33 protein-coding genes, 19 pseudogenes and 1 other annotated feature are annotated in these 41,328 nt (G+C 48.8%); of the genes and pseudogenes, 25 read left to right on the plus strand and 27 right to left on the minus strand.

Translation table 11 applies throughout. The annotated features are described in order from the left end of the window. The 4 genes and pseudogenes from IAE50_RS21620 to IAE50_RS21630 form a co-directional block, all read right to left on the minus strand. Positions 1-444 (minus strand): transposase (locus IAE50_RS21620; protein WP_200581253.1); only part of this gene is annotated, 444 nt, incomplete at its 3' end. 52 nt (positions 445-496) lie between these two features. Next, positions 497-706 carry an integrase core domain-containing protein gene (locus tag IAE50_RS26790; protein WP_375287856.1) on the minus strand — a complete coding sequence of 70 codons (210 nt, stop codon included), beginning with the start codon at positions 704-706 and terminating at the stop codon, positions 497-499. A 210-nt stretch (positions 707-916) separates the two neighbouring features. Then, the gene (locus IAE50_RS26795; protein ID WP_375287858.1) at positions 917-1,264 is read right to left on the minus strand and encodes an IS3 family transposase; all 348 of its coding nucleotides are present in this window, start codon (positions 1,262-1,264) and stop codon (positions 917-919) included. A 93-nt stretch (positions 1,265-1,357) separates the two neighbouring features. Beyond that, a pseudogene (locus IAE50_RS21630) lies at positions 1,358-1,498 on the minus strand (integrase core domain-containing protein); the annotation flags it as partial. Positions 1,499-1,937: 439 nt separating this feature from the next. Between IAE50_RS21630 and IAE50_RS21635 the strand changes: the two are divergent. Then, positions 1,938-2,215 (plus strand): annotated as a pseudogene (locus tag IAE50_RS21635) (type II toxin-antitoxin system RelE/ParE family toxin). Then, entirely contained in the window at positions 2,215-2,529 is a 315-nt protein-coding gene (locus tag IAE50_RS21640; RefSeq protein WP_200581254.1) for a HigA family addiction module antitoxin, read from the plus strand. The pseudogene IAE50_RS21635 and the gene IAE50_RS21640 overlap by 1 nt, the downstream one beginning before the upstream one ends. Before the next feature lie 301 nt (positions 2,530-2,830). Here the strand turns inward: IAE50_RS21640 and IAE50_RS26800 are convergent. The 4 pseudogenes from IAE50_RS26800 to IAE50_RS21665 all read right to left on the minus strand — a co-directional run. Then, positions 2,831-3,186, minus strand: a pseudogene (locus IAE50_RS26800) (Tn3 family transposase); the annotation flags it as partial. Positions 3,187-3,411: 225 nt separating this feature from the next. Beyond that, a pseudogene (locus IAE50_RS21655) lies at positions 3,412-4,345 on the minus strand (ISL3 family transposase); the annotation flags it as partial. 42 nt (positions 4,346-4,387) lie between these two features. After that, a pseudogene (locus IAE50_RS21660) lies at positions 4,388-5,597 on the minus strand (IS3 family transposase). Then, positions 5,203-5,319 (minus strand) — a sequence feature (AL1L pseudoknot). (Overlaps the previous pseudogene by 117 nt.) Positions 5,598-5,649: 52 nt before the next feature. Then, positions 5,650-5,921 (minus strand): annotated as a pseudogene (locus IAE50_RS21665) (ISL3 family transposase); the annotation flags it as partial. Positions 5,922-6,043: 122 nt separating this feature from the next. On the opposite strand from IAE50_RS21665, the gene IAE50_RS21670 reads away from it, so the two are divergent. Beyond that, positions 6,044-6,343: a hypothetical protein gene (locus IAE50_RS21670; RefSeq protein WP_234467283.1), complete on the plus strand. Its 300-nt coding sequence runs from the start codon at positions 6,044-6,046 to the stop codon at positions 6,341-6,343. A 162-nt stretch (positions 6,344-6,505) separates the two neighbouring features. Beyond that, entirely contained in the window at positions 6,506-6,808 is a 303-nt protein-coding gene (locus tag IAE50_RS21675; RefSeq protein ID WP_200581255.1) for a hypothetical protein, read from the plus strand. Positions 6,809-6,841: 33 nt separating this feature from the next. Here the strand turns inward: IAE50_RS21675 and IAE50_RS21680 are convergent, their stop codons facing one another. After that, entirely contained in the window at positions 6,842-7,441 is a 600-nt protein-coding gene (locus tag IAE50_RS21680; protein WP_200581256.1) for a hypothetical protein, read from the minus strand. Between the two features lie 689 nt (positions 7,442-8,130). On the opposite strand from IAE50_RS21680, the pseudogene IAE50_RS21685 reads away from it, so the two are divergent. Continuing rightward, positions 8,131-8,663 (plus strand): annotated as a pseudogene (locus tag IAE50_RS21685) (IS6 family transposase). Between the two features lie 52 nt (positions 8,664-8,715). Here the strand turns inward: IAE50_RS21685 and IAE50_RS26150 are convergent. Beyond that, positions 8,716-9,307: pseudogene (locus tag IAE50_RS26150) on the minus strand (tyrosine-type recombinase/integrase); the annotation flags it as partial. A gap of 302 nt (positions 9,308-9,609) precedes the next feature. Between IAE50_RS26150 and IAE50_RS21700 the strand changes: the two are divergent. From IAE50_RS21700 to IAE50_RS21705, 3 genes and pseudogenes are all read left to right on the plus strand, one after another. After that, positions 9,610-10,645 (plus strand): annotated as a pseudogene (locus IAE50_RS21700) (IS630 family transposase). 476 nt (positions 10,646-11,121) lie between these two features. After that, a pseudogene (locus tag IAE50_RS26155) lies at positions 11,122-11,322 on the plus strand (hypothetical protein); the annotation flags it as partial. 157 nt (positions 11,323-11,479) lie between these two features. Continuing rightward, a complete protein-coding gene (locus IAE50_RS21705; RefSeq protein WP_200581259.1) occupies positions 11,480-12,076 on the plus strand; it encodes a hypothetical protein in 597 nt (198 codons plus the stop codon). A gap of 364 nt (positions 12,077-12,440) precedes the next feature. Here IAE50_RS21705 and IAE50_RS26525 read toward each other — a convergent pair whose 3' ends face one another. The 5 genes from IAE50_RS26525 to IAE50_RS21725 all read right to left on the minus strand — a co-directional run bounded on the left by IAE50_RS26525 (position 12,441) and on the right by IAE50_RS21725 (position 15,973). Next, complete coding sequence (locus IAE50_RS26525; RefSeq protein WP_255563716.1) at positions 12,441-12,569, minus strand: hypothetical protein; 129 nt, start codon at positions 12,567-12,569, stop codon at positions 12,441-12,443. A 157-nt stretch (positions 12,570-12,726) separates the two neighbouring features. Beyond that, complete coding sequence (locus tag IAE50_RS21710; RefSeq protein WP_200581260.1) at positions 12,727-12,864, minus strand: hypothetical protein; 138 nt, start codon at positions 12,862-12,864, stop codon at positions 12,727-12,729. Positions 12,865-13,668: 804 nt separating this feature from the next. Further along, complete coding sequence (locus IAE50_RS21715) at positions 13,669-14,088, minus strand: ProQ/FINO family protein (RefSeq protein ID WP_200581261.1); 420 nt, start codon at positions 14,086-14,088, stop codon at positions 13,669-13,671. Between the two features lie 296 nt (positions 14,089-14,384). Beyond that, a protein-coding gene (locus IAE50_RS21720) for an IS3 family transposase (protein WP_200581262.1) occupies positions 14,385-15,532 on the minus strand; the annotation gives its coding sequence in 2 pieces (ribosomal slippage) (positions 14,385-15,295 and positions 15,295-15,532; 1,149 coding nt in all). Between the two features lie 60 nt (positions 15,533-15,592). Next, entirely contained in the window at positions 15,593-15,973 is a 381-nt protein-coding gene (locus IAE50_RS21725; RefSeq protein WP_200581263.1) for a hypothetical protein, read from the minus strand. 574 nt (positions 15,974-16,547) lie between these two features. On the opposite strand from IAE50_RS21725, the gene IAE50_RS26160 reads away from it, so the two are divergent. Next, complete coding sequence (locus tag IAE50_RS26160; RefSeq protein WP_309228103.1) at positions 16,548-16,673, plus strand: hypothetical protein; 126 nt, start codon at positions 16,548-16,550, stop codon at positions 16,671-16,673. 567 nt (positions 16,674-17,240) lie between these two features. Here IAE50_RS26160 and yjbE read toward each other — a convergent pair. Then, positions 17,241-17,486 (minus strand): exopolysaccharide production protein YjbE, encoded by a 246-nt coding sequence (yjbE, locus tag IAE50_RS21730; protein ID WP_200581264.1) that lies wholly within the window; start codon positions 17,484-17,486, stop codon positions 17,241-17,243. Positions 17,487-17,761: 275 nt separating this feature from the next. Here yjbE and IAE50_RS21735 point away from each other — a divergent pair, with 275 nt between their 5' ends. Next, positions 17,762-18,265 (plus strand): LuxR C-terminal-related transcriptional regulator, encoded by a 504-nt coding sequence (locus IAE50_RS21735; protein WP_200581265.1) that lies wholly within the window; start codon positions 17,762-17,764, stop codon positions 18,263-18,265. Positions 18,266-19,004: 739 nt separating this feature from the next. Here IAE50_RS21735 and IAE50_RS21740 read toward each other — a convergent pair. The 5 genes and pseudogenes from IAE50_RS21740 to IAE50_RS21755 form a co-directional block, all read right to left on the minus strand. Beyond that, a protein-coding gene (locus IAE50_RS21740) for an IS5 family transposase (protein WP_200581280.1) occupies positions 19,005-19,813 on the minus strand; the annotation gives its coding sequence in 2 pieces (ribosomal slippage) (positions 19,005-19,460 and positions 19,463-19,813; 807 coding nt in all). 582 nt (positions 19,814-20,395) lie between these two features. Beyond that, entirely contained in the window at positions 20,396-20,566 is a 171-nt protein-coding gene (locus tag IAE50_RS26530; protein ID WP_255563717.1) for a beta-propeller fold lactonase family protein, read from the minus strand. A gap of 19 nt (positions 20,567-20,585) precedes the next feature. Further along, positions 20,586-20,708 carry a beta-propeller fold lactonase family protein gene (locus IAE50_RS26535; RefSeq protein ID WP_255563718.1) on the minus strand — a complete coding sequence of 41 codons (123 nt, stop codon included), beginning with the start codon at positions 20,706-20,708 and terminating at the stop codon, positions 20,586-20,588. 339 nt (positions 20,709-21,047) lie between these two features. Beyond that, positions 21,048-22,484, minus strand: a pseudogene (locus IAE50_RS21750) (IS3 family transposase). A 380-nt stretch (positions 22,485-22,864) separates the two neighbouring features. After that, positions 22,865-23,638: pseudogene (locus IAE50_RS21755) on the minus strand (transposase); the annotation flags it as partial. A 260-nt stretch (positions 23,639-23,898) separates the two neighbouring features. On the opposite strand from IAE50_RS21755, the gene IAE50_RS21760 reads away from it, so the two are divergent. Then, positions 23,899-24,453, plus strand: coding sequence for a hypothetical protein (locus IAE50_RS21760; RefSeq protein WP_200581266.1), 555 nt, complete (start codon positions 23,899-23,901; stop codon positions 24,451-24,453). Positions 24,454-24,474: 21 nt separating this feature from the next. Here the strand turns inward: IAE50_RS21760 and IAE50_RS21765 are convergent, their stop codons facing one another. Both IAE50_RS21765 and IAE50_RS21770 read right to left on the minus strand, forming a co-directional pair. Beyond that, complete coding sequence (locus IAE50_RS21765) at positions 24,475-25,572, minus strand: ABC transporter ATP-binding protein (protein WP_200581267.1); 1,098 nt, start codon at positions 25,570-25,572, stop codon at positions 24,475-24,477. Between the two features lie 195 nt (positions 25,573-25,767). Continuing rightward, positions 25,768-26,967, minus strand: a complete 1,200-nt coding sequence (locus IAE50_RS21770) for an ROK family transcriptional regulator (protein WP_200581268.1) — start codon at positions 26,965-26,967, stop codon at positions 25,768-25,770. 233 nt (positions 26,968-27,200) lie between these two features. Between IAE50_RS21770 and IAE50_RS21775 the strand changes: the two genes are divergently transcribed. The 9 genes and pseudogenes from IAE50_RS21775 to IAE50_RS21815 all read left to right on the plus strand — a co-directional run bounded on the left by IAE50_RS21775 (position 27,201) and on the right by IAE50_RS21815 (position 35,553). Further along, complete coding sequence (locus tag IAE50_RS21775; protein ID WP_200581269.1) at positions 27,201-28,325, plus strand: ROK family protein; 1,125 nt, start codon at positions 27,201-27,203, stop codon at positions 28,323-28,325. Then, entirely contained in the window at positions 28,322-30,070 is a 1,749-nt protein-coding gene (locus tag IAE50_RS21780) for a glycogen debranching protein (protein WP_200581270.1), read from the plus strand. Before IAE50_RS21775 ends, IAE50_RS21780 begins: the two co-directional genes overlap by 4 nt. Before the next feature lie 55 nt (positions 30,071-30,125). Next, positions 30,126-31,370 (plus strand): ABC transporter substrate-binding protein, encoded by a 1,245-nt coding sequence (locus IAE50_RS21785; protein ID WP_200581271.1) that lies wholly within the window; start codon positions 30,126-30,128, stop codon positions 31,368-31,370. A 158-nt stretch (positions 31,371-31,528) separates the two neighbouring features. Continuing rightward, positions 31,529-32,314: a carbohydrate ABC transporter permease gene (locus IAE50_RS21790; protein WP_234467284.1), complete on the plus strand. Its 786-nt coding sequence runs from the start codon at positions 31,529-31,531 to the stop codon at positions 32,312-32,314. Beyond that, positions 32,311-33,129 (plus strand): carbohydrate ABC transporter permease, encoded by an 819-nt coding sequence (locus IAE50_RS21795; protein WP_200581273.1) that lies wholly within the window; start codon positions 32,311-32,313, stop codon positions 33,127-33,129. The genes IAE50_RS21790 and IAE50_RS21795 overlap by 4 nt, the downstream gene beginning before the upstream one ends. 478 nt (positions 33,130-33,607) lie before the next feature. Continuing rightward, positions 33,608-33,881 (plus strand): annotated as a pseudogene (locus IAE50_RS21800) (DUF1778 domain-containing protein). Positions 33,882-33,892: 11 nt separating this feature from the next. After that, positions 33,893-34,305, plus strand: a pseudogene (locus IAE50_RS21805) (GNAT family N-acetyltransferase); the annotation flags it as partial. 593 nt (positions 34,306-34,898) lie between these two features. Beyond that, positions 34,899-35,294 carry a Panacea domain-containing protein gene (locus IAE50_RS21810; protein WP_309228104.1) on the plus strand — a complete coding sequence of 132 codons (396 nt, stop codon included), beginning with the start codon at positions 34,899-34,901 and terminating at the stop codon, positions 35,292-35,294. 1 nt (position 35,295) lies between these two features. Further along, on the plus strand, positions 35,296-35,553 hold the full coding sequence (locus tag IAE50_RS21815; RefSeq protein ID WP_200581274.1) for a hypothetical protein: 258 nt from the start codon (positions 35,296-35,298) through the stop codon (positions 35,551-35,553). 243 nt (positions 35,554-35,796) lie between these two features. On the opposite strand, the pseudogene IAE50_RS21820 reads toward IAE50_RS21815, so the two are convergent. The 3 genes and pseudogenes from IAE50_RS21820 to IAE50_RS21825 form a co-directional block, all read right to left on the minus strand. Further along, positions 35,797-36,918 (minus strand): annotated as a pseudogene (locus IAE50_RS21820) (Arm DNA-binding domain-containing protein); the annotation flags it as partial. Beyond that, on the minus strand, positions 36,873-37,061 hold the full coding sequence (locus tag IAE50_RS26170) for an excisionase (RefSeq protein WP_309228105.1): 189 nt from the start codon (positions 37,059-37,061) through the stop codon (positions 36,873-36,875). The pseudogene IAE50_RS21820 and the gene IAE50_RS26170, both read right to left, overlap by 46 nt. 44 nt (positions 37,062-37,105) lie before the next feature. Further along, positions 37,106-37,299: pseudogene (locus tag IAE50_RS21825) on the minus strand (hypothetical protein); the annotation flags it as partial. A 103-nt stretch (positions 37,300-37,402) separates the two neighbouring features. On the opposite strand from IAE50_RS21825, the pseudogene istA reads away from it, so the two are divergent. Together istA and istB are read left to right on the plus strand one after the other, a co-directional pair. Next, positions 37,403-38,395, plus strand: a pseudogene (gene istA, locus IAE50_RS21830) (IS21 family transposase). Next, positions 38,395-39,148: pseudogene (gene istB / locus IAE50_RS21835) on the plus strand (IS21-like element helper ATPase IstB). Before istA ends, istB begins: the two co-directional pseudogenes overlap by 1 nt. A gap of 66 nt (positions 39,149-39,214) precedes the next feature. Here istB and IAE50_RS21840 read toward each other — a convergent pair. After that, positions 39,215-39,530: pseudogene (locus IAE50_RS21840) on the minus strand (hypothetical protein); the annotation flags it as partial. Between the two features lie 682 nt (positions 39,531-40,212). Here IAE50_RS21840 and IAE50_RS21845 point away from each other — a divergent pair. From IAE50_RS21845 to IAE50_RS21855, 3 genes are all read left to right on the plus strand, one after another. Continuing rightward, a complete protein-coding gene (locus tag IAE50_RS21845; protein ID WP_200581275.1) occupies positions 40,213-40,722 on the plus strand; it encodes a helix-turn-helix domain-containing protein in 510 nt (169 codons plus the stop codon). 53 nt (positions 40,723-40,775) lie between these two features. Further along, positions 40,776-41,081 carry an IS3 family transposase gene (locus IAE50_RS26805; protein WP_375287871.1) on the plus strand — a complete coding sequence of 102 codons (306 nt, stop codon included), beginning with the start codon at positions 40,776-40,778 and terminating at the stop codon, positions 41,079-41,081. Next, positions 41,047-41,328: DDE-type integrase/transposase/recombinase (locus IAE50_RS21855; protein ID WP_200581277.1), on the plus strand; the 282-nt coding region annotated here is incomplete at its 3' end. The genes IAE50_RS26805 and IAE50_RS21855, both read left to right, overlap by 35 nt.

The raw sequence follows: 41,328 nt of genomic DNA on the forward strand, positions 1-41,328 counted from the left end.
ATATTCAGCGAGCAGAGAACGGCGCTGGTTGGCCAGCGCCGTTCTCTGCTCAACCATCAATTGACGTGTGTTTCGAAGCGCCCTGATATCCTGTTGTTCCGTGGTTTTAACCGAAACAAAATGAATACCGGGGCGGAGTGCGGTTTCACAAATTGCCAGCGTATCGTTGGCACCGTTCTTCTGGCTGCGGACAAAGGCTTTCACATGTTGTGCAGGAATTAGCCTCACGGAATATCCCATCGCACTGAACGTTCTTCCCCAGAAATGAGAGGTTGAACAAGCCTCCATGGCGAGAAGTGTTCCGGGTTCAAATTGTCGAACGGTATCCTGCAATCTGGAACGCGAGATTTTTTTATTCCATGCGACGGAGCCATCATCCATCCAGACGCAGACCTGAAAAACAGATTTGGCAATATCGATACCAACAACTCTGATCGTGTTCATGTGATGTTACTCCCGGATTAATGCAGTCAGTAAAAGTATGGCACTGACTACCTCAGTAAGGGGCGTCCATAACATCATTGCTGGTCCGTCGCCGCAGATATTCACGCGGCGAGCGGTATCCCGGCGCACTGTGCGGATGCCATTCGTTGTAATGTCCGAAGGCCTTCGCAAGGTTCTTTACCGCTTCGGCATGATACTGATGTAGTCGCGCTTCATCGTTTTCACGAAGCTCTCTGCCATCCCGTTGCTTTCCGGGCTGCATACTGCCGTGTTTCCCGGCTCAGGTCCTGCCATCCGGGCGAACTGGCGTGCCGGTAGCACGAACCGTTATCTGTCAGCCACTCCCGTAAGGTTACTGCCGAAGCGACGCTCCACTGCTCCCGGCATGACGTCCTGTACCGTTTCACTGTCGAACTCACCGTGCTGGCAGCCCGGCGGAGGGCTTCGCGATCACAACAGTTTAGTGCGAACGTTACCCGCAGTTTTTCGCCATTATCACAGCGGAACCCGAAGCCGTCAGAGCACCACCGCTGGTTACTTTCCCGACGGACACTTTCCCTGTATGCGCCCGTTTCGAGGGCGGTATTGCCGGTTTACGCCCAGGCAGCAGCGCATTCTGACGCGTGATGCGGTATACGCGTTTGGCATTGATCACCGCCATATCGTCAGTTTCTGATTGTCTGCGCAGCAGTGCCCACACCCGACGATAGTCATACGTTGGCAGATCGCCGATAACGGTATAGATACGGTCCAGCGCTTCAGTATTATCAGTCTTGCGCCTGCGTCGACGATCCTGCCAGTCCTTCGACCGACGGGCCATGGCATGCAGTTGTGCACGTGACACCCGGAGGCAACGACTGACAAGGCTTATTCGTCTGATCTTGGCCCGCCATCTCCGGACAGCTTTTGTATCTTAAGTTAACGATGCCCGCTGCCGCCGGTATTCCCTCGGGGAGTGATATCCCAGTGCGCTGTGCGGGTGGTTTTCATTGTAATGCGTGAACGCTGCTGCAAGGTTTCGCAGTGCTGTTCTCACATCCGGTTTTGGCATGAAGAGGTTCCGTGGTCATTTCTGCAATAACACTCGCTAAGGAAAAATGAAGTTCTCTGGATTGAGGCGTTTAGTGCGAACTGGCCGGTATCGTTCAAGGGGGCGGTCAATTTCGTTCCACAGGTAATCTCCGGTGAGCGATATATGACCCTACGGTAGTGGCGCCACGCTGGACAACAGCTCTTCCGGTAAGGGTAGTGACCGGGTAGCTGCGATAACTGCCAACTTTTCTCCTTCAACCTTCACGCACAAACGTTCGTTTGTGCAATGTCGTCATGCTTTTATAAAAAAAATCAATGCGTTACAAACTGCAGAAAACTATTGCCCAACTTCATCAAATGGCAACAGGTAAACGCAATTGAACTTGTTGACGTGACATTAGCATTGCATGTCATGTAACATTGCAATATGATATTACACACTATGTAACACGGATCACACGATGATTAAATCATTCAGGCATAAAGGGCTGAAGCAACTTTTTGAAAAAGGTATTACTTCAGGTGTTCCGGCGCAGGATGCCGGGAGGATTAACGACCGTTAACAAGCTATTGATGCGGCAAATGAAATCGGCGAGTTAACCGCTAAATCTATAAACTTCATCCTTTGAAAGGAGATCGCGAAGGTTACTGGTCTATTACTGTCAGGGCTAACCGGCGCAATACTTTTCAGTTCATTAACGGGGATGCTTACATTTTGAATTATGAGGATTATCACTAATGAGACAGTTTAAAATTTTCCATCCTGGAGAGATTATTGCCAGAGATTTAGAGGACATGGGTGTCAGTGGTCGTCGTTTTGCACTCAATATTGGAGTAACGCCCGCTACGGTATCGCGTTTTCTTGCCGGTAAAACAGCGTTAACTCCACCACTGGCAATACGTATTGCGGCAGCGCTGGGAAGTACTCCTGAGTCCTGGCTGCGTCTACAGAGCGCTTATGACCTGCGTCAGCTGGAAAATAAAATCGACACGTCTGGCATTGTTTTATACGGCGAACAGACCAAAATGTCTCAGATTACCTCGAAGCATTAAGCAAATGTGGATAGATTGGCGGGTAGCCTCCTGTTTTGTCGGCAGTTATCGCGGCTACCCGGTCACTACCCTCGGTATGATGATTCCCTGACTGCGAACGTAATCAACAGCCCGGCTGAGATAGACGGGGTTCGAGGTCCACTGATGTAAAAAACCACGCCAAGCGGTGTCAGAAATCGATTTTGATACGACCTGGCCTCAAAATGACAAAAAGACGATATTTGGAACCGCTTTTTTTGGCCCCAATATGCGGTCTCATAAGTTACGATATTTCATACTTTTAACTCCCCTCAAACCACTAGACCGTATTCCACAAGACTATTGCATTCACAACAAGGTTGAGACCAGATGCCCTGTAAGCCATAGCCTCGGCCGCCCTGTTACAGAATTCGCCAAGTTGGTGAAGAAAAATGGTGCGTGCAAGCGCATGACGGCTTTCGCCTTTGTTGAGGATGGCATGCGATCTGCGATGTAAGCGGGTATCAAGCAGCTAGTCACAGATAAAAATAGAGCGTTCAATGCATCCCATTTCGCGCAGGGCCTGGTTGAGCCGGTTTTGTCTGGGGGAGGCCGCCAGCTTTTGAGTATCACTGATGGTGTCACCAGACCTGCTCCGATCGAAGCCTTAAGCCGCAGTACTTCATCCCGGTGTTGTTCTATGAGGGGCAGTTTGGATATAGGAGTTCTACGCCGCAACCGCCGAAATTTCCGGCATAACCGATCTTCTGTCGAATCAGGGCGTGTTAGTAGTGTTATGGTAAATCCAGTCAGAAGTGGGCGTTTTTTATCCGCTTCGCTTGTTCTTGACCCTTCTGTCGGCTGAGGATAATGCCTGATTTAACTGTATATATGGGTCTTCCCCGATCATGGTGGGAGACTTACTCAGAACGCAATGTTCAGCTTTCCATAGTGGAACATGACGCCCAGCTTAAAGCGTTCCCTGTTCCTGTATCCCCTCGCTTTTATCCTCAGCAACCTGATTTTGCTGTTCAGGGCTTCCGCATTACCGTTTGAGACCCGGTACCTCATCGCGTTCAGTATGCCGTACAGTCTTTTGCGGATGGTTTTTGCCACGTTTCTCATCACGGCAACATCGCAGTTTCTGCCAGCGCTATCCAGCGCAGCCAGTCTGCACGACGTTCATCATTCGAGGGGCGATTCCAGATATCTCTCGCCAGCTCTTTCAGCGTCCAGCACTGGCTGGTCTGCTCATCTGTTCACGCAGCCATGTCAGCTTTTCATGGCGTGATTCTGTCATCCATTTTTCGCCGTACTGCCACAGGAGGCGGGTGCCTTTGGCCTGGCGACGACTGTCAGCAGGAATCCGTGGATGTTCATTCTGCCGGGTTTTATCCACCACTTCGGCCAGCTGTTTCGCTACATGGAAGCGGTCAAAAGTAATTTTACTCACCGCATCAGGCAGATGGATGCGGGCCGCCCTGATATAACCGACATTCATATTCACAGAGAACGTTTTCACCGAGTCCAGTTGCCGATCTGTCAGCATGCGCAGGTAACCCGCCAGACTTTCTGTCCCACGATCATCGGTTAACGCCAGCGCCTGACCTTCACGAGCTGAGATAACCGTGATGTAACGATTCCCCTTTTTGAAGGCGACCTCGTCCACGTTCATATGCCGGGCAGCTAAAGGCTTTTTTATCCGGGGAAGTCCTCTTTTAACGGCCCGCATCATGATGCCGTCAACCGCATTCCAGCTGAGACGGAGCTGTTTTCTGACTGCATCAACCGTGCTGATTTTCAGCCATGAAAGAACGAAGGATTCGAACAGCAAAGTGTATCGGCTGCCCGGCCCCGCCTGAACCGCTCCGGTTTTCCTGGAGAGTATTTGCCTGAGTGATCAGGCTGCCTCATCCCGCTCATTCAGTGAAGCGTAATACGCTTTTTCTGCCTCTACTGGCGGGATATATCCGGTTCGTCCCATCAGCCGGTGATTGTTGTACCAGTCCACCCATTTCAGCGTGGCCAGCTCCACATCCTGTCGTGTTTTCCAGCTTTGTCGGTGGATAACCTCCGCTTTGTACAGCCCGTTGATACTTTCTGCCATCGCATTGTCATACGAATCGCCCGTGCTGCCTATTGAGGCCAATAATGCAGCGTCATTTAACCGCTGTGTGTATGCCAGTGACACATACTGCGAACCTTTATCGCTGTGATGGATGGTGCCGCTCGGGCGTCTGGCCCACAGCGCCTGCTCCAGCGCATCCAGCACGAACGATGTTTCCATCGTGGATGAGACACGCCAGCCCACGATGACACCGGCGAACACATCAATGATGAAAGCCACATAGGCAAACCCCTGCCAGGTGTTGACGTAAGTAAAATCAGCCACCCAAAGGAGATCGGGCCGTTCAGCCACGAACAGACGGTTCACCCGATCCTGCGGTGTCCCAGTTTTACGGCTGCGGGTGGTTCTGACATTTTTTCCGCGTGTCACCCCACGTATCTGCAGGGCTTTCATGAGGCGCTCAATGGTACACCGGGCAACACTGGCTCCTCACGTTTTAGCTGCCGCCAGACCTTGCGCACACCGTAAACGCTGTAGTTTTCTTCGTATACCCGCTGTATCACAGGTATCAGTGCGGCATCGTGTTTATACCGGCAGCTTCGCCGTTCCGGATACTTCCGATGCTGGTGATGCCAGTAGTATGTTGACGGGGCAATATCCAGCTCGCGACAGACTGGCCCGACCCCGTGTTCGCCGCTGAGTGTTTCCAGAAGCGGCATTATTTTTTCCAGTGGCGGTCGAGCTCCGCCTGGGCAAAATACGCTGACGCCTGACGCAGAATATCATTGCTGCGGTGCAGTTCCCGGACTTCCCGCTCCAGTTCTTTCAGACGCAGGCGTTCTCTGGTAGTCAGCGCATTCGGCTCACCATCAGCGGGCTCCTGCTGACGTATCCAGATACGCAATGTCTCGGGGGTACAGCCGATCTTAGGGGCAATGGAGCAGATAGCGGCCCATTGTGAGTTGTACGTGTCCTGGTTTTCCAGAACCATGCGAACAGCACGTTGGCGAACTTCAGGGGGAAATCGGTTATGTTTTGTCATCCTTGTTACCTCTCTCAAAGAGTGTAGTTTCCGGGATTACCGGGGCGGTTCACGCCCACGACACAGGCAGGGTCGACAACCATGCTCAGAACACATCACGCGGGGCACATCTGCTTCAACCAGCGTAGTGAACTGGCAGGTGTCGAGGTGCCGGTGATCGTGCACAGTGCAGGCTTTTGCACAGGCCGGACAGGTTAACTGAGCGTTTGCCGCGATACCGACAGTAACGGTAACGGCCCCTTCATTTTCATAGAGGGAAATCGAATTAACCTGCCACGGACTGGAGAGGTTGAGGATGTGGGCATAGAGGGACTTTTCGTCCATGGCGATAACCTTAGGTAAAAAAAATACCGTTATCATGCCCCTGGCCACCACAACAGGGTAAGACCCATATATATACAGCTTCTTGTGGCGTTATTATTTCTAAAGTCAAAGAGGAAAGTGTTATGAGCAAAGATTTAAACAGCGGTACTCTTGGTGGATTTGGTCACATGGGACCAAATGACCCCTACAATGATGGGCATAGTGGATCTGGTAGTTTTAGTGGTGGTAACGGGGGGCATGAAAGTGGTGGTAGTGTATCTTCTACAGCATCGTTTTGTCTCATTACTGGGCGAAACCTAATCACTGTTCCTGGTTCGAAAGATATTACTTCAGAAGACCTTTCAGCGGTTCGTAATAACATTATTCGTCATGAAGGTGCTCGTAATAGCATGTACCTAGATACGGCGAACAATGTGACGTAGGTATTGGTCGCAGCTCCCAAATGCGCAGGCAGGCTATAATCTGGGCTTTACTAAATCACGCCATCTTCCACGTGGTCATGGAGACTCAGAAGATGTAGAAGTAAGCGCGAGTCATGGTGATATTGATAATGCGTTTAACGCAACCAAAGAGAAAAAAATTCCTTGGCTCATCTCTCCGATCAGGCGATGGTTGCAGACAGCATGAATCAGCTGAAGAAGGATCGTGCCACTTTGCGCAATATGTATAAAGACTTCGACAACTTCCTGCAGCCAGCTAAAACTGCACTGCATGATATGTTGTATAATTTGGGCGAAGGGAAATTATATTCCGAATTCCCTAATTTTAATGCGGCGGTAAATCGTAAGGATTGGGCTGAAGCAGCGACTGAAAGCCATCGTACTGGTATCGGTGATTCCCGTAACAAGGACACACACAATCAGTTTATCGCTGCTGGTCATAAATAAAGTAAAGCCGCATTGCGAGGCTTTTTTTATGTTTTATGACTGGATTTTAGTGACTTTCCATGGTGTTGTAGCTTTTGAGTCAATTTTCCAGAGACGGGCGACAGCCATCGTTCCTCCGGTTGCATAGCCAGCCAGCATCACGAAATCTGTTTCCTTACCGGATGAATTTTTGAATGCCCAGGCATCTTCGATCACATACCCTTCACCCGCTGTATGTGACACAAAACGGTCATCTTCCGGTTTTAAGTCCGGTATCGCTTGTAGCATCGTTTTATTATCAGAGGAGGGGCTGAGATCTGCTGTCGCCGGGAAATGTTTCACTACCGCATCGAGCGTAATAGCCGACTTGGCTTTTTGAGTATATCCGTTCTGAATAGCCCAGGAATGCATGAGGCATTTGCTGAACTCCACGTGCGCCTGCTGGAAATCAGGATCGGACAGGTCAGGCAGTTCCTTAATTTTTGCACCTGCCTGGTGCAGGGGGATAAAGTCACTACATGAGGAGACATTAGCTTCCGTGCCGTCAGCAAACACAATATGCAGGGCTGAATTGTTAATGACCAGTTCTTGTGCGGCGAGTGTGCTAGCTGAAAATAAGCAACATGACAGGATGATTGAGTTGAGTAGTTTCATGATTTTACCGGATTGAATATGGGTAGGCAGCAATCTACAAGGATCTTCTTGAGATCCTTTAACTATCGTCGTAATCTCCTAAGTCGTAAACAAAAAACCACCGCTACTAACGGTGGTTCGTTTGCCGGAATTGAGAGCTACCAACTCTTTCTTCCGATGGTAACTGGCTTCAGCAGAGCGCAGATACCAAATACTGTCCTTCCAGTGTAGCCGCAGTCAGGCCGTCACTTCAAGAACTCTGTAGCCCCGCCTACAAACTCGCTCTGTTAATCCTGTTACCAGTGGCTGCTGCCAGTGGCGCTTTTGCGTGTCCTTCCGGATTGGACTCAAGTGAATAGTTACCGGACAGTGTGCAGCGGTCGGACTGAACGGGGGGCGTGCATACAGTCCATCCTGGGGCGAACTGTCTACCCGGAGCCGAGTGTCAGGCGTGGAATGAGAAACCGCGGCCATAACGGCACTGTTGCAAATAGTCGAGGGTGATAAACTTATCGCCTCCATTTGCTGACGGAGTAGCACATGAACCCATTCAAAGGCCGGCATTTTCAGAGAGACATCATCCTGTGGGCGGTTCGCTGGTATTGCAAATACGGCATAGCTACCGTGAGCTGCAGGAGATGCTGGCTGTGCGTGATGTGAATGTCGATAACTCCACGATTTACCGATGGGTTCAGCGTTATGCGCCTGAAATGGAGAAGCGACTACGCTGGTACTGGCGTAACCCTTCCGATCTTTGCCTGTGGCACATTGACGAAACGTATGTAAAGGTCAATGACCGCTGGGCTTATCTTTACCGGGCAGTCGACAGCAGGGGGCGCACTGTCGATTTTATCTTTCACCACGGCGTAACAGCAAAGCCGCCTACCGGTTCTTGGGTAAAATCCTCAACAATGTGAAGAGGTGGCAGATCCCGCGATTCATCAATACGGATAAAGCGCCCACCTATGGGCGTGCGCTTGCGTTGCTCAAACGCGAAGGTCGATGCCCGCCTGATGTTGAACACCGTCAGATTAAGTACCGGAATAACGTCCTTGAATGCGACCATGGCAAGCTGAAAAGGATAATCGGTGCCACGCTGAGATTTAAATCAATGAAGACGGCTTACGCCACAATTAAAGGTATTGAGGTGATGCGAGCACTACGCAAAGGCCAGGCGTCAGCATTTTATTATGGCGCTCCTCTGGGCGAGATGCGTCTGGTGAGCAGAGTCTTTGACATGTAGAGCATTTTAATCAGACAAAAAGTTACCTCATCGCGAACTTTGCAACAGTGCCTTTTTTCGGCGTAGCTAAGGCGCTGGCAAGATCGGGAGCGGGGTTGTAGTCGGCTCTACCTGTGTCAATTGCATAGCGGAACACTTCGCCACAGCGCTGGCGGACCTTGCGCATTTTCTCCAGCGCTCCGCGTTTCTCCATTTTACGCAGGGCTTCCAACAACTCCATTGGTTTGATTTCAGCAATAGGGCGCTTGCCGATGTAGGGAAAGTTATCTTTTTCAAAGGTGTCGATGATTTCATCGCGTTAGCGCAGTGACCAGCGATCGGCTTTCGTCTGATGCAAACGGCCTCGAAAGTGTTTTTCAAACTCATTTGCTGGGCCACTTCTCTTCTTTCTTTACTTCGCCCGGATCGCCTCCAGCAGCGGGAATTTTTCTGGCTTCGCTGCGTTTTTCGCGCGTGTCGGCCAGTGAAACACTGGGGTAGACGCCAATAGACAGCATCTTTTCTTTACCAGCAAATCGGTACTTCATTTGGCAGTATTTAGAGCCATTAGCGTTAATCAGCAGATACATACCACCGCCATCAGCCAGCTTATAAAGCTTTTCTTTTGGCTTCGCGATTTTCACTTTAACATCCGTTAGTGCCATGACATCCTCCGGCTTTTGATGAATCCATCCTCCCGTGGGGATTTCCGCTAGTAACTAGCCTGATATCCCCATCGCACCCCTTGTATAACAAAGATGTTGTTAAAACCCATTGTTATATATCACATTTTTCCCATTGTGGGGGTGCCGATATTTTAAGGGGAAATTACACTCCCGAATGCACCCTCAAAAACAACTTGATGCAGGTTGAAGTCGGTTGACCTCAGAATACAAGGAATGCCTGATATATAAGAAATTATACCCGTGCTCATTGAAGACGCTTGATTTTTTAGCAACAGGAGATCATGCTTTTCACCATGAAAATTTTCATCACTGACCAACAAAAAGCTGAACTTGAGCGCCTTCATGATTCCAGTCGTGACGGGTGAGTCAGGGATCGTATTAAAGCCATTCTTCTGGCTTCCTAAGGCTGGCGTTCAGCCATGATTGCTCAGGCTTCGCGCCTGCATCAGACAACCGTTGACCACCATATCAGTGAATTTCTGAACAAAAGGAAGCTGAAACCCGAAAATGGCGGCCCGGACAGCAAACTCAATGCGGAACAAACGGCCTTTTTAATCAACAAGTTATCTGATAACTTATTTCACCATACCCGCGATGTTATTACGTTTGTCGCCCGGACATGGAACATCGTTTTCAGCGTGCCGGGAATGAACAAATGGCTGCACCGTCACGGCTTCACCTACAAAAAACCGTCAGGTATTCCTCATAAATTCAGTGAAGAGCAACAAAAACAATTCATTGAATATTATGAAGAACTGAAAGTAGCTGCGGGTGATGAACCGGTTCTTTTTATTGATGCTGTCCCTCCGACTCAGGCCACTAAAATCAGTTATGGCTGGATACGCAAAGGCCAGAGAAAAGCGGTAAAAACAACAGGCAGCCGCACACGGTTGAATATCATGGGGGCGCTGAATCTGAAAGCGCCGGCGTCTCCGCTAATCTGCGAATATAAAACGATTAATGAATATAACGTATCGTTTTTTCAATGAGATACGGAAGGTTTATCCTGATTATAACCAGAAAATCCATGTCATTCTGGATGAAGAAGGTTACCACCGTTCGCAGTTAGTGAAAAACTGGGCAGAAGTGGTAAATATCAGGCTGCATTACCTTCCGCCTTACAGTCCGAATCTAAATCCGATAGAGCGAATGTGGAAGTTAATGAACGAACATGCGCGAAATAATCGCTACTTCAGCAGTACGCGGGAGTTCAGGGAAGCAATATCTGATTTTTTTAACCAGACGCTGTCGGATATAGCGGGCTCTCTGTCATCCAGAATTGACGATCACTTTCAGGTACTCAAACCCGCATCTTGAGGTTTATTGGGTATAGAAGGGGTTTTGTTGAGGTCGGGAGAGTTCAGAAGAGGCAAACTGGCGGAAGGATACAGCAGCATCAGGCTGGCAAAACGGGGCTCTGTCATCCCATCAGACAACTCCCAGGAGACTCCGGAGGCCTCAAGGCGTTTAAGCATTTTCTGGATAGCGTCGGTACTGATATCAGCACACTGACTTCTCGACGGAAGGGTAGCCCGACGTCAAAACGCAGCCTTAAAATTTCACGGATTTTACGCATTGCGATTTTCCTGTTTGGCATATCCCTCTCCTCAGAATGAAAGGGAAAGATATAGCAGCAAAAATCAATGCGTTAAGAATGATTCCGGTCGGGTGAACACCAATTCTGGCAAAATGAACAGTGATTCTGGTCATGGTGCAAAATCGTGGTATTTTCCGCCGGAATACGCGTTCTCGTTAGGCCAGAGTATGCAAGTGGTTTATCAGCCGATCGATAGTGGGCGAACAACGTAGAGAGTCTAAGGCAGGCGCTTTACGACACGATAAACCGCAATCATCGGTGCCGCTTGATGTGGCAGTTGTTGATAAATGCTCATCATTTTATGAAAACGGGCGGTCCATTTCCGGGAGGTAAACATGGTTTGGCGAAAGTGTTGCGGTTATTCAGCCTGATGATTAGTTTTAAGACCAGCCACTAATTCAAGGTGGGTTGAAATATCTGAAGATTCAGGGGGACCAGTCTATGATCAATTGCAACCACTCAAGTGCCATACTGAAACCATTTTTCCATAAACAAAATTTTATAAATCTTTTTATCCTTCTATTGCCAAACGAATTTGCAGCGTGGATAGTAGTATGGTTCATGTTTTCATGACAAGTTCAGGTTCTTTTGATAAATCAATGGAGTCACTGAAAATGAGTAAATCAATTCTTCTTCCGGCCACCGCTGACAGCAACACCAATGAGGTAGCCTTTGTCAAAACGTTACCGGGTCAGGAAGATACAGCGCTAGCCGAGCTAATTAAACAACATATCGAAGCAGAAAATGCGGTGAACCAGCCCCAGTCAAATGCGGCATTAAGAAGCTGGTATCGTTCTGGGCCTGGTCCACATCCAACCCAGGGAGGAGTATGGGTAATTAATTCTGTTCTGACACCTCTGGGTAGTACCCCATCAGGAATTATTGATTATATCAAATATAATTATGATCGGAGCGGATTTGGTGGCTGGACCAGCAAAATTAGCGTTGCGTTGGTTATCCGTGATCCTTATGGAACTCAACTAGCAACAACTGACATTACTGCATCAGGCAGCAATACAATTAATGTTTCTGGAGAAAATTATCCTGCAAATTGTCAATTGATCCTAGCGATGAAAGTAGGGGAGTTTACAGAGAGAATTTTTAAACCACCTTATATTGATAATTATGATTGCATTGTTTATTATGCTTAGATTAAATTGTAATCGGTCGCATTGTGTGACCGGTTATCAATGATAATGTGTTATTGTTTCATAGCGATCAGTGAAACCACTGTACAAGCAGGTAGTTCTGACAGTTACTATGGTGGTACCGGACAGAGTCGTCGTGGAAACTGCTGGGATACTTATCCTAATATACTTTCAAAAACCGGGTCGGACTGACTCGTAGCTAGGCTACCGATATCTGGTGGTAAATCATGTAAAAAAATAGCCAATCTTCTGAAAACGTGATCCTAGGTGTCGATATACACCTTGATATTCATGTCAGTGCTGTTATCAGTCAGTTGCCGGGTTTTTCCCGACGCAGATTTATCTCGCCTGTCCGTCCGGATTTGCGTTAGCGGCTGATCAGACGCCGATACTGGCGGGGAGGGACTTCCATTGACTGTGCAGCTTCTGCTGCTGTGACGTCACCAGACAGATACATCTCCATCAGATCGGCCCGCAGCTGTTTCTGCAGGGTCATCACTTTTTTCCTGAGTCATTTTCTTCTTTTAGCGTTGTGTCCGCTGAAGCAGGCAGAGGAATGGCATCGATGTTTAAGGTCTGAGACAAAGCCTCCCACTGGATCTGTTGCCATCAGCGCTTCGAGCGAACGCTGCGGGGCCAGCCGGCGCGGTCTTTTACTGCGTGAATGTTTGCCTACCGCTTACTGCTCGTCCTATTTTCTCGCGCCAGCCGTATACGGCACCGAAGCGCTTGTTGTTGATGATCTTGCTCTGATCCACACCGGTCAGCTTGTTAAAAACCTGATAGCTCATCTCCCGGTGAGCATAACGGAAACAGATCCTGTCGTCAGAGTATTTAAATACAGTGACTTTTTCACCGGAGATACGGATGTTCGCATCAAAGGGTTCAATGAGATAGGTGATTTTACCGTACTGAAAAGTCAGCGTTTTTATAACTTACTCTGATCCTGCAGGTAAAAATATCGCCCAATGCGTCTGGAAACAGGCCGGACGGACGATGCAGATACTTCAGATACTTAGGTGATCGCGCAAAGTGGTAGTTAAAGTCATCGATAAAATCTGTAACCCAGCGGTTTGCCTGACTTATGGCGCTGATATCAAACAGGAAAACTATGGAGAGGATGCGGATTTCATTTCGACAGAAGGGTGACGGGACTGAGGCGGAATTGCTGGATAATTATTGTTGCTTCGGACAATAAACTGATAATGTGTGAAGAGCCGCTGCTTTCGCAAAAAAATGCAATCGGGACACCGGGTCTTTGTCAGCCAACGGCAGCTTATCCAGAGCAGCGCGAAATGGATTGAAAATATCCACGATGAAACACCACATTGGGTATCACATCTGACCATTGCGAAAACTAGCGTCCATAAAAAAAGCCCGCCCTGTGGGCGGAAAAAGGCATTGGCTTAAGGTGGAACTTTTTTCTGTTATCGGGATATGGTGACGAGTGCCTCCCGGTGAGTCGGATGTAAGCTGAAACTTTAGCCCGCGCTTAGTTGTGGCAATATGATTACGAAATTACAGCTTTTACGCCCCGTCACTCAAAGGAATCCATTACACATATTCACTATATCCCGGAATGCCGTGGCCGGTAGTCAGGTGCTGGTCTGCTCCCGCCTGCGCGCTCCGTCAGCTATTTTTTTCCTGATAATCGGTATCTGCCGGGCAGCGAATTCCGCTTCGCTGGAGGTGACGGTTCCGGCGGGCTGTCCATCCAGCCCGGACCGTGTTGTACCTTCTGTGAGTTGTTCCTGATAAGCGAGCCGGGATGTGACAAAATTAAATACCTTTGAAACATCGGTAAAATTAATCTCTGCTTCCGGATGCTCGGCAAGCCAGACACGAATGTCCTTAATAATGCCCCTTTTTACCGGACGAAAATGATATGACCTCCACTCCGGCCAGAGGTCAGGCCAGATGGTGCAGATGCGGGTAAGCCGACTGTGCAGGGATTTTTTTCGGGAAGCCTGAGGGATGTCAGGGGAGTGGAGGGAAAAGCTATCGCTGTCAGTCATTGTATGTCCGCAACTGTGATTACTGGAATGAATTGATTCTCTCACGGCGCAGGCTGAACCACAAAGCGAATATGATAACGAAGAGAGTACAGAAATGCTGCCATTGAGTGTTTTAGAATGGAAGCCCACTATTTAGCAAGCCTATTCTTCTGCCACATTCGCTGCCGGAGTTCTCTGAGCTGGGACGGATGACTTTCCCCTTATTGTGATCATCTGACGCTCAATGTGCTGCACAACCCTCATCGGCAGCAGAAGAGGGCAAACCGGATATGGCTGTGTGAATCGCCACGGATAACCTAGACACTTCTGAGCCGTTGATAATATAGGTTTTCATATTCAGCCGGTGGCATCTGCTCGCTCGGACCATGCCGACGCTTACTGTTATAAAACATTTCGATATAATCAAAAATATCGCTTCTGGCTTCGTCTCTCGTTCCGTAGATCCTTTTCTTAATCCGTTCACGTTTCAGTAGCTGGAAAAAGCTTTCCGCAACCGCGTTGTCGTGGCAGTTACCGCGACGACTCATGCTGCCTTCCAGACCGTGTGATTTCAGGAACGACTGCCACTCATGGCTCGTGTACTGACTGCCCTGGTCCGAATGAATCAGCACCTGTTTTTGGGGATTACGCCTCCACACCGCCATCAGTAATGCGTTCAGGACAATCTCTTTTGTCATGCGGGGTTGCATTGACCAGCCGATAACTTTTCGGGAGAACAGGTCAACCACCACGGCCGGATACAGCCAGCCTTCGTGGGTTCGGATGCAGGTTATGTCCGTCACCCAACGCTCATCCGGTGAGTCCGGATTGAACTGCCGCTGGAGCCTGTCGGGTGTCACGATGCTGGCTTCGCCTGTACGTGCCCGTGGGCTACGGTACCCAACCTGAGCCTGTATTCCGGCACGCTTCATCAGCCGCCAGACCCGGTTCACTCCGCACTGCTGTCCGGTATCACGCAGATCGAGACAGATCTTGCGATAACTATAGACGCAGCCAGACTCAGGCCAGAACTGTTTGATCTGCCTGGTCAGCATCTGGTCTGTCTGGTGACGCTGTGAATGTGGCTGCTGAAGCCAGAAATAAAATCCACCCGGATGGACATCCAGAACCCGACAGAGCAAACGAACAGGCCAGCAACGGCTGTTGTCGCGGATAAAGGCGTACCTCAGCCGGACAGCTTTGCGAAGTACGCCGCGGCTTTTTTTAATATGTCCCGTTCGTCCGTAACCCGCTTCAGCTCTTTCTGAAGACGGCGGATCCCGGCCTGAGCATCTGACTGTTCATTATGAGTGGAAGAATCCGGACCGTACTTCTTTATCCAGGCGTAAAGACTGTGAGTGGTGATATCGAGACGTGTTGCAACACTGGAAACAGAATGACCACGATCAACAACCTGTTTGACAGCTTCAATTTTAAACTCTTCAGGATAACGCTTACCGCTCATGGGCACCTCTCTTTAAGTCATCTTATATGACTCTGAGGTGTCTGTTAAACCCGTGGCGATTCAGTGGGCTGTTGTCACGCAGCCGATCTTTCCCTTTGTCTTTGTAGGGCGTAAGTCCTCAATATTCTGTTCGTGTTCGCTGGAGTAGTAGTGCAGGTGCTGGTATGGCGGTTTCACCGCTCCGGTTGTCCTGCAATGTGAGTAGCCTGACGGTTGCCTGCGATTCTGGTGCTCAACGGTCAGCATTTTACGCAGGCGCCGAGTGATGACGCTTCTGACCATCCTGCCCTCATCCTTCTGCCAGCCGCGGATGTTAAACTGGTCCGTACGTTCACAAATGTCCACGGCCGGCGATTCATGCTGACGATATTCTTCTACATGGCTTATGCCGGTCATTTGTTCATTCTTGGGTACAATCTGGTGCCATTGCTGTGAGAGCATCCGTGCTTCTGCCTTCTGGAACGTTACGTCGTAATACCTTTAGGAAGTGATGTCTGGTGACTGTGTACAAAATAACGTATGAGCACAGTATTAACAGAGAAACCCGGATCGAAGTAAGCGTCGTACCACCACAACATCTTGGATAAAGGGGCTGAAACGCTAACTTAAATGCACATATTATCAAACAGTCGGACATCTCTCGTGGAATCCGATACTCAGATCTGGCACGCAACGAGCCCCCGCCGCGTTTACTCCAATGATTTCAAATTCAGACTGGTTGAGCTGGCCACCAGCCGGATGTCAGTGTCGCCGATATTGCCCGTACGCACGGGGTCAACGAAATGCTATATTCAAATGGGTCCGCCTCTGGCAGAAAGAGGAGCGCGTATACTGCCGATTCCTGGTCCTCATTCCACCGGCCCGGCACTGCCAGTTTAGATCGTGCCCGACTATATCGGGCACGCACGTTAAGGGAACGACGACAACCTGATCAGCCACACCTCGCCGCAGTAGCCCACGCTGGACAATCCTGACCCGGAGACGTTGCTCCGTATTATCCGGGAACTTGTCGCACATGATCACGCTTCTTGCCGGCAGCTGTATCTGGATCGTCGCCGGCATTACCGGCTTGAGTAAAGGGTTTAACGTGCTGACCGAGCTGGTGCAGAACACCCTGAAAGGAGGCAGGATATCAGGATAAGCGCGGACGGAAGCGAGGGGATGAGCAACGCCCACATTATGCTGCTCGTATTCTAAGATCGCGGGTTCTCCGCGATGGCTATGAAATAATTGGCTTACGTGCCGATACGGATCGATATCGATCATGTTTACCGGCATGCGTCAGAGGATTTGCTGATAAAGAGCGCGTTCGCCGATCCCTTCACCCGAAAGCCTGCTCGGAATATCGCGTGTCATGGTTCCCAGATGACGATGGGCGCGTTTGTAGCCTCCAGCGGCCTGTTTTTTCGACCGGTTGCGGCCCTTGACAGGGTTCCAACTGCTTATGTTGTCGGTTCACGGCGATCGCGTTGCCAACATTGTCCTGACCGATCCTTAACCGGATGACGAAGTTCGCGCCGTCCGAAAGCGGGAAAGAGCTTTGATGAAGGTCACGCCCACGGATGGGCTCGTGATGGCCTTAACGACAGACCGGGCGTGGCCTGGATGATGTCCTGAACCAGCGCAGCACAACCCCCGCCATAAGCGCAGGCCAGAAATGAGAGGCCTGCGAACGGCGTAATAATAAAGGGAAATAATTAGGCTAACATTAACGCTTGTCGAAAGGCACTGTGGCTGTGGTTGTGTTATTATTGCCTTCGTCACCACCACTTATTGTTAATAGTAACAAGCCAGTTACGGCTGTTACGATGGCAACTCCTGCTAATTCTGAGTTTCCTAATGCATAATCAGATGCATCGCTTCCTGCTGCGCCTCCCTCCTGCACTTGTTCTGCATAAGAATTGCCATAACTGATGGCAAGTATAATAAAAAATACACATTTTAAACATGCCATTTTTATGCTCTCGTATCTGAAAGGACAAATGACATTTTAAATAAAATTATAATAAATAGAGATAAAATTAAGAAATTCCTCTGCTATATATAAAAAATTAAGAAATACCTCTTCCATTTTTTTTGGAAAAATAATTATGAATGTGTTGAAAATAAGAAAATCCTCAGTTAACAGATTTTGGTATATATGATAAATAATGATTGAGGATTAAAATTCTTAAAGTTTTTTCATGTGCCACTTTAGCACAGATGCATTAGTTCTTGGGAGATACTGGTATGAAAATTAAAATAAACATTTTGCTCAGCAAAATTTGTTGTTCATACACAAAAAGCGGTATGATTAGTTTGGTTGAAAGAATCGGAAATGACAATGCCATAAAAATAGAAGTTGATTTCAAAGCACCATTTGAAACAAAACGGTCCATATTAGTTATAACAAAAGGTCATTTTGTTCCTTTCACTTTGGTAGATACACCATTCATTGTTATATCTGATAAGGTTTCTGTTGATGTTTTATTGGATATATTAATCAACCTTGCTGGTGGAAAATTAAGTGAATACATTAGAATAATTAGACTTGGACGCAGAGAAGGCTCCATCGTGAAAGAGATGATTTTTGAGAGGACTGATTCTGAAATTTCATCTTTATTAAAAATTAATAAAAAAACGATATCTTCATATAAAGATAATATAAAGAAAAAAATATCGGCATACTCTAGAATTGATGTTTTCTACGCTTTCAATGTTTTTTTCACGGAAGAAAATTTATGCAAAGCGTAAATAAAAATCGCCTCAATATATGCAACTATAAGAAAGATGTTTTTATGCAAAAGTAATCTAAGAAATATGTAAACCTTTGCACAATATAATCTAACAGTATTTATTATCAATCTACTGGTAATATTACCATGCATCTTTTTTAAACATTAAATAGTTCAATGGTAGTTGGTATTTTAATCAAAAAATATGTTAGCGCAATAATTTCGAGCCTAAAAAAGGTGTAGGCGAAATTTATCAAAAAACGATATACTACTATATATTTGTTGATTTTTTTTTGAAAAAAATCGCTAAAACAGTATTTGAATATTTCGAAAGTTAGCGTTTTTTTTTGCGTGATTGGCCTAATTCACGTGAGCGAATCAAGAAAAAATGTTTACAAAATGCAAATAGGATTACAAGCAAAAGAAACAATATCGAAGCTGAATCAATGATAATCATTTTAGTGAACTCATTGTGGGGTTTATTTATTTAACTATTAAATATCTGAATCAGTCAATAACTATTTATAAATTAGGATTAGCCCTATTAATCTTCAACAGCTTCGGAAAGTGTTATGTTGATAATGTTTATAAAAATTATTCATAAAAGATAAAAAATATTTTCTATTCTAAAGCATCGTCAATTAACAGAGTCTAAAGCCCAATAATATGAAAGCGTAACTAAATATGTTTTCCGAAAACTATCACGTGTTCTACCAAGATCCTTTTCAAACGTACTAAGATTACGATAAACTAAGAGCCTATCCCATTAGGACTTTATTCCAGACGATGAGACCACAGGCAAAATGCAACATGGCCTCGTAATTTTCGGTCTTCTTTTCCCATCGGATCAGGACCCGGCGAAAGCGATTCATCCAGCTATGTGTTCTTTCGACAACCCAGCGATGGGCTTTCAAGTCCGTTTTTTTACTGGCATCAGACTCTTCTTTGCGGGACTGGATATGCGGCTCGTAGCGGCGGCTCTGTAGATATGCTTTCAGCCAGCCTGCATCGTAGTGACCTTTGTCCAGGCAGAGTCTGAGTTTTTGTCCCGGACGCCCCGTCTGAAGGGCATCGGGCGTATCTGCAACCCGTTTGATGTCGTGCGTGTTCGCTGCTGCGACGACCAGCGACAGAGGAAGTCCGTTGGCATCTGTCATCAGACTGCGCTTTACACCTTGTTTCCCTCTGTCCGTGGGATTACGGCCTGTTTTTTTGTTCCTGACAGCGGTGATTTGGTCATACAGCCGTCCACTAACAACCATGACCAGTCAATGCCGTCCAGATGTTCACAGGCAAGCAAACCGTTCTGCCAGAAGCGCTCAAAGACACCTGCGTCACGCCATTCCTGGAAGCGCCGGTGCGCAGAACCCGATGAACATATCCCCGTGGCGTTCAGGGCGTTCCACTGGCAACCGGTCCTGAGAACAAAGAATATGGCATCCATGGCAGCGCGGTTATCAACGCGTTTACGGTGAGTACCGAGCGGATGATTGGTTTTGTGCTCAGGGATAAGTGGTGCCATTTTTTCCCAGATCTCATCGCTTATCCGCCATTTTCTGCCAGTCATATTTTTGCCTTCAGAAATTACCATTTACGACACTCTGACAATCCCTTCTGGGATAGGTTCTTAGACACCAGAGAATATCGAAGGTGAAGGCGAGCGATAAAATCTAGAGATGAGAGCGCTTTGGTAACAAGCACCCAAGGTGCTTAACTCACGTTATTTACTTTAAAGCTGATGATGTTGTCACTACGCTGATTCATAACGTAAATCATGCTGCCATTAAACGAGAATGTCAGCGTTATGAGTGAGTCACCCCACGCCCACACATCATCTGTGTGTCAGTGTACCGTCGGCATTGACCTGAAAATGCGCGATGCTGTCATGCAGGAGATTAATCATGTATAATTTTCCCCGGCTATCCATAAACCCGGTTGCAAATTGATGCATTTATAACTGGCAGGCAGCGTTGAGAACGTGGCCTTTTCCTGCAAGACACCGATATATGGATTAATGGGGTAGTGCGTGAGGGTGGAGGCTCTTCGTTGACTAACTAAAAACAAAATGGCGTGGACATGCATCTTCAAAAGAGGCATTTGTTCATACAGGTTTAGCAGGCGTCGGCGTATCTTCCTAATTCAGATGGTACTACTGGCAAATGCAACCCAGCCCTAGATCCGCCGAGTAAACAGATTTACCATCTGGATCGCTTGCAACCGTATGTGCATGAGGACCATTGTGATCGCTAATGGCAAACTGTCTTCTACCGTCGCCGCAGGCTTGCTTGCTCCGGCTAGTCCACAGCCTGATGATGGTCAATGGCTTTACTTAGTTTGCCCTATGGAGTAATCCCTAACACAGAAATGCTGCCGCTGACATAATTGGCGATCATCAGGTAATACTGATTGAGTGTTAGAGACAGGTAAACCGGCCCATTACCTTGTATGTCGACTTGATTCAATGGAGCGCCGTTAGTACCGATCTGATAAGTAGTAACGGTCCCACTGGCAACGTGGAGTGTTTACCATCGGATGAAGCCACCATCTGAGCTTGATCGGTAATTGGCTCACCAGCTTTTTTCCGGACGGTTAACCCTGCACATTGATGGTGAATCGATATACACCTTCGCCATTAGGATTATAAGTTCCTGCATAAGCATAAGATGCCTGACTATGGGCGACACAAAAGTTGTGACGCTTGCAACGGCAATTGCCGCCAGAATTAATTTATTCATGATTTTTTCTTACCATTCAGTGCAATTAATCAAAAGGGTGTGCGGAAGATTTACTGGACTGATCGATTAGATTAGCCCCGGTTTTTGCCGGTATGTTTCAGGGCTCACTGCGCTCAGCGACAGCTCGATCCGACGACTATTATACCAGCGTATGTAGCCATCAATCTGCTTCATAAAGTCATCAAGCGTTACGCCTGACCAGTTGCTGCCATATACATCTTGTTTTCAGCTGCCCGAAGGACCCTTCACATGCCGCATATCTGGCGAGCACCCTTTGCGCGACATTGAACGTGTGAGCCCCGAGGATGATATTCTCTGTAACCACTCTGGATATCGGTCATGCCCGCCACGATCGCTGTGTATGATCGGGTGTTCGTTGGGTTGTAGCGCCTCGACCGCACTTTCCAGCATACGGTTGGCAAGCATCGCAATCGCGTCAGACCGGATGACTACCGACCAGCCACACCTTGCTGTCAAAGCAGTCCACCACTGGTGACAGCCACACTTTATCTGCTGGCAACTGGAACTCCGTGAGATCCGTCAACCACTTCTGATTGGACAGTACAGCATTAAAATCCCTCACAAGAAGATTATCAGGGGCCGGGCCGATTTCTCCGCAGTACGAGCTGTAGGGCGTGCTGTGCTTACAACAAATGTTTCTTCTGACATCAGCCCGCGCACGACCTTTTCAGAGAGTCGGACGCCTTCATGACAGAGCATTGCGTGCAGGCGGCGGTAGCCGTAACACTGGTAGTTGGCGTGGAAGAGCTCTGCCAGAGGAACACGAACAAAAGCGTGCTTGCCACCGGTCTGCAGCGCGGCGATAGAAATAGTTGCTGCGGGCGGGCCCCGGGGTGCTCAACAGCACCAGCAGCGGATATGTTTCTCTCAGGGCATCAGCGACCTTTGTTTTTTCCCTGTTGTCAGGGGACCTGCGCTGATGCCCTGATCTCTTTTTATAATTTCATCCGCTTTCTTCAGGATATCATGCTCCATCTGTAACCGCTGGATTTCCTGCCTGAGCTTGTCCCGCTCATTGCGCAGCTGTCGATATCTTCTGTTTCGGATGCTGTTTTGCGTTTGCGCATTGAACGATAGGTCCCGCCACCAACAAGTTCATCCTTCCACTTATACAATAGTTGACGGCTGGCATCCACATGCTGAGCGATTTCCCGGGCGTACAGCCCGCCTGGCTTTACGCTAACCTCTGATGTAAAGGGCGCTCAGGATTGGAGGTGCCGGTCATGATACGACGCTTACCCGGCAGAAGTTCATCCAGCCAACAGTTGAGTATCGCGGTGCAGGGGGGAGCCCAGCTCACGGCACGTGATGGCCAGGCAGCGCCCATGTGTGAAAAATGATCAACAGCAGCTGTTTTACGCGGTGGAGTAGCGTGGTTTCCGCTTAACACTTTTACAGTGCCGTCATCCGCTTCCATGCTTCAATCCAGCGTCGGAGATGGCGTTCTGTGGGATAACCCAGCTCACGAACACCAGCTACGATTTTTTTGCCGTATTTAAAGTACTACTCGATTGCACGAAGGCGGTCCGCTTCGGAATACATAATTTGAGAGCCCAGGAAAGCGTCCGCACTCCCATTGACGCTGATATGGCTTTCCGTGTCAAACCAAAATAGCTGGTTTGGCCGTTTATTTACAAATTAAATTCCACTGAGAGTGGCGTAGCAGTAAATCCGACGGTGGACACGCTGATATTCGCGGGTTGAATACCGTATACAGAAGTCCGTCTATGAGTCTGCCACTTTCTACGTTGCGAATCAGCATTGCTCTGCTGTCGCTAAGCGTCAACGTGGGTTCTTCCTGTACCGGGCTACACCGCCTTCAGAAAATCAATAACTGCCGTTATTTCATAAAGTTATTTCTATTATACCGGTTTCCGACATTGTGATTGTGGTGTAACAGACATGGTTATCCGACCTGTATCCCAGATAAAATTCGGCAGCTCGCGCACGACAGCGACAATTGTTATATTGACATGCTCTCCCCTGGCCTGAAGTTTGCGGTATCTTCTGCAAAGCCTTATTTGTGCATCCCATGCCCTGTCAATAATGGGTTTGGGTAAGTTTTCCTGCCGCTTCTGTATTGCAGGACTGATACGGGCCGGATGCCGGTAACTCCAGGCAGCTTCGACCAGCAGTTTTCTGGCAAAGCTGTTACCTGTTTTAGTTATGCTGCACTGATGTCTGCTTCCTCCGGATGAATATTCCGAAGGGGTGATACCAGACCATGACATCAGTTGACGTGGATGTTCGAAACGAGCCAGATCACCCAGCTCAGAAACTAACTCAACTCCCGTAATGAACTGGACACCCAGTGCTTCAATGACCAGGTAAAGCCGACATTCGATAACCGCTTTCCGCAGCATAGCTTCCAGTCGCCGCATTGCGCAAACTGATCTTCTATCGTACGTCTGTGCTCGTCGAAAGCTAATTGTCACCACACACTCGAAAGAATATTTACTCAGCCGGCGGCGATGCACGGGTCCCCAGTCTGCCTGTCCGATATAATGGATCCCATGGACCAGAAGAAACGACTTCAGTCGTTGTCGTGCATGCCGTAAACTATCGCGGGCAGATGCCCACGCCCGGGCTAAACCCCGAAATGCCTCATCTTCAACGCCGGGAACGTAGGCAGCAGAATTCATAACGCTCGAAACGCGCCCGGCTCCGCCGTAGTGTTGGGTGATTAACATTGTGGAGTGGAATGTTATTGAGCACACCTCAGATAGCCTGACGCTGAGTATGACTCTGGCAGAACCGTGTCCGTGGAAAGGGCATGTAATACAGCGGATTGCGCTGCAGATGCGCCTGGAAATCCATAGTGATGCAGATACGTTTCCGGCTTATGCCGGGTGGCATCCTTGGTTTTTGAAACATCTGCATTACGATGATGACCAGAGTGAACTGGACGTTTAGTTCATGGCGGACTGACAAGAATGAACTTTCCACCGGTGAGCGGATAACTCCACAACCAAGTCCTTGGGATGATTGCTTTGGTTTTACCCAAGGGGTGAACACCAAACCGGTTTGGTTCGGCCAGCTCACGGTGGATATGACTTTCGCTGCACATAGTCTGGTTATCTTAATAAGCAATCTGATACGATTTTTGTCAACCCCCTCACTCAGGTACCTAATGATATTAATCGAACACCATAGTTTGTTAGGCAGAAATAACCACTTATTATTTAATTTGAATGAAAGTTTACCAAATACATTAATTAATGGATTGTCTAGCCTGGAGACAAATTATGTCAAAATTAGATTGATTACACTTGATCAGTCATATCATGGTATTATCAATGACTTAAAATATGAAAATGAGCCTTGTACCATTCGCTCTGAAAATCTTACGCTTTTAGCTGCTTCGCGCTTTGCTGGCACGGCCCAGATATGTGCTTTCAGATTGGATGACTCTACCCTAAAATCCTGTTCCCCGCAGGTTCGCTGCAGCTGATTGCATCGTACCTTTGAGTGGCTAACGTGCCACTATAGATAAACCATCGCTGACGCGGAACAGATGCAGCCGTTCTGTTGGGAGAGAAAGGGATAATAAATCACCTTCGCTGACGCTGATATTATCCGCCTGATGCAGTGTCGTCTTACTGCCATTTCCTTCAATATGCCCGTACATGTAGGTTTCCGTACCAATCAATTCGGCATAGTCAATCCTGAAAGGTAGGGTATTTTCCCCTGTGGTCGTTTGCAATTGCAGATGGCTGGGGCGAACCCCCAGTTCAATCGGCATACCGATACTGGCAAGTTTGGGATTAACTGTTACCACGACCTCAGGAAATGCATTAATTGATATCGTAGCCTGGTTGCCTGCCAACGCAGATATTGTGCCCTGGTAAAAGTTCATTTTAGGCGAGCCGATAAAGCCTGCGACAAAGCGGTTTTTTGGATAACTGAATAATTCCAATGGCTTATCGAATTGTTCGACAATGCCGCCATTGAGAATAGCGATACGATCGGCCATGGTCATCGCCTCGATTTGATCGTGCGTGACGTAGACGATAGTACTTTTCAGACGCTTATGCAGGTTGATTATTTCCGAGCGTGTATCAACGCGAAGCGCGGCGTCGAGGTTAGATAGCGGCTCATCAAACAGGAAGACACTTGGCTGGCGTACGATTGCCCGTCCAATCGCTACGCGCTGACGCTGGCCGCCAGATAGTGAACGGGGTTTACGGGCCAGACAGGACTCTATTTGCAGCATTTTGGCCGCTTCCAGCACCCGCTGTTGAATGTCGGCTTTCGACATCCGGGTATTTTCCAGCCCAAACGACAGATTTTGGGCGACTGACATATGCGGATATAAGGCATAGGACTGAAACACCATCGCAATCCCTCTATCGCTGGAGGATACGCGGGTGACATTTTTGCCGCCGATACTTATTTGGCCGGACGTAGAGTCTTCCAGCCCGGCGATCAGGCGCAGCAGGGTGGATTTTCCACAGCCCGAAGGGCCAACAAAAACGACAAACTCGCCGTCCTTGATATCCAGATCCACCCCTTTAATGATCTGTACATCGCCAAATGATTTGGTGATATTCGCCAGCGTAAGTTGTGCCATCAAATGCTCCGCCACTGCTCAGGTATCAAGAATTCATTCTGTCGAATAGTGGTTACTACGCGCGACAGAATGAATGGATTGACGTATAATGGCTAAATTTAATTTAGTTCGTCAATGTTCCGAACTAAATTATTGAGATAATGTGACGTAGCACAAAAAACAGTCCAACAACGATGCCCAACGGCGTCGGCCAGGCTAGATATTTTTGGGGAGTTGAACCTGCTTCGAAAAATCTTTTAACCCAAACAACAGATTATGTAACTTATTCAACGAGATCGCCACCGCACCGGTCAGCGTGGCTTGCGCACCCAGCGTACTGCACTCCAGTACTATCGGATGAGGGGCGCAGCTATGCAGGTAATAGCTGATGCGTTCTACCAGCTCGGGACGTGTCCCAATGTTGCCACCAATAATGATTTTTTCCGGATCAAACAGCGAAGAAACCGACAGCACCAGCAACGCGGCAATCCGCGCCGTTTCTTCAATGGCGATAAGCGCAGCGGGTTCTTTGTCGACGTAGCGGTTCAGAATATCACGCACGGGTGTATCACAGAGTCCTCCGGCAAAATGATAACGTCGGCTGATTCCACTGGCGCCGATTGCGGACTCCAGCGTTCCATGGTGGCGATTTTCTGACGCATAGGCATCGGCACCCAGCGGCAGGTAAGATATCTCACCTGCCGCACCCATCGCACCTCGCAGTAAAATTCCTTCCAGCAGCAGACCCAGGCCAACCCCCGTCCCCAGCGAGATAAATGCCAGTGAATGGGCATCCTGACCGTGCCCGCGCCAGTACTCCCCGATCGCCGCCGCATTGACATCGTTCTCAATCAATACTTCACAGTTAAAGACATGTCGCATGGCATTAAGCAGTTTAAACTCCTCCATATTATTCATATTTGGGGCAAAGGAGAGGGTGCCGGTTTGTTGATTAACCACCCCTGGAATGGCCATGCTCACACTGTGTAGCTTGCGCGGTTCGATGTTTAAACTGGCGAGCAGGGCATCTTTTAACTGACAAAGTTTTTTGACCAGATTGTCGCCACCAGTGTTGTCGTTGGCATCTTCGTAGTGCGCGACCTCTTTGCCGCGAAGATTCACCAGACTGAGCCGAATGGTGGTCGCACCCACGTCCATGCCCAATACGTAAAACAGATCGTCGGATATTTCATAGTTCATTGCGGCGCGGCCCACTTTACCCGAGGCCAAACCGCATGGGCGCACCCAGCCGCGTTCCTCCAGCGTGAGGATCACCTCAGAGATGGTCTGTTTAGAGAGTGTGGTCGCCTTGGCCATCTCTGCGCGTGAGGCTGGCCCTGAATGTAATAGGTACTCCATTACTGCATGTACTGATATTTGGCGTAGAACTGGAACATCGTTTTCTATTTCAATCATTTAGTCATTCTCTATGATAAACCGCTACGTATCTATACCTGCATATGCACAATGAAACAACAGAGTATCATTTAGTGAAAACGTCGTTCATCTCTCATTTTTTAAAACTTTCTGACGCAAACAGATAATAAATTTACTGCCTGTATTGACGGATAACAGTAGGGAGCGTTATTAATTCGTAAAGTTGATTAACTAATTATAACAAAACCCGCTGCTGGAAAAAAGGACAGCATATGGTGAACCTTAGGCCCCTGAATAAGACCATAAAATTAGTATTATCGCAGTTAGATCGTCTGCCGCCGTCGGCATCACCCGCCTGGGTGTCAGTGTTTGATATTTCGCCAGAAATGGCACAACAGATGCTTAATATGCTTGAAAAACAGCAGATCATTCAGCGTACGTCAGAAAGCATTTGTTTGCACCCTCAGTCGCCAGTGGTTATTGGTTTCGATCTGGGTGGGACCAAAGTCAAAGGGCGGTTGGCATCATTGGATGGTCGGGAGCTGGTTCAGGTTGAACAACCAACTCGTAAAGGTGATGAACAGTCCGCGTTGCAACAGATGGCGCAGCTAGCCAGGTCTATGCTGAAACAGGCTGGAATTCCGCCACAACGTTTACAACAGGTGGCTATCGGCATTCCGGGAGCGATAGATAAACTGGGTAATGTGAATCTCTCCCCTAATTTGCGCCTCCCCAGCCAATTGCCGGCATTATTTGCCCTGACCGATACGCTGCATTGTCCGGTCACTTTTGAAAACGACGTCAATCTGGCGGCGCTCGGAGAATATCACCAGGGGCATGGACAGAACAGTGATTCGTTGGTGTTCATTGCATTTGGTACTGGCGTCGGGATGGGCATTATCGTGCAGGGCAATATTATTTGCGGCCATGCGGGCATGGCCGGGGAGATCTCGTTACTGCCGCTCAGCGCGACGCCTTACGAGGATGCACGAGTTTCAGTCGGTGGAATATTTGAAGATCGCGTCAGTAGCCAGGCTATCCGCCAGCGCTACCAGGGAGGGGGTACGGAAGTGATTGATATTTTCCGTCATGCGGAAAAGGGCGACGTACAGGCGATTGCGGTGCTGGAAAATACGGCGCGGATCGCGGCTCTCGGCGTGGCTTCAGCCGTTAGTATGCTTAATCCTCAGTGGTTGATTCTGGGCGGCGGCATCGGCACCAGACCTGCATTTTATCAACAAATCCAGCACTTTGTTCGTCAGTTACTGCCGGTCCCGGTTCAGATCACCGGCAGTGCGTTGGGTGATGATGCCGGTGTTATCGGTGCCGTTTATCTTGCCCATCAGCGTTGTCTGACGGCCATTAGTTATCATGACGTAGAGGGACAGCCAGCATGAATTTCATCCACACACCGACACCTGCATTAGCACTTACTCCACAGGATGATGGGCAGCTATCCAGCCAGTCTGCGCCGTTGTTACCCTTTATGGGGCGTCGCCTGCAAGGTACCTTTTCGGCGGAGGGCATAGTGGCGTTTGCCGTGTGGGGCAGCGGTTCGCTGGGTTACGTGCATGTCTCTGCGTTTCAGGGATCTTGTCTGCTGGCACCTAATCGGCTGCTAACGAACGAACAAGGGTTTTATCTTGCGCAATCACAGCCAGTTATTTTGCTGACCAACGCGCAGTATCTGCGTTTTTACCCCGCACGCAAGCGTGCCTGGTGGGATCAAAAGGGCGGAAAGTCACGCAAAGAGATTTCCGCTGCACGGCGTTGCTGGACGCTGCCCTGGGGCGTGGTGATTATTGAACAGCGTGATAACGATGTGTTGATTGCCGCAGGTAACGACAAGGCGGAAGCCGAACGCGGCCTGGCACTCAGTGCGGAGCAGATCCGCGAAGAGGCGGCGGGCTATGTTGCTTATTGTGATCAGCTACCTCAGGCTCAGCCCCTTATGCGCAGCATGGTCATGCAGAGCACTCATGCCGCGTTATCCAGTATCCGTTATGATCATACTGGGTGTTTTTCTGGTTTGGCCGCAGGGATGGATTACAGTGCGCCGGCCCGCACCTATTACCGTGACGGTTACTGGACGCTTCAGGCTCTGTTAACGCTTGAGCCACAGATTGTGCTGGAAGAAATCCACCTGCTGGCGGCTGGCCTGCAACCAACGGGGGAAGCGCCGAGCGGCGTGATTCTGAATGGCCCCGGTCTGTCCGATGCCTGGGAAGACGCGCGGACATATAACCCTGCGGTGAAAGAAAATCACAGCCGACCACAGGACTGGTGGAGCGATCACTTTGATAGCCCGCTATTTTTTATTTTATCGATTGCCGATTATGTGCGTAGCACCGGGGATCTCTCACCGTGCGAACAATACTGGGCGCAGATCGCTGTCATTATTTCCCGTTATGAAAGCTTCATTGAGCACAATAACGGCTTGCCTCAAAAGCCAGCACATAACGATCGCGACTGGGCCGACAATGTCTACCGGTCGGGTTATGTCGCTTACGATTTAGGGCTGTGGATCGGCGCTGTGGATACTGTCGCTGAATGGGCGCAACAACGTGATCCCGCACTGGCTGCGCGCTGTGAAAAACTGGCTGTGCAGGCACGCCTTCATCTTGATGAAGCTCTGTTACAACCCGGCGGACACTATGCCGACTACGGTTGCCCGAACGATTTTATTGAAGACCACTTTACGCTGGATAGCCTGACGCTGTTGCGCTACGGCGCGGTTTCTCATGAACGGGCGCAGCAGGTGCTGCGCCAGGTACAAAATCAGTTGGAAACACGTCATAACCCGCGTCAGAAGTATGGTGACTGGGGCGTAATGTGTGCCTGGCCGCCATTTAAACGCCGTCGCGATACCCGTGCAAAATCGGCATTTGTGATGCGCTACCACAACGGAGCCGATTGGCCGTATCTGGATGGTCTGTATGCCGATACGTTACTGCGCTATGACATGCCTGGCAGCGAGTATCCATTAACTCGCTGGTGGCAAACTTGTCTGGAACAGGGGTGGGCTGGCGCGGTGGAGTATTTCTCGCCGCCGTTTGGCCGCGGATCGCTGTTACAGGGATGGAGTGGTATGCCTGCTGCCGTGGTGATGAAGTACCGTCATCATTTCACTCCGGCACAGTAATAACCATATATTTGAATCGTGTTTGACGTCGTTACTTTGATCAGGACAACACATTATGAAAAAGAGATTTGCTATCGCTATATTGACCGGTGCCATCGCTCTTGTCTGTTCGTCCCTACAAGCCGCTGAATTAACCATTATGTGGTATGAAACGGATAAAAATGAATCCACGGTGCTTAAAGAACTGTTAAGTGAATATACCCAGCAGCATCCGGAAACCACGTTTAACCTGCAACTGGTGCCTTACGATAATGTGATCCAGAAATTCCGCCAGTATGCAGCTTCAGGGTCAGGTATGCCGGATATTTCCAAAACCTCATCAATGGAGGCGGTGATCCGTCCTTACCTGGTCGACTTTAATCAATACTTTGGCAAAGATTATCTCGATCATTACATCAAGGGGTGGGCAGACGGCGCGCGATTGGGCGATAAAGCTATCGCGGCCCCTCTGTACGTCACGGCCACCGGGCTGCTGTTGAACACGGATGCGTTTAAAAAAGCGGGCGTCGCCTTGCCTGATGTGAACAAGGGGTGGACATGGGAAGAGTTTCTCCCGAAAATCAAAGAGGTATCTCAGAAATCGGGTACCCGATATCCGCTGGTCTGGGACGTGTCTGCCAGCCGTTGGATCATCCATGAATACCAGTACGGAAACTATCTGTTCTCGACAGAACCTCCCTATAAGGTCGTGATGGACAAACAGAAGGCCGCAGATACTCTTGCTAGCTTTGTCAACATAGCCGATGAATACATGCCACAAGGCCAGTGGTCGGGAGCGAGTTCGGATAATCCCAAAGAATTGTTTATAGGTGGACAGGCAGTGGCCTGGATGACCGGTAGTTGGCAGCTCAGTTCTGTGGCGCAGCGCGCTAAATTTGACTGGCGTGCCGGTTATACGCCGAAGGGTACCACCCGTTCCAGCGTTTACGGCGGTGAATACGTCGTTGCCTTTAATACCAGTAAACATCTGGATGAAACCACCAGGGTCGTACAATGGCTAACCTCGCCGCTCATTCTGCAACGGTTAGCGGTACCTGTTGGTATGATCCCCGCCACGCTGTCGGATAAACCTGTCAAATACAATACGGTGAAAATCAGTCAGGCTATGGAATTGATGCAGCATGAACTGGTGGACAGCCCGACTTATGCAGCAACCGATCAGGCTAATCAGGCGATGCAGTTTGTCTGGGCGCCGATAAAAGATGCGGTTATGCAGGCGGTCACCCATCAGATCACGCCAGAACAGGCGATTGATAAAATCATGAAGGCCGGGCGGGACGGATTAGAGGCTGCAAAATGAAAGTGATGAATCAGGAGCCAACGGCCCCACGCGGATCTCAAGGTGGCTCAACATCGTTTAGGTGTGGTATCAGAAAACTATGGCCTTATTTGTTGATCTTACCCTCACTAGGGCTGTTGCTGCTATTCACCTTCTATCCATTAGTGCAGGGATTCTGGATGTCGGTGTTTCAGCGTGGTGTAGTGGTACTGCCGCAGATAGCCAGTACCCAGCCCAGATTTGTGGGCATCGACAACTTTATTCATGTTTTCGCCGATCCGGAGTTCCAGCAGGTGTTACTGCGGACGGTGATGTTTGTCGTGTTTGCTGTTCCGCTCAATCTCGTGGTTGCACTGGGCATGGCGTTGCTTTTGGCTCCGCAAATCCGTGGTTTTGGGCTGGCGCGTACCATCGTCTTTTTCCCGTCGATGATCAGTCTGTTGACGATTGGCATCATGTGGAAGTGGCTGTGTGGCTATAACTCCGGGCTGATCAACTATGTGCTCAGCCTGCTGGACCTCAGCCCGGTTCCCTGGTTACAGAATGATACGATGGCGCAGGTTGCCGTGGTGATTGTCTGGGTATGGGCCAGCGCAGGTTTCAATATGATGATTCTGTTAGCCGGGCTGACGGCGATCCCGGGTGATTTGTATGAGGTTTCCCGTATCGATGGAACGAGCCGCTGGCGTACCTTTACCCGCATTACGTTACCGCTGTTACAGCCCAGCATAGTAGTGGTTATTGTGCTGTCGTCGATCGAAGCGTTTAAGGTGTATGAACTGGTGATTTCGCTCACCGGTGGGGGGCCTGGGCGTTCTACAGTCTACCTGATCCAGACTATCTATGAAAATGCCTTTATGCAGCCCGCGACGGCGGGGATTGCGGCAGCGCAGTCAGTGGTGCTGTTTGCAATTTTATTTACCCTTTCGGTGATCCAACTTCGCTTGTCGAGGAGCTTTAAATGAATCGTTCATCTTTGACGGTGCGCTGGGTAATTATTGGCATAATGCTGCTGTTCTTTCTGTTACCTCCGATCTGGATTTTTTCCAATGCGTTGAAGTCTGTTGATGAAATTTTCGCCTGGCCGCCCTCTCTGTGGCCAGAGACACCGTCACTGGAAAACTTCTTTGATGTGTTCCAGAACACCAATTTTGTGCAGATAACAGGCAATTCATTCATTGTTTCTATTACGTCGGCGGCCCTATCGGTTGCAATCAGCGTCATGGCGGGCTATGCCCTAGCGAAGTTCCGTTTTCGCGGCGATACCTTGATCTTTATGATTATTATGTGTGCACTCATGATCCCACTGCAAATCATCCTGATCCCGATTTTTCTGTTATTACGCGACCTGCATTTACTCAATACGTTGTGGGGGGTGATCATTGCCCCGGCGGCCACACCAACCGGTGTTTTTCTGATGCGCCAGTATATTCGCAATATTCCCGATAGCCTGCTTGAAGCGGCGCGCCTTGAGGGGACGAGTGAATGGCGCATTCTGTGGCGTATTGTGGTGCCTCTATCATTGCCGGCTATTGCTACGCTGACGGCGTTTAATTTTGTCTGGCGTTGGAACGATTTCCTATGGCCATTTTTGGTTATCAGTGATCAAAGCCAGTGGACGGTGCAGTTGGCGTTAGCCAGTAATGTTGGGCAGTTTGATATTAACTGGCCGCGTCTGCTGGCGATGTCGGCGCTGGCGGTGGTACCTATGCTGGCAATTTTTCTCGCGTTGCAACGTTACTTTATGAATGGGCTTATGGCGGGGGCGACTAAAGAATAATAGCAGCATCGGCGTGTCGCTTCTTGCCTGCCGGGCTGTCAGTGCTATATGGGAGCCTCAATTTTCATTGAACACAATGGACCCTCACAAAAGCCCCTAATTGCAACTTAATCAAGGCAGCGTTGGGTTGAGAATAGTGGGATTTGTAACGTAATAAAATGATATATAATATTGATTATCATTTAGTTGTGTGTATTTCAGAGGACGTATATAGAAGTGAAAGTGGTGCCGAACTCGGAAAGATTCAGTTGATTATTGAATTGTTTTTAATAGTGGTTTTCTTCACCACTGGTTGTCAAAATCCGTCATTTGACGCATTTTTTAGCTTGAATATCAAAATACTGGCATAGCTGTGCGGAAATTAGTCCGGTGAGTTCCTTCGGTTCGATTTCGTCTGATATCTGTAAATTGTGATAGCATTAGCGTTACGTGCGCTGTATGGATTAATATCCAAGAGGCATACCGGAAGATAACATTAATGCCAGCGACGAACAGCGTTTCTTTTAAGCGAGAAGTGTTAAATTTACGCATCAGACCCGCTGAGCGTGATCTCATCGATCGCGCTGCGAAAGCCAAAGGGAAAAATCGTACTGATTTTGTTCTGGAGGCCGCTCGCGCTGCCGCAAAAGAAGCACTTTGAAAGCGCATATTATGGCCGCTCCAGACGCCTATCAGGAGTTTCTTGCACGTCTGGACAGGCTCCTGCGCTGAATGCCGCGTTGCGTAAAATCATGCAAACTCCTGCGCCATGAGAATTGAAAAAATGATTTCAGTTCCTGAACCTCTCCATGCCGGACATATGCTACCCACATTTTGCTGCGGCTCGGATTCTATGGACAACTGGCTGAAACAGCGGGCGATGAAAAATCAGCTGACCGGCGAGTCCCGGACGTTCGTTTGCTGCGACGGTTCGAAAGTGCTGACGTATTACTCGCTAGCTTCCAGCGCCGTGACGGTAAATGCTGCGCTTTGGACACTTTCGCCGCAATTTGCCTAACCGATTCCGGTAGTGGTCTGAGCTGTCTGGCGGTAGATAAGTCATTGTATGGTCAGGGAGTCGACAGGGGGTTGGTGCGGGATGCCGGGCTGCGGGTGATTCATGTGGCGGAGACTATTGGCATTCGGGGAATGTTGGTGCACGCGCTGTCTGATGAAGCGCGGGAGTTGAACTCGCGTCCGAAATTAAGATAACAAACTGACATAAACGATTTTATCATTATTAAATGTTTCAGGTGCATTTCACGTGCACATTGAGGTTTGTCTAACGTCATGATTTTGTACAATATTTTTAAATATTTTCCGCATTACTAACGCCTTAGTAATCTCCGTCATGTAACCTGTGCAAAAAGTGCTATTGGTTGCCTTGTCAATGAAAAATCTCGCGAGAGTGCAACTCTTTACAATGTAAGGATTGTCTAACAATGTGCCATTACCTTTGGGGTAAATGTGTTGAGCATATAAGTATCGTGTAAAATGTTGGCGTGAAATGGCTCTAAATATGTCTCTAAAATGATCAATCTATGGTTGCTTATTCATTATAGCTGGCTATAAACTGCGCCTAGGTAGGACAAAATGTCCTCCTTTATCGTTGTTACTTCATAAAGCCATTGTATGAAAGGTATCGAGATGCTTAAGAGTCGGTTCAATTCAGAAAAGGCTTTAGAGGCCATTCTGTATGTGACCTCTAAAGCACCCGTGCCCGACATTATCATGTCGGGAAAATCCTTTACTACGCCGATCGTGCTCACCTTGAGCGTTATGGTCGCCTCATTACCGGCGATGAGTATAAAGCTATGAAAGATGGACGGGTCGCTGAGAACACCTATGACATCATCAAAATTGCCCAAGGAAAGGGGCGCTTCATCCCAAATGGAATCGAAGTTGAAGACATAAAGTCAGCGCTTCGGGCTTATGAGAAAGTCCATAATTACCGTGTAGAGCCTTTGCGCCCTGTTGATGATGAAGTTTTCAGTGATTCTGATCTTAAATGTATTGACGAGGCAATCGAGATGATTGGCAAGCTATCATTTGGTCAGATTCGTGAAATGAGCCACGATGAAATTTGGTCTTCGGCGAATGAGAACGGTGAAATCCCTCTGGAAGTTATCGCCGGAAGCTGTAAAGATGCTGACTTACTGATTTCCCATCTTTTCAACGGAAGATAGAATGCTTAATTTAGGGGATATGTTCCCTTCAAATTTTGCCCAAACTTTTGCATCACATCATCATCTTTCTGTTGGGGATGTGATTTATCTCTTCTGCGATTTTACCACTCCAGAGAAGCATAAATACATGGTAGTTTGCTGCTGCGAACTACTCCTCGTTTTACTTATCAATTCAGAAACTAGCGAATACATCCTTGCCTGCCCAAATCTGCTTCAGTGCCAAGTAGATTTGCTTGAAGCAGATCATCACATTCCTTGAATGTGATTCATTCGTAAATTGTATAGAGGCCCATCAAGCGTTTGACTTGGAAGTAGTTAAGGAGCAGATAACTTCTAACTATACTCAGATATACAAGGGACGGTGTTGCTGGCTATTGTCTGCGATCAATTTATAAAGCTGTAGAATTGTCGGAAACGATGCGCCGGATACTTGAGTAGATGCGGCAATATGTTTAAAACCCGGTTCAGACCGGGTTATTTTGTCCTTCACATTTACCCTAATTGCCTCTATCGCGGTTTTACCATCATATTCAGCCAAGTATTTACCGTAATTGCGGAATAACATTTCCGGCTCTTTGTGGCCCGCCCTGCAGGCCAGAAAAGGTTAACGCTCTGGCTGAATGCTTAGTGGCGAACGTGTGGGTACGGGTTACGGTAGCGCACTCCAGCTTTTTAAAGGGTTGGTACCCATGCTTTTTTGCGGATCGCATCGGCGTTCGCCCAGGGCTCTCCCGTCTTCGGGTCGCTGAATATGAACTCACTTTTCATAAAAGTGTATTGTTTCTGCGCCTGCAGGGTTGCCAGCGCCTCACTGTTCAGCTCAACTTTTCGTGTACCAGATTTGTCTTTGTGCCTTTAAGTACGCCTACGACACTGGCAGCCTGTACGTGGGCAGTGTTCACTATATTATCGAGATCAGGCCAGCGCGCGCAGTTCGGAACTACGCAGACCGGTATTGAGACGAAGCGGAACAGATTTTCCCATTCAGTGTATTTGTAGCTCTGGTAAATAGCGTTGGTTTCCGCTGGCGTGAACGTGTCAACCACGTAATCGTCGGAGCTCGTGCTGTTGTCTATCACATGGTACCGGCTGGCGCTGACAAGGGTTACCGGATTAACGATCAGCAGGCCATCCGTCACAGATTCATCAATGGCGCTGCGCATAAACGAAAAGTTATTCACGGTCGTTTTCAGCTTCGTTTTTCGGCTAGCTATCCAGTTTTTAAGAACCGCTGGCGTCAGTTCTGACACGTGAAGTTTATGTAGAGCTGACAGTGCAGGCAGGCACTTTTCATAGCCGTTAATAGTCGACGGAGACAGGTTGCGGTTCTGGCAGATTTTCAGATATTCGTCCAGATAAGACTTTATGTTTTTCTTTTTTTTCACTACCCCGAACAGCTCCAACTTTTTGGAGTTGGGTAAATATTTTGCATATTCAAAGGTACTACTGACGATCTTATTTTGTATCTCCCCCAGCAGAGCGCGTTTGCTTCCATTCTGGAAAGGGGCTCCCGGCAGAGAATCCCTTTGTGTGTGAAGGTGATCACCGGGATATCGCCAGTTTTATGCCGGCGAATAGTTACTCCCCTTGGGAGAGATGCGGATCCTTGTTTTTTTGTGTCCATCTTGCAATCTCTGCTAAGTCGATCCAACGTTCTTTGGAACCATCGACTTTTAAGACATGAACGCCTTCTTGCCACACACCACGCTGTAACTGTTTGTTAACGGCATCCAGTGTTTCATCGACTGAATTGCAGTAACTGGTAATGGAATTACATCAAGATTAATAATCGTGCTGCCTCCCTCATAACATTTATAAGCCCTGATAAACGTCGCTGACGGGCCGGAGATAACTGTCTTAATGAAGAAAAAGCCGCTACGTCTGGCGATGGTTTCTGGTGTCAGGAAAAGCGCAGTATCAACTGCTCGATTGTGACGCCGAAACTCGAATGCAGTACTGATGATCGTAACTGTGGCCACGGCATCTCGTTGAATTCGATTTTCATTCAGACCTCCCTGCTGTTAGCAGCAATGGAATAGTGGCCCACCGGGGGTGCGGACAAAAACTTTGACCCTGGGCTAAGCTGCTCTCTCTGAAAGTGAGAGCGTATGGTTACTTTCGAGGCTGTTATGGAAATTCATATTCTTCACAAACAGGGGATGAGCATTCGCACCATTGCCTCCCATCTGGGTGTATCCCGCAATACCGTTCGGAAATATCTCAAAAATCAGAAGGCGGAGCTGGCCTATTCGCCACGCCCTAAATCCGCCAGTCTGCTCGATCCCCACCGCGACTACATCGGAAAACGGCTTGCAGATGCTCACCCTTACCGACTGTCTGCTACGGTGGTTTATCGCGAAATACGTGAGCGTGGCTACCAGGGGTCGCTGACCTTGCTGCGCTACTTCCTCCGTGCAAAACATCTACCTGTAACAGCTGAGCAGGCTGTCCGCTTCGAAACCGAGCCGGGACGCCAGATGCAGGTCAACTGGGGGACTATGCGCAGCGGCCATACCCCGCTGCACGTCTTTGTTGTCGTGCTGGGTTACAGCAGGATGCTTTACATCGTATGCGATGCGAGACGATGGAAAGCTGCCACCGTAACGCCTCCGTTTCTTCGAAAGAAGTGCCGTATGACAACATGAAGACGGTTGTGCTGCAGCGCGACGCCTACCAACCAGGCCAGCATCGCTTCCATCCCTCACTCTGGCAGTTTGCCAAAGAAATGGGTTTCACACCGCGACTGTGCCGGCCATTCCGGACGCAGACAAAGGACAAAGTTGAACGCATGGTGGGCCACACCCGACAGATCTTCTATATCCCCTGATGACGCGGCTCAGGCCTGCCGGCGTCGTGCTGGACGTTGAAACCGCCAATTGCAAAGGCCACCGCTGTCTCAGCAAGGTAGCCCACAGTTGAACACCAGATCTCCATTGTCGGCCCTGCGACCGCTGGTTGGAAGAATGACAGGCCATGTTGGCGCTTCCGCCAGATAACCCGGTGGAGCAGTTGCTGATCAACGAAGACATTCAGCTCTTCGACCGTAATCCGTTGCATCATCTGCCCCCATCTATGACATGTTCTGTCCGGGAGCCGCTTAATGACAGAGATACAGCATCAGCGCCTGGCGTCGCTGGCAGAACAGCTGCAGATGGAAAGCCTTGTCGGCTCGGCGCACGCGCTGAGCCAGCAGGCCGTCAGCCGGGAATGAAGTTATCTGGACTTCCTTGAGCTCTTCTGCAGGACGAGAAGCTGGCGCGTCACCAGCCGGAAACAGGCAATGTATACGCGAATGGCGGCGTCCCCCACGGTGAAAACCTTCGAAGAGTATGACTCACCTTTGCAACTGGCGCACCACAGAAGCAACTGCAGTCGCTGCGCTCCCTGAGCTTCATCGAGCGGGGAGAAAACGTGGTACTGTTGGGGCCTTCGGGCGTGGGCAAAACGCATCTGACTATCGCGCTGGACTATGAAGCTGTACGGGCAGGGATCAAGGAGCGCTGCCGACCTGTTGCTGCCGCTGTCAACGGCGCAGCGGCAGGGGCGCTACAAAAACACGTATCCCCGGGGCGTGCTGACACCCCGTCTGCTCATCATAGACGAGATAGGATATCTGCCATTCAGTCAGGAAGAAGCCAAACGGTTCTTTCAGGTGGTGGCGAAACGCTATAATAAAAGCGCCACGATCCTGATGTCGAACCTGCCGTCAGACGTTCGCAGGCGATGCCGCTCTGACATCAGCGATGTTGGACAGGATCCTACACCACTCACACGTAATGCAGATAAAAGGAGAAAGCTATCGATTGAAACAGAAACGTAAGGCTTGGCTGATAACGGGACCTGATCCTGAGTGACCAGGAGGGGCAAATTACAACTGCTATTGTTAAACAAAGGTGGGTCAAAGTTCGACTGCTGTTGATACCTGCGATCGTGTTGCCCATGTCATTAGCCATGCTCTGCCAGGTTTTAAGGCCAGTCCATTGCCACTAACGCAACGACTTAACACCTGTATTCCGATCTCTTCCCAGAGCCTGCAATTTTCTTTGAGCACCTCCAGTTCGTACCGTCGATTAAATCCCTGGCACCTTTAATACCGCCGACAATGTTCACCTGTATTGCTTGCCCTCCAGCATTAACCATGAAGCTATCCGCGGCGCTGGTGAAGCTGATATGACTGTAAAGGGCCGAGGCATACTGATTTGCCAGCGCGTTAAGGCGGAAATTATGTGTAATGATCGCCATTATTCTTTTGCCTCAGTGATCTCATCAGGATCCTTGCGCAGAATAAAGCCACCGAATTCATGATGCTGTCAGCGCTTACGCTTCCCCCTGGTAGCGTTGATTCCTTCAGCGGCACCTGAAAGGCATGAATGAAGGCTTCGCACTGGACACACAGACCACGAAAGGCAGGCAGTTACCTGATACCCCGGGTACCCGGCAGAGAATTGCATGGCGCTTTCTTTCAGAACGCAGTCGTAAAATAGCTGTGCGACCAGCAGGATGGGCAGCAGGGTAGGCATGTTTCATTTTTGTGGGGATTCATCAGCTCTCAGAGGTAATGGGGGGGATTATTATATTCGCTGTCGCTTAGTTTTAGCGGTCATGCCAGACCTGTGGCTGAGGGCATTGGCTGCCTTTCTGATGACGCTGTCGTTAGCTCTCATCCTTCAGGCTGCAGGCAGTGGCTATCCCGTAAGAGCGATGATACACGCTGCCGTTGCTTAGACAGTGGGTTATGACAGCCTCACCCATTTTACCTACGAGTACGCGCGTCTGTTTGCCGCCCCGCCAGCGGGGGGGCCACAGAACATAGTGGGGAAGGCGGATAACACACGGTTGATGAGATCGCTTCGGTAACAAGCCCCCCCAGTGAACTGCACCCCAAAAGCTGGACATCAACTTAATAAGGTGCAGTTTAATGAAGAAGCAGTATCCGTTCGACGTCAGGTTAAAGGTGGTTGAGCACTATTTGAATACAAATGATGGGATGAAAAGAACTGCTCACCACTTTGGGATTGGGCGCACAGCCGTACGGCGATGGATCACTACCTACCAATTGCATGGCGTGAACGGCATTTCTGATGCCAGAAAAATATACGATGTTGACCTAAAAATAGCGGTTGCCAAGTCTGTTGTAGAGGGGAATCTCTCGCTTCTCCAGGCAGCTGCACAGTACAATATTTCAAATGAAAGTGTTGTGCGATGCTGGGTGCTTCTTTATGAAAAGGAAGGCGCTGAAGGCCTAAGAGCCATAAAAAAGGGACGATCGGAAGCTGTGAAATTTTCTCATCGTAAAACGAAAGCTCGTGAGCGACTTACGCCCGATGAAATGCAAGATGAAATCGATTATCTTCGGGCAGAGTTGGCATATTTAAAAAAGCTGAAAGCCTTGGTTCAAAAGCAAGCAACAGGCAAAAAGCCCAAGTGATTGATGAACTGAGGCAGGTGTACCCTCTGAGAACCTTATTACGAGCTGCGGAAATGCCCCGTAGTACGTGGTATTACAACCTGAAGGTGTCACGTCTGCCAGACAAACATGCGGCGCTTAAAGGTCAAATAATCAAGATCTATAACCACCATAAGGGTCGTTACGGTTACAGGCGTATACTGCTGTCACTGCGAAAACTTGGGTATCAAATAAATCATAAAACGGTACAGCGCCTGATGTCTGAAAGCTCAATCCGGGCCATCATCCGGGTAAGAAAAATACAGAACATTCAGAGGTTCGCTCGGGAAACCAGCAGCAAATGTGATGAATCGAGAATTCGAAGCCACTTCGTTGAATGAAAAATGGGTAACTGATGTGACAGAGTTCAATGTGAGGGGAGAGAAGTTATACCTGTCGCCAGTGATGGACTTATGTAACAGAGAAATTATCTCCTATAGCCTGTCTGACAGGCCGCTAATGGATATGGTCAATGATATGCTGGATAAAGCGTTTACTCGCCTGACTCCTGGTGATGCACCTGTTTTGCATACAGACAGTAAGAATGTCGGTGTCAGTTTTCATCATCATGCTTGCTGTTTTCTCAGC

The sequence above is a fragment of the Kosakonia sp. S42 genome, from assembly GCF_016624785.1.
Classification (GTDB): Bacteria; Pseudomonadota; Gammaproteobacteria; order Enterobacterales; family Enterobacteriaceae; genus Kosakonia; species Kosakonia cowanii.

Coding starts and splice junctions, on each gene's coding strand:
- IAE50_RS21790 (WP_234467284.1), top strand. CDS start 31,529: ATGTCGGTGTTTCAGCGTGGTGTAGTGGTACTGCCGCAGATAGCCAGT.
- IAE50_RS26790 (WP_375287856.1), bottom strand. CDS start 706: ATGCAGCCCGGAAAGCAACGGGATGGCAGAGAGCTTCGTGAAAACGAT.
- IAE50_RS21670 (WP_234467283.1), top strand. CDS start 6,044: ATGAGCAAAGATTTAAACAGCGGTACTCTTGGTGGATTTGGTCACATG.
- IAE50_RS21640 (WP_200581254.1), top strand. CDS start 2,215: ATGAGACAGTTTAAAATTTTCCATCCTGGAGAGATTATTGCCAGAGAT.
- IAE50_RS21710 (WP_200581260.1), bottom strand. CDS start 12,864: ATGAGCTATCAGGTTTTTAACAAGCTGACCGGTGTGGATCAGAGCAAG.
- IAE50_RS21795 (WP_200581273.1), top strand. CDS start 32,311: ATGAATCGTTCATCTTTGACGGTGCGCTGGGTAATTATTGGCATAATG.
- IAE50_RS21705 (WP_200581259.1), top strand. CDS start 11,480: ATGGTTCATGTTTTCATGACAAGTTCAGGTTCTTTTGATAAATCAATG.
- IAE50_RS21735 (WP_200581265.1), top strand. CDS start 17,762: ATGAAAATTAAAATAAACATTTTGCTCAGCAAAATTTGTTGTTCATAC.
- yjbE (WP_200581264.1), bottom strand. CDS start 17,486: ATGGCATGTTTAAAATGTGTATTTTTTATTATACTTGCCATCAGTTAT.
- IAE50_RS21770 (WP_200581268.1), bottom strand. CDS start 26,967: ATGATTGAAATAGAAAACGATGTTCCAGTTCTACGCCAAATATCAGTA.
- IAE50_RS21785 (WP_200581271.1), top strand. CDS start 30,126: ATGAAAAAGAGATTTGCTATCGCTATATTGACCGGTGCCATCGCTCTT.
- IAE50_RS21680 (WP_200581256.1), bottom strand. CDS start 7,441: ATGAAACTACTCAACTCAATCATCCTGTCATGTTGCTTATTTTCAGCT.
- IAE50_RS21780 (WP_200581270.1), top strand. CDS start 28,322: ATGAATTTCATCCACACACCGACACCTGCATTAGCACTTACTCCACAG.
- IAE50_RS21765 (WP_200581267.1), bottom strand. CDS start 25,572: ATGGCACAACTTACGCTGGCGAATATCACCAAATCATTTGGCGATGTA.
- IAE50_RS21815 (WP_200581274.1), top strand. CDS start 35,296: ATGCTTAATTTAGGGGATATGTTCCCTTCAAATTTTGCCCAAACTTTT.
- IAE50_RS21715 (WP_200581261.1), bottom strand. CDS start 14,088: ATGACTGACAGCGATAGCTTTTCCCTCCACTCCCCTGACATCCCTCAG.
- IAE50_RS26795 (WP_375287858.1), bottom strand. CDS start 1,264: ATGGCCCGTCGGTCGAAGGACTGGCAGGATCGTCGACGCAGGCGCAAG.
- IAE50_RS21775 (WP_200581269.1), top strand. CDS start 27,201: ATGGTGAACCTTAGGCCCCTGAATAAGACCATAAAATTAGTATTATCG.
- IAE50_RS26160 (WP_309228103.1), top strand. CDS start 16,548: ATGATCACGCTTCTTGCCGGCAGCTGTATCTGGATCGTCGCCGGCATT.
- IAE50_RS21845 (WP_200581275.1), top strand. CDS start 40,213: ATGAAGAAGCAGTATCCGTTCGACGTCAGGTTAAAGGTGGTTGAGCAC.
- IAE50_RS26525 (WP_255563716.1), bottom strand. CDS start 12,569: ATGACCCTGCAGAAACAGCTGCGGGCCGATCTGATGGAGATGTATCTG.
- IAE50_RS26805 (WP_375287871.1), top strand. CDS start 40,776: ATGCCCCGTAGTACGTGGTATTACAACCTGAAGGTGTCACGTCTGCCA.
- IAE50_RS21725 (WP_200581263.1), bottom strand. CDS start 15,973: ATGCTCTCACAGCAATGGCACCAGATTGTACCCAAGAATGAACAAATG.